General features: G+C 60.1%; 41 protein-coding genes and 1 pseudogene. 15 read left to right on the top strand and 27 right to left on the bottom strand.

The genetic code is table 11. From position 1 onward, the window contains the following. Positions 1 to 44 precede the first annotated feature (44 nt). A complete protein-coding gene (gene hcp / locus ACOX7T_RS12795) occupies positions 45 to 1,754 on the top strand; it encodes a hydroxylamine reductase (RefSeq protein ID WP_433443461.1) in 1,710 nt (569 codons plus the stop codon). 149 nt (positions 1,755 to 1,903) lie between these two features. Here hcp and ACOX7T_RS12800 read toward each other — a convergent pair whose 3' ends face one another. From ACOX7T_RS12800 to ACOX7T_RS12815, 4 genes are all read right to left on the bottom strand, one after another. Then, entirely contained in the window at positions 1,904 to 2,713 is an 810-nt protein-coding gene (locus ACOX7T_RS12800) for a hypothetical protein (protein ID WP_433443378.1), read from the bottom strand. Further along, positions 2,694 to 3,299: a helix-turn-helix domain-containing protein gene (locus ACOX7T_RS12805; protein ID WP_433443381.1), complete on the bottom strand. Its 606-nt coding sequence runs from the start codon at positions 3,297 to 3,299 to the stop codon at positions 2,694 to 2,696. Before ACOX7T_RS12805 ends, ACOX7T_RS12800 begins: the two co-directional genes overlap by 20 nt. Before the next feature lie 417 nt (positions 3,300 to 3,716). Further along, on the bottom strand, positions 3,717 to 4,061 hold the full coding sequence (locus ACOX7T_RS12810; RefSeq protein WP_433443384.1) for a sigma factor-like helix-turn-helix DNA-binding protein: 345 nt from the start codon (positions 4,059 to 4,061) through the stop codon (positions 3,717 to 3,719). Next, entirely contained in the window at positions 4,030 to 5,799 is a 1,770-nt protein-coding gene (locus ACOX7T_RS12815; RefSeq protein ID WP_433443386.1) for a recombinase family protein, read from the bottom strand. The genes ACOX7T_RS12810 and ACOX7T_RS12815 overlap by 32 nt, the downstream gene beginning before the upstream one ends. Before the next feature lie 258 nt (positions 5,800 to 6,057). Between ACOX7T_RS12815 and ACOX7T_RS12820 the strand changes: the two genes are divergently transcribed. Then, positions 6,058 to 6,237, top strand: coding sequence for a hypothetical protein (locus ACOX7T_RS12820; protein ID WP_087346780.1), 180 nt, complete (start codon positions 6,058 to 6,060; stop codon positions 6,235 to 6,237). A gap of 154 nt (positions 6,238 to 6,391) precedes the next feature. On the opposite strand, the gene ACOX7T_RS12825 is transcribed toward ACOX7T_RS12820, so the two are convergent. From ACOX7T_RS12825 to ACOX7T_RS12840, 4 genes are read right to left on the bottom strand one after another with little or no spacing between them, the layout of a single operon-like run. Beyond that, on the bottom strand, positions 6,392 to 6,601 hold the full coding sequence (locus tag ACOX7T_RS12825) for a hypothetical protein (protein ID WP_087346783.1): 210 nt from the start codon (positions 6,599 to 6,601) through the stop codon (positions 6,392 to 6,394). A 47-nt stretch (positions 6,602 to 6,648) separates the two neighbouring features. Beyond that, the gene (locus ACOX7T_RS12830; RefSeq protein ID WP_433443390.1) at positions 6,649 to 13,179 is read right to left on the bottom strand and encodes an S-layer homology domain-containing protein; all 6,531 of its coding nucleotides are present in this window, start codon (positions 13,177 to 13,179) and stop codon (positions 6,649 to 6,651) included. A gap of 22 nt (positions 13,180 to 13,201) precedes the next feature. After that, positions 13,202 to 20,326 (bottom strand): immunoglobulin-like domain-containing protein, encoded by a 7,125-nt coding sequence (locus ACOX7T_RS12835; RefSeq protein ID WP_433443392.1) that lies wholly within the window; start codon positions 20,324 to 20,326, stop codon positions 13,202 to 13,204. Between the two features lie 8 nt (positions 20,327 to 20,334). Further along, positions 20,335 to 20,718 carry a response regulator gene (locus tag ACOX7T_RS12840; RefSeq protein ID WP_433443395.1) on the bottom strand — a complete coding sequence of 128 codons (384 nt, stop codon included), beginning with the start codon at positions 20,716 to 20,718 and terminating at the stop codon, positions 20,335 to 20,337. 252 nt (positions 20,719 to 20,970) lie between these two features. Between ACOX7T_RS12840 and ACOX7T_RS12845 the strand changes: the two genes are divergently transcribed. Together ACOX7T_RS12845 and ACOX7T_RS12850 are read left to right on the top strand one after the other, a co-directional pair. Further along, positions 20,971 to 21,693, top strand: a complete 723-nt coding sequence (locus tag ACOX7T_RS12845) for a LytR/AlgR family response regulator transcription factor (protein ID WP_433443397.1) — start codon at positions 20,971 to 20,973, stop codon at positions 21,691 to 21,693. Beyond that, positions 21,690 to 23,003, top strand: a complete 1,314-nt coding sequence (locus ACOX7T_RS12850) for a sensor histidine kinase (RefSeq protein WP_433443400.1) — start codon at positions 21,690 to 21,692, stop codon at positions 23,001 to 23,003. The genes ACOX7T_RS12845 and ACOX7T_RS12850 overlap by 4 nt, the downstream gene beginning before the upstream one ends. 278 nt (positions 23,004 to 23,281) lie before the next feature. Here the strand turns inward: ACOX7T_RS12850 and ACOX7T_RS12855 are convergent, their stop codons facing one another. From ACOX7T_RS12855 to ACOX7T_RS12865, 3 genes are all read right to left on the bottom strand, one after another. After that, complete coding sequence (locus ACOX7T_RS12855) at positions 23,282 to 23,437, bottom strand: hypothetical protein (RefSeq protein WP_158098697.1); 156 nt, start codon at positions 23,435 to 23,437, stop codon at positions 23,282 to 23,284. Between the two features lie 73 nt (positions 23,438 to 23,510). Further along, on the bottom strand, positions 23,511 to 24,788 hold the full coding sequence (locus ACOX7T_RS12860) for an ATP-binding protein (protein WP_433443402.1): 1,278 nt from the start codon (positions 24,786 to 24,788) through the stop codon (positions 23,511 to 23,513). Positions 24,789 to 24,885: 97 nt separating this feature from the next. Continuing rightward, complete coding sequence (locus tag ACOX7T_RS12865; protein WP_433443405.1) at positions 24,886 to 25,395, bottom strand: SLOG family protein; 510 nt, start codon at positions 25,393 to 25,395, stop codon at positions 24,886 to 24,888. A gap of 96 nt (positions 25,396 to 25,491) precedes the next feature. Here ACOX7T_RS12865 and ACOX7T_RS12870 point away from each other — a divergent pair, with 96 nt between their 5' ends. The 3 genes from ACOX7T_RS12870 (at position 25,492) to ACOX7T_RS12880 (ending at position 27,878) form a co-directional block, all read left to right on the top strand. After that, positions 25,492 to 25,701, top strand: coding sequence for a helix-turn-helix domain-containing protein (locus tag ACOX7T_RS12870; RefSeq protein ID WP_158098696.1), 210 nt, complete (start codon positions 25,492 to 25,494; stop codon positions 25,699 to 25,701). Between the two features lie 1,036 nt (positions 25,702 to 26,737). Next, a complete protein-coding gene (locus ACOX7T_RS12875) occupies positions 26,738 to 27,658 on the top strand; it encodes a tyrosine-type recombinase/integrase (protein WP_433443407.1) in 921 nt (306 codons plus the stop codon). Between the two features lie 37 nt (positions 27,659 to 27,695). Next, positions 27,696 to 27,878: a hypothetical protein gene (locus tag ACOX7T_RS12880; RefSeq protein WP_087262208.1), complete on the top strand. Its 183-nt coding sequence runs from the start codon at positions 27,696 to 27,698 to the stop codon at positions 27,876 to 27,878. Positions 27,879 to 27,893: 15 nt separating this feature from the next. Here the strand turns inward: ACOX7T_RS12880 and ACOX7T_RS12885 are convergent, their stop codons facing one another. From ACOX7T_RS12885 to ACOX7T_RS12910, 6 genes and pseudogenes are all read right to left on the bottom strand, one after another. After that, the gene (locus ACOX7T_RS12885; RefSeq protein WP_433443411.1) at positions 27,894 to 28,400 is read right to left on the bottom strand and encodes a helix-turn-helix domain-containing protein; all 507 of its coding nucleotides are present in this window, start codon (positions 28,398 to 28,400) and stop codon (positions 27,894 to 27,896) included. Between the two features lie 95 nt (positions 28,401 to 28,495). Continuing rightward, a pseudogene (locus ACOX7T_RS12890) lies at positions 28,496 to 28,840 on the bottom strand (sigma factor); the annotation flags it as partial. 131 nt (positions 28,841 to 28,971) lie between these two features. Beyond that, positions 28,972 to 29,388: a DUF2871 domain-containing protein gene (locus tag ACOX7T_RS12895; RefSeq protein ID WP_433443414.1), complete on the bottom strand. Its 417-nt coding sequence runs from the start codon at positions 29,386 to 29,388 to the stop codon at positions 28,972 to 28,974. Between the two features lie 13 nt (positions 29,389 to 29,401). Beyond that, positions 29,402 to 30,064 carry a hypothetical protein gene (locus tag ACOX7T_RS12900; protein ID WP_433443417.1) on the bottom strand — a complete coding sequence of 221 codons (663 nt, stop codon included), beginning with the start codon at positions 30,062 to 30,064 and terminating at the stop codon, positions 29,402 to 29,404. Positions 30,065 to 30,105: 41 nt separating this feature from the next. Continuing rightward, positions 30,106 to 30,531, bottom strand: coding sequence for a hypothetical protein (locus ACOX7T_RS12905; RefSeq protein ID WP_433443420.1), 426 nt, complete (start codon positions 30,529 to 30,531; stop codon positions 30,106 to 30,108). Positions 30,532 to 30,658: 127 nt separating this feature from the next. Further along, the gene (locus ACOX7T_RS12910) at positions 30,659 to 31,216 is read right to left on the bottom strand and encodes a TetR/AcrR family transcriptional regulator (RefSeq protein ID WP_433443422.1); all 558 of its coding nucleotides are present in this window, start codon (positions 31,214 to 31,216) and stop codon (positions 30,659 to 30,661) included. Positions 31,217 to 31,385: 169 nt separating this feature from the next. On the opposite strand from ACOX7T_RS12910, the gene ACOX7T_RS12915 reads away from it, so the two are divergent. The 4 genes from ACOX7T_RS12915 to ACOX7T_RS12930 all read left to right on the top strand — a co-directional run bounded on the left by ACOX7T_RS12915 (position 31,386) and on the right by ACOX7T_RS12930 (position 33,692). Beyond that, on the top strand, positions 31,386 to 32,051 hold the full coding sequence (locus ACOX7T_RS12915) for a Crp/Fnr family transcriptional regulator (protein ID WP_433443424.1): 666 nt from the start codon (positions 31,386 to 31,388) through the stop codon (positions 32,049 to 32,051). A 104-nt stretch (positions 32,052 to 32,155) separates the two neighbouring features. Further along, positions 32,156 to 32,362 carry a 4Fe-4S binding protein gene (locus tag ACOX7T_RS12920; protein ID WP_433443426.1) on the top strand — a complete coding sequence of 69 codons (207 nt, stop codon included), beginning with the start codon at positions 32,156 to 32,158 and terminating at the stop codon, positions 32,360 to 32,362. Then, positions 32,359 to 32,949, top strand: coding sequence for a 4Fe-4S binding protein (locus ACOX7T_RS12925; RefSeq protein WP_433443428.1), 591 nt, complete (start codon positions 32,359 to 32,361; stop codon positions 32,947 to 32,949). The genes ACOX7T_RS12920 and ACOX7T_RS12925 overlap by 4 nt, the downstream gene beginning before the upstream one ends. Before the next feature lie 50 nt (positions 32,950 to 32,999). Beyond that, a complete protein-coding gene (locus ACOX7T_RS12930) occupies positions 33,000 to 33,692 on the top strand; it encodes a DNA alkylation repair protein (RefSeq protein WP_433443430.1) in 693 nt (230 codons plus the stop codon). Positions 33,693 to 33,738: 46 nt separating this feature from the next. On the opposite strand, the gene ACOX7T_RS12935 is transcribed toward ACOX7T_RS12930, so the two are convergent. The 7 genes from ACOX7T_RS12935 to ACOX7T_RS12965 all read right to left on the bottom strand — a co-directional run bounded on the left by ACOX7T_RS12935 (position 33,739) and on the right by ACOX7T_RS12965 (position 43,166). Next, on the bottom strand, positions 33,739 to 34,884 hold the full coding sequence (locus ACOX7T_RS12935) for a glycerate kinase family protein (RefSeq protein ID WP_433443432.1): 1,146 nt from the start codon (positions 34,882 to 34,884) through the stop codon (positions 33,739 to 33,741). 85 nt (positions 34,885 to 34,969) lie between these two features. Beyond that, complete coding sequence (larA, locus tag ACOX7T_RS12940; RefSeq protein WP_433443434.1) at positions 34,970 to 36,241, bottom strand: nickel-dependent lactate racemase; 1,272 nt, start codon at positions 36,239 to 36,241, stop codon at positions 34,970 to 34,972. Positions 36,242 to 36,365: 124 nt separating this feature from the next. Continuing rightward, positions 36,366 to 37,331, bottom strand: coding sequence for a 4-hydroxythreonine-4-phosphate dehydrogenase PdxA (gene pdxA, locus ACOX7T_RS12945; RefSeq protein WP_433443436.1), 966 nt, complete (start codon positions 37,329 to 37,331; stop codon positions 36,366 to 36,368). Beyond that, on the bottom strand, positions 37,331 to 38,557 hold the full coding sequence (locus ACOX7T_RS12950) for a four-carbon acid sugar kinase family protein (RefSeq protein ID WP_433443438.1): 1,227 nt from the start codon (positions 38,555 to 38,557) through the stop codon (positions 37,331 to 37,333). The genes pdxA and ACOX7T_RS12950 overlap by 1 nt, the downstream gene beginning before the upstream one ends. A 51-nt stretch (positions 38,558 to 38,608) precedes the next feature. Further along, entirely contained in the window at positions 38,609 to 39,613 is a 1,005-nt protein-coding gene (locus ACOX7T_RS12955) for a 2-keto-3-deoxygluconate permease (protein WP_433443441.1), read from the bottom strand. A gap of 194 nt (positions 39,614 to 39,807) precedes the next feature. Further along, positions 39,808 to 41,706 (bottom strand): sigma 54-interacting transcriptional regulator, encoded by a 1,899-nt coding sequence (locus ACOX7T_RS12960; protein ID WP_433443443.1) that lies wholly within the window; start codon positions 41,704 to 41,706, stop codon positions 39,808 to 39,810. A gap of 35 nt (positions 41,707 to 41,741) precedes the next feature. Continuing rightward, positions 41,742 to 43,166 (bottom strand): alanine/glycine:cation symporter family protein, encoded by a 1,425-nt coding sequence (locus tag ACOX7T_RS12965; protein WP_433443445.1) that lies wholly within the window; start codon positions 43,164 to 43,166, stop codon positions 41,742 to 41,744. A 99-nt stretch (positions 43,167 to 43,265) separates the two neighbouring features. On the opposite strand from ACOX7T_RS12965, the gene ACOX7T_RS12970 reads away from it, so the two are divergent. The 4 genes from ACOX7T_RS12970 to pflA all read left to right on the top strand — a co-directional run bounded on the left by ACOX7T_RS12970 (position 43,266) and on the right by pflA (position 47,643). Beyond that, positions 43,266 to 44,342 carry a glycosyltransferase family 2 protein gene (locus ACOX7T_RS12970; protein ID WP_433443463.1) on the top strand — a complete coding sequence of 359 codons (1,077 nt, stop codon included), beginning with the start codon at positions 43,266 to 43,268 and terminating at the stop codon, positions 44,340 to 44,342. A gap of 172 nt (positions 44,343 to 44,514) precedes the next feature. Next, positions 44,515 to 46,614: a formate C-acetyltransferase gene (gene pflB, locus ACOX7T_RS12975; RefSeq protein ID WP_433443448.1), complete on the top strand. Its 2,100-nt coding sequence runs from the start codon at positions 44,515 to 44,517 to the stop codon at positions 46,612 to 46,614. A 41-nt stretch (positions 46,615 to 46,655) separates the two neighbouring features. Continuing rightward, positions 46,656 to 46,898: an autonomous glycyl radical cofactor GrcA3 gene (gene grcA3 / locus ACOX7T_RS12980; RefSeq protein ID WP_006574759.1), complete on the top strand. Its 243-nt coding sequence runs from the start codon at positions 46,656 to 46,658 to the stop codon at positions 46,896 to 46,898. After that, positions 46,885 to 47,643 (top strand): pyruvate formate-lyase-activating protein, encoded by a 759-nt coding sequence (pflA, locus tag ACOX7T_RS12985; RefSeq protein ID WP_433443451.1) that lies wholly within the window; start codon positions 46,885 to 46,887, stop codon positions 47,641 to 47,643. The genes grcA3 and pflA overlap by 14 nt, the downstream gene beginning before the upstream one ends. 89 nt (positions 47,644 to 47,732) lie before the next feature. On the opposite strand, the gene ACOX7T_RS12990 is transcribed toward pflA, so the two are convergent. The 3 genes from ACOX7T_RS12990 to ACOX7T_RS13000 form a co-directional block, all read right to left on the bottom strand. Continuing rightward, positions 47,733 to 47,885: a hypothetical protein gene (locus ACOX7T_RS12990; protein ID WP_433443454.1), complete on the bottom strand. Its 153-nt coding sequence runs from the start codon at positions 47,883 to 47,885 to the stop codon at positions 47,733 to 47,735. A gap of 303 nt (positions 47,886 to 48,188) precedes the next feature. Continuing rightward, positions 48,189 to 48,623: a sodium:proton antiporter gene (locus tag ACOX7T_RS12995; RefSeq protein WP_433443457.1), complete on the bottom strand. Its 435-nt coding sequence runs from the start codon at positions 48,621 to 48,623 to the stop codon at positions 48,189 to 48,191. Between the two features lie 16 nt (positions 48,624 to 48,639). Next, the coding region (locus tag ACOX7T_RS13000; protein WP_433443459.1) for a fibronectin type III-like domain-contianing protein at positions 48,640 to 50,864 on the bottom strand (2,225 nt) is incomplete at its 5' end.

Below are 50,864 nucleotides of genomic sequence, written 5' to 3' on the forward strand. Positions count from 1 at the left end.
CCAGATTTACAGCAACGCCAATCAACCAGCAGAAAAAGCGCCGTGTGGCCGGATACGCCCGTGTTTCCACCGACCACGACGACCAGTTCACCAGCTACGCTGCGCAGGTTGATTATTACACCAACTATATCAAAGGCCGTGACGATTGGGAGTTTGTCGAAGTCTACACCGACGAGGGTATAACAGGCACCAGCACCAAGCACCGTGAAGGCTTCAAGCGCATGGTCGCCGACGCTCTGGACGGAAAGATTGACCTGATTGTTACCAAATCGGTCAGCCGATTTGCCCGTAACACCGTCGATAGCCTGACCACCATTCGCCAGCTCAAGGAAAAAGGCATCGAGGTCTATTTTGAAAAGGAATCCATTGTGGCACGCATCCACGCCACTCTGGACACCAAGGAAAAGCTACTGTCCCAGGTGGAGCACAGGGACGCGCTGCCCCAGGCCGCGGTCTGGACGGCGGACGAGTCCGCCTTTGAGGCCAAGGCCGCCCAGGTGGGTGTCCTGTCCACCAAGGACGAGGACATCCGCTCCCTGCGGGAGCTGATCACCTACGGTCTCAAGGGCCTGTCCGCCTACTCCAAGCACGCCAACGCCCTGCTGCAGGAGGACGTCGAGGTGGATGCCTTCCTCCAGCGGGCCCTGGCCGCCACGCTGGACGACAGCCTGACAGTAGACGAGCTGGTAGCCCTGACCCTGGAGACCGGTAAGTTCGGCGTTTCCGGCATGGCACTGCTGGATAAGGCCAACACCACCGCCTATGGCAATCCTGAGATCACGAAGGTCAAGCTGGGCGTGGGCAAGAACCCCGGCATCCTGGTCTCCGGCCACGACCTGCGTGATCTGGAGATGCTGCTTGAGCAGACCCAGGGCACCGGCGTGGACGTGTACACCCACTCCGAGATGCTTCCCGCCCACTACTACCCCTCCTTCAAGAAGTATCCCAACTTCGTGGGCAACTACGGCAACGCCTGGTGGAAGCAGAAGGAGGAGTTTGAGTCCTTCAACGGCCCCATCCTCATGACCACCAACTGCATCGTCCCCCCGAAGGACAGCTACAAGGACCGTATGTACACCACCGGCGCGGCGGGTTACCCCGGCTGCAAGCACGTCCCCGGAGGCATCGGCGAGAAGAAGGACTTCACTGCTCTTATTGAGCACGCAAAGAAGTGCGCGCCCCCCACCGAGCTTGAGAACGGCGAGATTGTGGGCGGCTTCGCCCATGCTCAGGTGCTCGCCCTGGCCGATCAGGTGGTGGAGGCCGTCAAGAGCGGCGCCATCAAGAAGTTTGTGGTTATGGCAGGCTGTGACGGCCGGGCCAAGAGCCGGGACTATTACACCGAGTTTGCCAAGGCCCTGCCCAAGGACACCGTGATTCTCACCGCCGGATGCGCCAAGTACAAGTACAACAAGCTGAACCTGGGCGACATCGGCGGCATCCCCCGCGTGCTGGACGCCGGCCAGTGCAACGACTCCTACTCCCTGGCGGTCATCGCCCTGAAGCTGAAGGAGGTCTTTGGCCTCAGCGACATCAACGACCTGCCCATTGTCTACAATATCGCCTGGTACGAGCAGAAGGCCGTTATTGTTCTGCTGGCCCTGCTGTACCTGGGCGTCAAGAACATCCACCTGGGCCCCACTCTCCCCGCCTTCCTCAGCCCCAACGTGGCCAAGGTGCTGGTGGAGAACTTCGGCATCGCCGGAATCGGCACCGTGGAGGACGACCTGAAGCTGTTCTTCCCGGAGGCATAAGAGCTGTTCGGACCGCGCTTTTTCATAGGTCAAAACAGATAATTTTCTAAAAACTGGCCCCCTTGTAGGACAAGGGGGCCAGTTTTCACTTATATCAGTTCCAGCGGGACACCATTCTACGGCAAACGACTATTATTTCTTGGAGTTTTTTAAAAGTATACCGGATATTTTCGCATCTGCTCATACAGGATCTGTCCCACTCTTGTGATCACCGCGCTGGAATACAATTCCCCGACAGTCTCTAAAATGGAAGGGATATCATGTCTGGCAAAGGAAAATTTCAATTGTGCTCCATACAATGCTTCGGCGGCCTCGACCTGTACATCAAAGTCCATATCAAAGGGTTTGGCGCGAACACGGCTGATACAATCATAAACATCTCTATCCACAGGATAGTCATTCAAATCCGACAGCAAAGCCAATCCATGGTCAAAAATCGGACAGAGCCGAAATTCCTTTGTCTTTTCATTGCGGATCACCGCCAGATTATTTGTATGGCGGTCCTCATTCAAGAAAAAGGAGTCCAACTCCACCAGCAAGGTCAGATACTTCCCCACACCAGTCAGGCTGGTTGTCTGTTCAATAAAATCTACCGTATATCGAATCCGTTCCTGCGGTTCCTCTATCCCGCCAAGTGCTGCCGCCAGACCTGTGCCCTTATAGGCGCGGTGCAGCCGCTCAAAAGGTACCAGCATCTCGTTCTTGGCGCGAAAGCTTTTGCTTACACAGCCGGGAATATCTTTCCCCTGATACTGCACCCATATGGGCGTATACTCCACAAAGTCGGGTACGTTGGATCGCTTCAGCAACTGCGATACCACAACCTCAGCCAATGCCTCATAGCCCATATGGTCAGCTTTGTACCACTTGCCATCCAGCTGCCATTTTGGCTGGTCACCTTTTGAAGTATGCCCTTGAATCGGTTCCTGCTCAATGGAATCAAGATTGATTTTGTCCATACGCTGCTCTCTCCATCGGGTAATAGTGGAATTTCAGCCACATATCATCCTCAGCCATTCGTCCCCGCGTTTTTTCTACGATCTGCAATGGATCATAGGATGTAAGCTGAAGCTGCTTCAATATCTCCTTCGCATTGCCGCGCGTTGCGGGAAAACAGCGTTCCTTCAAAAACGTCTCGAAATCATCCCAGGTGGGATGCTCAACGACGCCAAATGCACGATGGAGCATGTCCTTTGTTTTATTCTGAACCATGATTCTTTGATTGAGAAAATCCACATCAATGATCGTGCAGGGATGCTGCTGATACATATAAGTCATGCGTAAGGTATAGCCTTCCGCCGGTTTTTCATTCAGATATTTCCCAATTACCTGTCGGGAGGTATTGAAACGCTTCGCTACTTCCTGCATGGTCATTCCGTTTTCAAGCAAGCTGCGGATCGTTTGCACATCCTCCGTAGTGAACTTTTTCTTCCTTCCTGCCTTGCGAGGATTCTTTTCTCTATATATCTGCGCAATTTTTGTGAGTTCATCCACATCGTCCGTTCCAAACAGTTCCAGGCATAATTTGCGGTAATCCACGTTCATTACCTCCTTTCTAAATTATATGTAATTATTTTAATTTAATTCCATTGTAACAAAAATATTGAGATTGTCAACTACCTTTGCGATTCGCAACGAATAGCCGTTTATCGCTTTGCCAATATTCTTAATTACAGTAATCGTGGTGTTCCCCCGCTGTTTCTGTTATTTCTTTCAATCCCGGCACCACTTGCACAAACAGCTTAGGCTCTGTCTCCCACTTTTGAGGGACAGAGCCTAAGCTGTTTTTCCGGAAGTATAAAGCTTCTCAGGCCGCACTTTTTCATGCGGCAAAGTTGATAAATGGCAGCATGTTTTTTGTCTATCCTGTCGCTTACATTAGCTACGGCGGAATCCTGTCCATTTTCAATATTTTTACAGCCCGCAATCCATTGCGGGACAAGGGTTTCAGCGTCACTTACATTAGTTCCGGCGGGATACATAGGACCGGGAGATGCCGCACTGGGCGGCGATTTCACGCTGGGTCAGCGGGTTTTGTCCGCCCAGGCCGTAGCGCAGGCTGATGATCATGGCCTCCCGCTCGTTCAGGCAATCCTTTACGCACTGCCGCACCCGGATACAGGACTCCCGGGCATCCAGATTGTCCAGCATATCGTCGTCCACGCTGATGACGTCCATCAGGGAGAGGGAGCTGCCGTCCCCGTCTGCCTCCAGCGTGTCCGACAGGGATACCTCCCCCTGGAGCTTTTTCCGGCTGCGGAAGTGCATCAGAATTTCATTTGCTATCCTCTCCTGACGGCTCCGCAAGGCCCTCTTCTGCTGCTTCTCCAAGGTTTTCCTCTGTTTGACCGTCCGCGACTCGCTTCCCCAATCCTGCTGGAATTTTGGGAAACTCATATTCATACTCCGAGCCGAACAGCACCACATGGGCGTCCCTCCCATCCCAAATGATTTCCTTGACAAAGGTACGGATGGCTGCCCGCTTCTGCTCCACCGTCATTTTGTCAACGGTGTCCTTGAATGTGGACAGCATCTGCGCTAACAGGTCAAACTCAATGTCCGCCAAGGCATGGCTGGAGGTCAGTTCTTTCAGCTCCGCCAAATGCCGCTTCAAGCCCTCCCCTTTCGCGTGCAGTTCATCAATCTGCTGCATAATATAACTTTCAGCAGAGGTACCAGAGGACTTTCCCAGGGCAGAGACAAGGCCCTTGATCTCCTCCTCGTTTGCGGCGATCTCGGACTCCAAGTTGGAGATCTCCGCATCATAGCTTTGCCGGTTGCCCAGCAGCGCCCGCTTGCTCTGCTCCAGTTGACGGATAAAATCGGAGCCGTCTTCGCTTAAATGCTTCAGCTGCTCTATAATATCGGCATCTAACATGTTGCCGTTGCAGTTTTTCATGTTGCAGACATGGCCCCGACTGCGCTCCTTCATGGAGCAGAGGTAGGTATAAATAAACTCGCCCTTTGTATTCCGGCGCTTGGACAGTTTGGGGCGCATATACTCGCCGCAGTTGCCGCAGACAAGCAGGCCGGAGAGCAAGGCCACATTGCTGCGGGGCTTGCGGTAGCTTTTGGATTTGTTCCGCTCCAAAATCGTCTGTACCTTGACCCATGCCTTCCCCTCGATGACGCCCTGGTGCTTGCCCACCGACACGATCCACTCCTCCATTGGCTTGATCTGGTGGGCTCTACCCGGCTGCTGTAAGGTGCGGTTATAGGCCATGATGCCGTGGACACCATCAAAGTCGCTTTGCTCAGCAAAGAGGTCGACATGACTTTTCGTCAGGTAGTCATAAGCAAATTCATCGGCAATCAGATAAACCGGATTGGACAAAATCCCCTTGACGGCAAAGCGGGTAAACTGTTTGCCGTTTTTTGTTGTATAGCCATTCTGAAGCAGATATGTCTCCGTCTTTGTCAGCGAGCCGGTTTCCAGAAACTTGTCGTAGATCAACTTGACGATGCCGATCTCCTCCGGGAGAATCTTCAGCTTGCAGGCCCTCTTGGTCTTGCCGTCGATGGTCACATGGGAGACACTCTCCGACTCATAGCCGGTGGGGGTGTTACCGCCCAGCCAGCGCCCTGTTTTGGACAGCTCATGCATATTGTCGCGGATGCGCTCGGCAATGGTTTCCCGTTCCAGCTGGGAAAAAACCGAGGAAATATACATCATGGCCCGCCCCATAGGGGAGGAAGTGTCAAACTGCTCCTTGATGGAGATGAAATCGATCTTCATTCTATTCAGCTGCTCGATCAACTTGGCAAAATCGCCGATGTTGCGGCTGATCCGGTCCAGGCGGTAAACAACGATGGCCCGGAAGTTCTTTTCTTTTGCATCGGCCATCATTTTTTTGAATTGGGGACGCTCCAGCGTACCGCCGGAGAACCCCTCATCCTCATATATCAGTGCCTGCTCTGCGGCATCGTCTCCGAACTGCAGCCGGATATATTGTCTGCACATTTCAATCTGGTTTTCGATGCTCTCCCCTTTACCGGTGAACTTGGATTTTCGGGAGTAGATGACGATTGGATTGGCAGCGACCATACTATCACCGTCCTGTAATGTAATATGATATGTTTGTTAGATTAGTATATCATATCGTCCCCGCTTGGTAAATACATAAAATAATTTTTCGGCGGTGCAGTCTATGCCGTTATCCAAAAAAGAAGGATGCGCTGCAAAAACAATCGTTTTGCGGCACATCCTTTTCTGGTGTTTTCACCGTGATAGGATTCCCTTGTGCTTCGAGCAATTATCTGTCAAAATAAAAGCAGATCAGTTTAGGCGGAAAGCGAGGGAAACATGATGTTGGAAGAAGTCCATCCCATACCGCACAATGACCAGCAGTTGGAGAGCGGCCCTTCCCTTTCTCAAGAGTTTCAAGTTAGAAAGCATGAACTGACCGATGATGAAAAAATTGATTTGGCCGCCGCCCGGATTTTGGAAACATACCGAGAGGCATTCCTGGAGTTGGCAAAATAAAGTTGCTTGAAATCAAAGAAGCGCTATCAGACACACAGTTGCTGATTTGTGAGTGCTGGGCGATGTAGCAGGGGGTGTTGGTAAACCAAGCGGGCATATCGTTGGTAGAGCAGCCCCTTTTATTGGAGCCAAAAATCGGAGCAATCCACTTCGGTTATTCCGGCTTGATAAAGTCCCACAGGTGCTGCATGGTCTTATTCATGTTCATTGTATAGATGATGCGTTGTCTCAGCGGGTCAGGGTTGAACGTGGAGCAGACGATTCCAGCGATATCCACATCCCGCCCGTTACAGGGCGCTTTTGGCACCATAATATCAGAAACCCGGCTCATATCTGATGTACAAACCGGGTTTCTGACAGACATGCGGGACGCTCCAAAAGGAGCGTCCCGCATGTCTTGCTTGTTTCAAATTACTGGGAGATGTTCTCAACGAAGCGCATGAGGATAGTCGCCACTTCAACACGGGTAGCGGTGCCCTTGGGATCCAGCAGACCGCCGCCCTTGCCGGTGAGCAGGCCCTTGTCCACAGCCCACACCACGGCGTCCCTGGCCCAATCGGAGGTCTGACCGCCATCGGCAAAACGGGACAGATTGCCCTGAACGGTGCAGTCATATCCCTTGAACTGGGCGTAGCGATACAGGATCGCCGCCATCTGCTCCCGGGTAATGTCATCCTTTGGCCCGAAAGTGCTGTTGCCGTAGCCGTTTACCAGGTCGTTGGCCGCGGCCCAGTTCACCCCTTCGGTGTACCACTGGCCGTCGGAAACATCGGTAAACCGGACGGGATTTCCGTCGGGAGATCCCTCCAACCGCCACAGAATGGTAGCGATCATGCTCCGGCTCAGCATGGCGTTGGGCTGGAAGCTGCTGCCGCCGGTGCCGTTCATCATGCCGCTTTCGAAGGCAAATTGTACCGCCTCGTAGAACCAGTCGCTCTCCTTCACGTCGATGAAGGGCAAGCCAGTGACGTCAGATGCCTGTACGAAGGTGGCGGCAACGGAAACCTTGCCGGAGGGCATGGTGAAGGTATACTGGTTCTCGCCCTTCTGGCTCAGGGGAACGACCTCGCCGGCGGTGTTGGTAACCGTCAGCTGGTCCAGGACATAGCCGTCATCGGGACTGACCGTAATGGTAACAAGGGTACCCTGCGCGGCGTTTTTGGGGCTGACGGACACGCTGCCGTTGGCCGTATTACTTGGGATGGTCACCGCGTAGGTGGGTGTGGAGCCGCCGCCGGAGGTGCCGGAATTGCCGGAGGTGCCGGGATCGTCAGGCTCGTCAGGCTCCTCGGTGACCGGCTGGAAGATCGCGGACACCTGGATGGCGCTCCGCAGATCGCTGATGGTGTAGCTGCCGTCGGTCAGGGAAACCGTCGTGCCGTCCACCTGCAGCGCGCTCAGCGTATAGCCGGTGTCAGCCGTGGGCGTAATGGTCACCGTGGCGCCCTGCTTGATGGTATAGACGCCGTCGGCGCTGCTCTCCACGGCGTCGCTGCCGTTGAGGGTGGCGGTCACGGAAAGGGTGCCGCCGGTACCGGCTGTGCAGGTGACGGTGGGTGTAAGATATTCCCCGCTGACCAGGGCGTAGGCCGAATGGGAGCCGGTGTCGGCGCTCCGCAGCCGGGCGTACACCAGGCCAGTGGAGCCGGCGGTCAGGGTCAGCTGGCCGTTATCGTCCACCTGGAGGGTGCCGGTAGCCGGGGCGGCCTCCCACTCCACCAGGCGGCTGCCGTCCAGGGACAGGGTTTCTCCGCCTTCCAGTACCGCCCGTACCGACAGGGTGGTGGTGCTGGTGGGCTGGAAGGTTTCCTCTGTGATGTCCTGGCCGTTGGCGTAGATGGCGATACTCTCCATCTGCCCCAGGGCCGGGTTGACCACCTGGATGGTGCGGGCAGTCGTATTCCCCGCTGTGTCGGTGGCGGTGAGGGTGAGGGTGTGGCTGGCGACGCTGTCAGACAGATTGGCTGTATAGGAGAAGGAGCCGTCCGTTCCAATCGTCACAGTCTCCGCCGTGCCGCCGTCCACCGAAATGGCGAGGGTGCCTTCGCTCCGGCCGGACACCACGGTGCTGGCGGAGAAGAAGGAGCCATTGAGGGGGCTGGAGATCAGCAGGGCCGGGGGCGTGGTGTCCACCGAGAAGCTCCTGGTGTACAGGAAGGCGTCCCCCTGGCTGTTGGTGCCCTGGAAGGTGATGGTGTGGGAGCCTTCGGTGAGGTTGTTCAGGGCCATCTGGATGGTGCTCTGGCTTTCAACCGCCTGCTCCTCGCCACCGTCCAGGGACCAGGCGCCGGAGACGGCCTGGCCCTCTGTTTCCGTCAGGGTAACGGTGAGGGTATTGGTCTGGTAAGTGGACGTGGAGAAGGTTACTGTTGTATTCTCAGAGGTTGTCACCTCGGTTTCCACCTCTGTGGGCCGGGCGCTGGCGGACCAGATAAACGTGGGCGGGGTAGGGGTGGGGATGGTAACGGAAGCGGTGGCCTCCTCCGAGTAGAGGGTGACGCCATTTACTTCCTTGTAGGCGGACACGCCCATGGTGTAGGTCTTGCCCGCCTCCAGACCCACGGTGGTCTCGCCGGTGACGATGGGGTTGCCGTCCTCGTTCAGTTCCAGGCCAAGCGGCTTTCCTTCCTCATCTTTTGTGGTCTCATATTCCGGCACGGTGGCCTGGCCGCCGGCGGTGTAGGTATTGCCGGCGCTCTTTTCCAGCATCAGGCCGCTGACGCCGGAAACCAGATTTTCGCCGTCATAGAAGTTCACCCGGTAGCCCTCAGCATCCGCGCTGGCGGCGGTGAAGGACACCTTGTAGTCCCCGGCGGACTGCACGTCATCCACCGCAGGCTTGTTGGGCTGGTTGGGATTGTTATACGTCCAGCTGGTTTCCGCAGTGGAGGTCACAGTCGCATCCCCATCCACGGCGATGGCCCGCAGAGTATAGTTCCCGGAGGGCAGGGCGGTGGTGTCCATGGGGACGGTGACGCTGCCGCTGCCAAAGGCACCGTTGTCGCTGGTCACATGGCCCACCATGCGGGAGTTGTCGGGATTCTCCTCGTCCGCCGCCAGCAGGGTGATCTCGGAGAATTTGTTCAGGTCAGTGCCGGTGACGGTGGCTTCGTTTGCGCTGACAGTGACACCAGTCAGCTCCGGCAGGGGGGCCAGACGGTACAGGGTCAGGTCGGCGGGCCGGGCCGTAGTGATGGTGTAGGTGCCCGTGGTTCCCGCCGGGAAGGTCACCGTCATGTAGGCCTGCCCGCTCGCTTCGTCATAGTACACATGGGCGTTGGCGTTCAGATTCTCCGGCGCATTGGCATCTTTTTCCGGATCAAGCCAGTTCAATGTGTAGCCGGAGATCGTTACGGCCTTCCCTTCCTCAATGGCGGCCGCCTCGCTGGCACTCTTCCAGGTGAAGGTCAGCGCGCCGTCGGAAGTGCTGCCCCCTAGGGTCAGCCGGTGGTTCAGGCTGGTGACCTCGCTCAGCAGGGTGTCGCCGTTGGCAAAGAGTATGGGACCGTCCAGACTGGACACCATCTGGGCCTGAGCGGCCACCGATACATTGTTGCCCACAGCGGCATACAGGGTCCTGCCGGTGTTGGGGGAGGTGTACAGCGGAACGGCCCGGAAGGTCATCAGGTCCGGATACCTGGGGGTGGCCTCCTCTCCGTTCCAGCTGACGCCGCCGCCCCAGTAGTAGGTGATGCCTACCTTCAGCCCCAGGGCCTCGGCGGCGCCCCAGATCTTCTCGGCGTTGGCGCCCATGCCCACATCGACCAGGGTGAGGCCGCCGATGAGGGGCAGGGTGCCGGGCAGGCTCAGGGAGGCCCGGATGAAGAACTCATAGGGGCCGCCCTCCTCCAGGACCAGATAGCCGCCGCCCTGAAGTATGCCGGCAATGTTCATATCCACCGAGGCCAGGAAGAAGAACTCGGGGTACCAGTCAAACTCCAGGCTGGCGCTGTCCAGCACGGCCACGGCGTTGGCCAGGGTGCCGTTGCTCAGCTCCGCGCTGATGCCCTGGAGGCTCAGGGCCAGCGTGGCCCGGGCGGAGATGATCTGGAGGACGGAGAACTGTGCCTCCAGAACGAGCTGGAGGGGCGGGATGGACTCGGTGAGGAAGATGGTGTCGTACAGGTTGTTGATGCCGCCGCCGGCGCCCTGGAGCCACAGCACGCCGAAGCCGTCCAGGTTGATGCCGGGGACGAAGCCGCCCACGAAGAAGTGGAGGGTGTCCGGGTAGGGGATGCCGTCCTTGCTCTGGATGGCCAGCTCCGCCTCCATGGCAAAGGTGGCGAAGGAGGCCGCACCGGACACATCCACCGCCCAGTCGCCTACGGTCTTGACGGTGAGCACGCCCTCGATACCGGGCATACCGTCAAAGTAGCTGGGCAGGCCCAGGGCCACGGAGAAGTTGACGCCCAGGTATCTGCCGCCGCCGAAGAGGATGTCGTCCACCTGGATGGTGGCCGAGCGGCTGTCGCCGTCCCCGGCTTCGGCGCCGTCTCCCATGTCGGTGGAGGTCTCAAAGGGGGGCGCGTTGGTGTTCACGGTGTCGGCGTCGTGGGGGATCTGCTCCTCCAGGGCACGCAGGTTGTCCGGCGTGTCCGCCCCTCTTTCGATCAGGTCCTGCTTGGCCTGGTCCAGGGCGGAGGCCTCCGGGGCGGACTGCTTGGCCGCGGGCACCAGGAAGGACAGGTCCAGGCCGCCGCCGAAGCCGATGACGCCGCCTATGTCCTCCATATAGCCCAGCTCGCCGTACTTGAACTCGAAGAGCAGGCCCAGCAGGCTCTGGGCGGCCTGGCCCACGCTGGGCCACAGGAGGGTGATGTTGCCGTCCTCGTCCCGGTCGCCGCTGGCCTCATAGGTGGTGAGGGAATACTCCTCCCCGTCTTTGATGGCGGTGAGGCAGCACCGGCCGGTCCACACCGAGGTGCCCACCCCGGAGACGGTGAGGGAGGCGTCAAAGTCCACCTCGATGGTCCCGTTCTCGTCGGTGATGGTCACCTGGCCGTCCCGGATGTCCAGGCAGTTGTTGAGGGTGATGACGTTGTCCTCTTTCCCCAGGGACACGGCGGTGTAAACTTTGGCGCCGCCGCTTTCCTCTTTTTCAGAGAAGGCACCCCGGAACTCCAGCAGGACGGTGTCGTCGCCCAGCTCCTTGCCGGAGTCTTCGTATTTTTCTTCCGTTTCGTAAGTTTTGACAGAGTAGGTATTATTGCCGTCGGCTTCTACCGTCACCACGCCGTAGCCGTCGTTGCGGTACTCCGGGTCGTCGGTGACCTGGAAGCGCAGGGCAGGGGCGGTGATATCCGGGGTACTCTCATCGGTGTAGTCAATGGTCAGCTGGTACTCCCCCACGGCCAGCTCCTGGGTCAGCACCACCTGGGCGGTGTTGTCCTCCTCATTGATGATAAAGGCGCTGCTATCGATTGCAATGCTGCTCTCTCTGTTAATCTGTGCCCCATCGGTGCGGGAGAGACGGAGGGTAAAATCACCGCTTTTTTGCTGGCTCTCCAGCATACTGAAATTGGTACCGGTGAGGTATAGGCTGCGGTTGCCGGTGGTGTAGATCAGGTCAGGGGAGGCACTGGTGAAGCCGATCTGCGGCACGCTGCCGTTGGTGCCCGGGCAGAGGATCCACACCGTCTCGGCGCACAGCAGGTTCTGGGCCTGGAGGACGGTGGAGGTGCCCTCCAGCTTGTAGGCCTGGAAGGTCAGTTTCCGGTAGGTGGCCTCCTCGCCAGGCACAGCGTGGAATTTGAACTCCATGCTCTGGGACCCATCGGCCTGCAGATTGGTCAGGTCGACATAGTAGGGGTCCAGATAGCTGACGTTCGTCTGAAGGATGCCGCTCTGGTTATAGGGGGTAATATCCTCCCCGGGATAGACCACCACCCGCACGTTGTCCAGGCTCTGGCCGGAGATGTTGGTCATGGAGGCGGTGACGGTAAAGTCGCCGCCGTTTTCATAGGCTTTCCCGGTGTCGTCCATCTCCAGAGCCTGGGGCACATTGGTGAAGTTCAGGGTGGCCCCGGCGGTCTCCGGCACGTCGGCGTTGGAGAACACGCCGTAGTAGCCTGCGGCGGCGGCGCTGCCCCCCTCAGCCACCGTGCCCAGGTCATAGTACAGGGCGAAGGCGCTGTCGGCAGTCAGGTAGTCCCGGTTGTAGGGGGTGGTGAAATAGAGGCTTGTGTCGGGGTCGTAGTCAAAGACGGTGGCCGCCAGGTTGTTCCAGTGGGCAAAGGTCACCTTCGCCGGCGTGCTGGCCGTGTCGCCCACGGAGCCGTTGAGGAAGTAGGCGAACACGCTGGGATTCTGGGGGTCGTCGTAGGCGAAGAAGCTGTTCTGGTAGCTGGAAATGCTCTGCTCGCGCTCCACCGTCAGGTAGCCGCCGCCGGACTGGGCCACCTCGTAGACGCCGTAATCCTGGGTGCCCAGGGCGGTGTCCATCAGCAGCCGCAGCTCCACCCGGGCCGGTTCGCCGCTGTTCTGGGCGGTGTAGCTCAGGTAGGCCATGCCGTGCTCATTGGAGCCGGGATTGGCCAGGCGGATGGTCTGGGTGACGGTGATGCCGTCCACCGACCACACCGCCCGGATCTCCTCCGACGTGGCGGTCACCGCCACGTCAGAGGAGCCCTCGTACTTGCCGCCGAACACATAGTCCTTGGTCACTCCGTTCCGGGTGACCCGGAGGGAGGCGAAGGAGGTGTCGTCCTCTCCCAGGGGGAAGAGGAGGTTCTTGTTGTTGTCGTCCTTCCGGATGGCGTCCCCCTCCAGGGTGCGGATGGAGAAACCGCCGCTGCGTTTATCCACCAGCACCTGCAGGTTCTCGTTGGACAGGGTGTCCACGTTCTGCAGCTCCGCCGCCAGGACGGAGATGGGCAGCAGTCCCGTGATCAGGCACAGGGCCAGCACCCAGGCCAGGAGGCGGGATAGGGTTCGCTTTTTCATGTTCATGCTCCTTTCCGGCCGCTCAGCCCTTGACGTAGAGGTAGTAGACGTACTCCGTCCGGTCCTGGGTGCGGAGGTAGAGGGTATAGAAGCCGGTGGTCGTGAGATTGGCCGTCACGGGCCCGGTGTAGCTGCCGTTGAGCAGCACCTGGGCGTTCAGCTTCATCTGGGCGACGGTCTTGTAGCCCGGTTTCAGCGCCAGGTATACCGGGGTGTCGACGCCCTGGAGAGTCAGGCTGGCCGTTCCCTTGCCGAGGGTGAGGGTGCTGCCCTGGTAGACGGTCTGGCCGTTGACGGTCAGCGTGATGGGCGCCTCCCGGGTGAGCACCAGGGTGCGGGTGGCGGTACTGCTGTTGCCGGAAGCGTCCGTGGCGGTGTAGGTGACGGTGTAGGTGCCGGGGGTGATCAAGGTCACGCCGGTGGTGTCCACAGTGAAGCTGAGGCTGCTGTCCCGGTTGTCGGTGACGGTGACACCCTCCCGGAGCAGCACCAGCCCTTCCGCCTGGGTGATGCCCGCCTGGGCATAGACGATCTGGCTGGGCAGGGAGATCACCGGAGGAATGGTGTCGGGCAGCGCCACGGTGAGATAGGCGTACAGGGTGTTTCCGTCACCGTCCACCGCCTTCAGGATCACGAGGCCCGGATCGCTGGGGAGGGTGAAGGCTATCCAGCTACCCTTTGTCACCTTTACAGGGGAAGCGTTCCCCAGGGTGATGTCGGCATCCCGGGTGGACTTTACATAGAAGGTGTCTCCGGCTGTCAGCCCCAGGTCCGCCGGGTCGGTGACGGCGCCGGCGCCGTCTGCATTTTTGGAGAAGGACAGGGCCAGCTTGTCGTCCAGATCTTGGATGTTCAGGGTGACCTGGGTCACGTTGCCCGCCTGGTCGGTGAAGGTCAGGCTGACCTCCCCGTTCCTGGCGGCCGTATAGGTGTGGGTCTGGCTGAAGCTGCTGTCCCTGTCCGCCGCGGTGGCCTCATTGGTGGTGAAGGTCAGCTCCACGCTCCGCTTGTCGCTGCCGTTTACGGTGTAGGTGTTGCTGCCGCCGGGGGTCACGCCGGTCCCGCTGACTGTGACAGTGGGGACCGCGGTGTCGATGCAGGTGACGGCATCCAGGGTGACCTCAGTTGTCTTTCCGTTCCGGGCATTCAGCGTCAGGGTCAGCGCCCCGGCATTGGCGGAGAAGGTGATCCGGGCCTGGTTGGCCGCCACGGCGGCGGTGACGCCGGTGGCGTCCGAGGGCAGCGTCACGCTGCCCAGGGCGATGTTGGTGTTGATGATGGCGGTGACGGCCACGTTGGTGTGGAGGTCGTTCTGGGCAGTTGTCCAACCCGCGTTGCTGTACGTCTGGCCCCGGCTCAGCCACTGGATGCTATTATCGGAGACTTCCAGTTCCGTGGTGTCGATGCTGTTTACCGTGGCCGTGGCGGTGCCGATGTTGCCCGCCGCGTCGGAGAAGCGGAAGATGTAGCTGCCGTTGGTCTGGAACTCATAGTAGTACTGGCCCTGGTGACCACCGGCGGTTTCGTCCTTCTTCAGCAGGTTGGTGTCCAGCACGGTGAAATCGCTGGCATCCGCTTCGCTGGGCACCAGATAGGCCCGGACGGGCGGCAGGGCCAGGTTGTGCTCCCCATTGCCGCTCACATATGCCACGGTGGCGGTGGGGGGCGTCTTGTCCACGGCGGGGAAGGTGAGGGTCAAAGCGGCGGCGGCGTTGCCGGAGGCGTCCACCAGGTAGACATAGACGGGATTGCCGCTCGTGCCCTCCCAGGTGAGGGTGGAGCCGGTGACCGTCAGGCCGGAAATGGGATCGCTGGCCGTGTCATAGCCGGGGGTTGTTTCGCTGCTGCTCTTGACGATCAGGTTCACCGGGGAGTCGTCCCGGATGGAGAATGCCAGCCGGACGGCCTGGCCCGACTGCGTGGACAGGGTGCTGGCCAGTCCGGCGAGGGACAGGTCGCCGGTTGCGATCTGGGAGTCATAGCTGTTGATCTGGCTCCAGCCGCCGCTGCTCTGGATATAGAGGCTGACGGTATACTCCGGCGCCGTGGTGTCTGCCGGAGGCGTGGTTTCGCCGGTTTCACTCACCACGGCCCAGGGCAGGGTGGCGGTGACGGTTGTGGTGTTGCCCACCTGGTCCGCCACGGCAAAGGAGTAGCTCTCGCCCAAGGCGGAGCCGATTGGGAACACATGGCTGGTCTCCCCCACCAGCAGCTCCGCACATTGCAGGGCGGCGGTCACCGGGCCGGTGACGCTTTCCGCGCCGCTGCCGGCGTTCAGCAGCTGGCCGTCGGGGCCGTAGAAGGCCACGGTGACGGGCTCCACGGCGTTGTCGATGTTGGTGACCTCCACGGTGTAGGTCTCCTCCCCCATGGTGATGGTCACCGTGTCGTTAGAGGCCAGCACTAGGGTGGCGGTGGAGCCAGAGATAGTGCCATTGCCGTTGTTTTCCGAGGTGACGGCGGTGATGGCAGCTTCCCCGGTGACGGTGGCGGTGAGGGTCACCGGTCCACGGGTAGCAGCGGTCTCCGACAGGGCCACCGTCAGGTTCTCCCCGAAGGGGGAGGCGGTGATGTCCTTGGTGTACAGGTTGCCAAACACATCCTCATACTGGATGGTGGCGCTGTTGGTGTACACCGGCAGGGTGTGGGTGGTGGCAACGGTGCCGGCGGTATCGGTGGGCACCGGGTCCAGCACCCGGATGGGCAGGTCGGAGGTGAGGGTCACCTGGCCACCGCCGCCGCTGGCGGTGACGGTGGGCTCCGTCGCGTCATAGGCGACACCCGAAGAAATCGTATAGTAGGCATGGTTGTATTGATCCTTATCTACGCACGCATTGCCCAGATTGTCCTGGCAGGACAGGGTGATCTTCACCGTGTCGCTGGTGGTGCCATAGGGGTACTGGCCGTAGATGAGCAGGTCTACACCACGTGTCTTGCCGTCTTCCGTGTCATTATAGGTGGTGGTGTCTTCCACCTTGTAGATGCCGGCATAGCCCGCGCCGCTGCCGGTCCAGGTGCCGTTTGGGATGATATTAGGCAGGGGCGTGGTGACGGTGGTGCCGCCGGTGTATTCGAAGGTGAGGGCGAAGCTGCTCAGATCCAGCCCCTCGGAGCAGTCGTTGCTGCTGTCATAGTCCGAAACTACCGCTGTCAGGCAGAAAGTGCCTTCGCTCACCGTTACATTGCTGCCTTGGTAGAGGGTGACCCGAGGCGGCAGGATGTCTATGTAGTATCTCGGGTGGACCGTCACTGTGGTAAAGTTGCCGTACTCGTCCATCAGCCGGAGCAGGGGGCTGTCTTTCCAATTTTCCGCCAGCTCCGCCCGGGTCAGGTCCAGGCCCAGGTTGCTGTCCAGGGTAACGGTGATGAGGTTGGTGGATGTCTCCATATTCGACTTGGTAGCCGCCAGGCGCAGGGTGCGGCCGTTGAGGGCCAGGGCCTCCTTCGCGTCCTCGCTCAGGTCTGTGAGCTGCATCCGCAGGCCGCCCGCCCCGTTGGGGGTGAACTCCACTTCAAAGGTGGGGTCGGCGTTATGCACCGTGATGATCAGGGTCTTGGCGGCGGTGTAGTTCCCGTTGGGCAGAAGGGCCCGGTACCGGACGATGTTTTCCCCCTCCATCAGGTAGAGCGTGGTTGCGGAGGACGCCCCCTCGCTGTACATCTGGAGGGTCAACGGGGTGTAGTTCAAAAGGGCTGGGTAGTTCTTAACATGGACGGCATTTTCGCCTAAGCTCTCGTTCCAGATATCGAGGGACACCGGTCCGGTGTTATAGAGGTTCATCTTGGTCGTGGGCGCGACAAAAGAGTCAAAGTACAGTGTGGCATTGCTCGAACCGGTGAACCCCAGGGAGATCTGGGTGGCGTCTTCGCTCAGTTCCACCGTCCGGAATGCCCTGCTCGCGCTGTTGTTTTGATTCAGTTTGGTGGGGCCAAATTCATCGCTGGTCAGGTCGTACATATAGAGCTCGGGGCCTGTAAACTCCTTGGTGGTGCCGTCCAGATAGGTCAGGGACACCTTCACCTGATACTTGCCCGAGGTGTTGTACAGGGGCACGGAGATGGGGTAGACGATTTCCGCGCCGTTCTCCGGCTTTTGGAAGAACTGCTTGCTGCCCGGCACCTCAATGGTGGGATCATTGAATTTGTCCGGGCCCATGAGCTCAATGTAGGAGGCATCGTAGTTGATGTCCTGCAGGGCATAGGCGTCATCCTGCTCGGTGGTCAGGGTGATGGGTACCCGCAGGCCGGTGAGAGTCTGCACCATCTGGGAGGATAGTTGGTTTACCAAAGCGGCGGTAACATCCTTGCCGTTGCTGTCCTGGGGCGTGCCGATGGTGACGGTATAGCTGGAGCCGGTCAGCACCTTCATATGGAAGGACTCCACCTCGCTCAGGGAGGCGACGTTGACCGTACCGTCAGCGTCAGCGGCGGCAATAGCGGTCTCCCAGTCGCTCTCCCGCAGGGTGAAGATGGTGACCGGCAGGTCGCCGTAGGCGCTGGAGGTGGCCCAGCCGCTGCCGTCGGCCACGTAGCCGCTGAGGGTAACGGACTTGTCGGTTACAGTAATACCGGTCACAACGGCGTCGGGCGTGGCGCTGAATATATTTTTCCCGCTCTCGCTGCCCGCCACGGTATAGAGGTTATAGTGCCCCGCGCCGTCGCCCAGCACGGCCACCGTCACCAGCTCGTTTCCTTCCGCGCCGCCGCCGCCCTGGTTGCCGGGGGCCGACAGGGTCAGGGACGGGCTTCCCGTGGCCACCGCGGGGTCGCCGCCCAGGGTATAGCGGTTGACGGTGGTCAGGTTGTAAGTATATTCCTGCGTCTTGGTATTGAAATTTCCGGCCTTATCCTCAGCGGTGACCGTCAGGGTGGCGCTGCCGCTCGTATCCGTGGTGGTATAGGTGGCGGTGCCGGAGAAGCTGGCGGAGGCATTGCCCGAGTCGAGCAGTTCAGACGCTTGGGCTTCATTCCACTGCACCGTCACGCTTGCCAGGTGGGTGCTGTCGCTCACCGAGAAGGGGACGGAGATCTCCCCCTTGCCGGAGACGGTGAAGGTTGTGGGCAGGCTGATCTCCGGGCCGGTCTGATCGAAAGGAATGTCATAATCCACGGTATCGGAAGCTGTATTACCCGCATAGTCTTGGCAGGTGATGGACACGGACAGGGGCATCTTGCCGGTGGCGGGGTCGGTGTCCCAGCTCAGATTGCTGCAGCAGATATGCAGATAATAGGTATCGTTGGTGGAAGCGGGCAGGGGGTAGGTGGGCTGCTGATAGCTCAGCAGCCGGTAGGCGCTGTTATCCTTATCCGGCGCGGCGGCATTATTGGTAATGCAGTAGCGCACCGTGAAAGCGGTGGCAATGTCGATGCCCAGGGCGACCTCCTGCCCCAGAGCCACGCCGGAGCCGACCGCATCCGTCACAGTGAAGGGAATGGTGACGTACCGGCCGTTGCCGCTGGGTTCTACGTTTTTTACATTGACTTGCCCATCCAATATGGTCACCCCAGGCGGCGTCACGTCCAGCCCCAGCTTCTCCGCCGGGGTGGGGATTTCGGAGGAGCGGGACAGCATATTGCCCGCCGGGTCGCCCAGCTGGCCCCCGCCCAGCACCTCCAGGGAGACGATGCTGATAGCGTCGTCCTCCAGGGTCATCCCGGCGGCGGGCCGGAAGGACTGGAAGGTCAGGATGGTGCTGTTGCGCACGTCGTTGACGTTGTCCATGGCGTAGGATACGCTGCTGAGGCCCACCTCAACGGAGTCTCCATCGCCGTCCTTCACGTTGAGGACGGCGGTGACGCCGCTGTTCTTGGTGAGCTGGGCGTAGCTGTCCCCCGTCCACAGCCCCACCTCTTCATTCAAGGTGAGGGTGAAGGCCAGGTAGTCCCCCACGCCGGCCCAGGTGGCGGAGGGGGTGATGTCGCTGGGCCAATTCCCATCGGTACCAACCTTGTAGCCCTGGGTCATGTTGCCCTGGGCGTTAAGCCGGGTATAGCCGGGGGCCACGTCGTCCAGGTACAGGCGGCTGTCCAGTTCCCGGCCGCTGGCCCAGCTGAGGGGGTTGCCCGCCAGGTCGGTGACCAGGCTGTTGACGGTGAAGCTGCCATTGTCCATGGGGCTGCCGTTCTCGTCCAGCAGCTTCAGGTCATAGCTGTTGGTCATCCAGCTCTGCTTGCCGGGTTCAACGCTGACCACGGTGTAGTCCATGTTCTGCCCGCTGGGTACGGTGTAGGAGAAGATCAGCTTGCTGCCGGTGAGGGCATAGAAACCGGCCTCGATGGACGAAGCGCTCTGGCCGGTGGAGGTGCTGATGAGATCCAGGTTCAGCTTCAGATCATTGTGGGCCACGCCGTCGGCAAAACGGATGGGCTCGCTCATCTCCAGGGTGAGGTAGAGGGTCTCCCCGCCCTTGTAGGCGGTGCGGCTTATTTTCTCGCCCGTCCCATCGCTGAGGTAGATCCCGGTGAGGGTGGGCGCTGCCGTGTCGGTGAGGTAGATGTAGACCTTGCTCACCTTGGAGCTGCCGCAGGCGCAGTCGGTGGCGCCCATGCGGAAGCGGAGATTGGTGCCCCCGGAGGTGAGCACGCCGCTGCTGGTGTAGGTGCGGGCCACCCCGTCCGGGTCATCCGAGCTGTTGATAATCTTCAAAATGGGGGAGGTGTTGTAGCCGGCGTACAGATAGGCCTGGGCCCGGTCGGTCAGGTCCTTGTGCGTGCCGAAGTGCATATGCCGGTCCGCCGTCAGCGAGGCGCTGATGGTGGCGGAAATCTGCATGGTGGGGAGCAGCTCCTTCAGGACGTCCCCCATGTCCTCCCACTGGTAGGTGGTCCACCACTTGCGGTTCTCGCTGTGCATATAGGTGCTGGCGGGGTCCAGAACATTCCGGTTCCCGCCGCTGACGCTGACGGCGTTCTGCTCAGTCGTCCATTCGGTAAATTTGCCGTCCACATGCAGGCCGTCCGCCGTCAGCACCTCGGTGCGGACAAAGCTGCTGTCGTTGGCCGCCTGGGTGGGCAGCAGGTAAGCGCCCACCACGTCGGGGTGGTAGCCACCGACCGGGTCCGCCGCCCGGGCGGGCAGGGGGCCCACCAGGGACAGAATCAGGCTCAGGGTCAGAATCAGGCTGAGCCCGCGCTTTCTTCCTTTCATTCCTCAAATCATCCTTTCTTTCGCTGCTTGTTTCGCTCCGCCCAACGGCTGAGCCCTTCCCGCAGCATTTCCTCGGTCAATTCGCCCTGCACGAAGTAATCGGCCCGCAGCCGATAGGCCTGCAGGGAGAAGTCCAGGTCGCTGCTCCAGATGAGGGCGCAGCGGGGGCAGAGCCGGCGCAGGTGTTCGGCGGCGTTCAGCCCCGCCACTCCGTCCATGGCCAGCACCACCCCGTCCGGCGGAGAGGCACGCATGGTGTAGTAGAAGTCCTCCAGCTCCTCCGGAGCCTCCAGGCATGGGAAGTATCCCATGCGGGCCAAATGGTCTCCCAGCTGTCTGCACAGCCGCATTCGGGTGTCCGGCGAATGGCTCAGTACCGCAACCCGATGCATGTTCCTCCTCCTTTCGGCAAACCTGTGGTTTTTCCCTGTTTTTCTTCAGGCTCCGGCCTGAAACAGCAGAGGAGCCCCGCTCCTCTGCGCACTGACAGCATTATGGTATGCTTTGAAAATTGTCGAGGTCAAGGCATCTGTCCCGAACTGTAATTTTCCGGCCTGAATTGTAGCCACAGAAAAAATAATTTGCTATATTATTATCATAAAGGAAAGTACTGCCCGAAGGCCGGGCCGGAGAGGAGGGCAACCATGCGTCTGGCTGTAGTGGATGACAATCCCCGGGATCGGGAGGAGCTGCTGCGCTGGCTCAAAACAGCGCTGAACCAGCGCCGGAATCCGGTGGAATACCTGGCCTTTGCGGATGGGACCTCCTTCCTGGATGCCGCCGTACGGGAGCCCTTTGATCTGGTTTTTCTGGATATCTACATGGAGGGGATGGATGGCGTGACGGTCGCACGCACGCTGCGGGGGTTTGATCCCGACTGCGTGCTGGTTTTTACCACCACTTCCACCGACCACGCCCTGGACGGCTATCGTGTCCGGGCCCTCCAGTACCTGGTAAAGCCCTACCAGATGGCGGAGGTGGAGGAGGTTCTGGAGGAAGCGCTGAACCGCCTACCTCCGGAAGATGCGGTAATCCGGCTGCACATCGGCCGGCAGGAACGTCTCCTGGCGCCGGGGGAGATCCTGTGGGCGGATCATTTCCGGCATCAGATCCACATTCACCTCAGAGATGGAACGGAGACCGCTGTCCGCATGACGTTTGGCGAATTTACCGAGCTGCTCAAGGAGGAGCGGCGTTTCCTGGTGTGCGGCCGCGGCGTGCTGGTCAATCTGGAGCATGTCCGGGACTTTGACGGCGCGGCCTTCCTACTGAACGACGGCACCCAGGTGCCGGTCAGCCGCAGCAGCAGCGAGAGCGCCCGGGCGGCCTTCGGAGAATTTCTGTTCCGGAGGGGGGCGATGCGGTGAATCAGGCTGTACGCGCCGCGCTGGAGCTGGCGGTAACCGCGCCCGCGGGGCTGCTGTGCTTTCTGGCGTTGGGGGAGCATCTGCGCATAGGCAAGGCCCGGCTGGCCCTGCTCTTCCTCCTAGTGCTGGGGGTGTGGGTCCCGGCGGGCGGCTGGCTCTGCGGCCGCCTGGGCTGGGGGAGCAACGTGCTGCTGCTGCCCTCCCTGCTGGTCTTTGCCCTGATCCTGCGGCGGCTGTGTACCCTGTCCGCCTGGAAGTCCATCAGCGTGTTCCTGGGCGTCTGCGGCGCCTTCTCCTGCCTGGCCAATCTGTCCAGCGTGGTAGACCTCTGGGTGGCACCCGATAACCTCAGCGTCTGGTTTTCCCTGCCGGCCTGCCTGGCCTATAACGGTTTCTGCTGGATATTCGTTCTGGCCATGTGGTATCCCGCCGTCCACGCTGTCCGCCATCTGCTCCGGGAGATGGAAATGCCGGGTACCTGGTATGTGTTCTGGCTGCTGCCCCTGGTCCTCACCCTCCTCAATGTGGTCATTCAGCCCATGGGCATCTATGGCCCACCAGCCGGCCGGAACCTCTTTTTCTTTTTCGTCGTGGAGCTGATGCTGCTGTGTCTGCTGCTGCTGTGCTACCTGATGTTCTACCTGATGGCTCGGGGCCTTGGGGAAAATCTGCGCCTGCAGCAGCAGAACCAATTCCTGCAGATGCAGACCAGCCAATATGAAAACCTTCAAGCCACCATTGCCGAGACCCGCCAGGCCCGCCACGATCTGCGCCACCACTTTACCGCCATCGACGCGCTGCTACGCCGGGAGGAGTGGCAGGAGCTGTGTGCCTATGTGGACGCCGCCGTGGCGAGCCTGCCTGACACGGAGCTGAATTTGTGCGAAAATCCTGCTGTTGACGGGGTGGCGGGCCATTATGCCACCCTGCTGCGCCGGGAGGGCGTACCTGCCGAGTACATTCTGGATCTGCCGCGCCTGCTGCCTGCGGATGAAATGGATGTATGCGTGGTACTCTCCAACCTGCTGGAAAATGCGCTGGAGGCCAGTCTGTGCCTGCCCCCTTCCCATCGCTGGGTGCGGGTGCGCGGGGAAATTCATGGAAATGCCGTGGTGTTGCTGGAGGTGGAAAACGCTTACACCGGCGAGATCCTGGAGGACAAGGGCGGGTTCCATTCCTCCAAGCGTCCGGGACATGGTATCGGTCTGCAGTCGGTGCGCCGTATTGCCGCAAAAAATGGCGGCTACTGCAAGTTCCAATATGACGGGACGGTGTTCCGCGCTCAGGTCATGCTCCGGGGAGAGCACTGATGGTGAGGTAAGGTCTGACACCATGGATTCTCGCCCCATTATTTAACGGATTAGCTATTATACGCAAATGGGCGGCGGAGCCGCTTCTCATAGCCGGTTGCCCACAGGCGTGAGCCCTGACGCTGCAGCTAAAAAACCGCTGAAATCGCAAGATTTCAGCGGTTTTATTCTGCTTTTATGTGCTTTTTGGTGATTTCGTTTCTGGAAAATTTTCGTTGCCCCAGACAATGCCACATGCGGGAAAATGCGTGGAAAGGGCCGGAACGCTCTGGAGAGAGTCAGACGCTGCCGGAGAGAAGTTTCCCCATGGTGTTGACCGCAGCTTTCTGGTCCGAAGTGGTCACGTGAGCCCAGGTATCCAGGGTAAACCCGGCGCCGAAAGAAGCCGCACAGCGACCCACAGGGGCAAACAGTGAGGAAACTGCATAGGCCATTGCAGTTCCTCCCTTGCACAGTTATTCTCTTACAGATCCTTTTCTGCATTCCTTTTTAGCAAAGCCGTAATCCTCAATTCTTGAGCGCCGTCACAGGCACCACAAACACCCCGTCCGGCCGCTGATAGGCCGCGTTGGCCATGCCGCACAGGACGCACAAGACTGCGGGTGGCTTGCCTTTGGGATCGGCTTCGATTTGCTTTTTAATCTCCAGCAGGTTTAACGCCGCGGCGTCAATCTGATTGGCTCCCAGTTTAATCTCGAAAGCACACCACTGGCCATCCGGCAACTCAACCACTGCATCGATCTCTTGGTTCTTATAGTCCTGGTAGTGGTAAAGCTGCGCCCCGAAGGACTCGGCGTAGATCCGCAAATCCCGCTCACACAAAGCCTCAAAGAGAAAGCCCAGTGTCTCCAGATCCCCCAGCAGGCTGGCAGGTGTGGCCTTTAGCAGGGCGCAAGCCAAAGACGGATCAGCAAAGTGCCGTTTCTCTGCCTGCTTCACCCGTACAGAGGAACGGATGCCGGAGGAGAAGGGCGGCTGATTGTCGGTAATAAACAGTCGCTTGAAGATGTCCAGGTAGGCTGCCACCGTGTTGCCGTCAATATCCTCGACATCCACAGCCTTAATGTCCTTCATCAGCGTTTTATTGGTGGCAGTGGTACTCTCATTCCGGGCCAGCGAGCGCAGCAACAGGCGCATTTTCTGGGTATCCCGCTTCACACCGTCCATGCGGTACACATCATCGTCGATGACAGCATCCAGGTATTGGGCCGGAAGCAGTGCCGCCTGCTCCAAAGTCAGGCCCAGACTTCCCGGCCAACCACCCCGAATAATCAGTTCGATCAACTTTTTCAAATCCACCTCACCGGTCATGGCGGGGGTCAGTTTCCCCTGGCACAGCTGCTCCAGGGATACCTTGCCTCTGGAGTCCCCGGATTCCCACAGGGACATGGGGCGCATCCGCAGTCGGGCGATCCGTCCCGCGCCGCTGTGGAGAATACCTTTGTGGTTCGGGGTGGCGGAGCCGGTGAGGATGAACTGCCCCTTTTGTGCCGTCTGATCCACTTTATAGCGCACCGCGTCCCAAAGAGGTGGTACTTCCTGCCACTCGTCGATCAGCCGGGGCGTCTCTCCCTCCAGCACCAGAGCAGGAGACAACTCCGCCAACTGACGGTTCTGAAAGTTTCCGGCGGGGTCGCCGATGTAGATCTCACTCTTGCTGTGATAGGCGGAAGTCCATGTCTTGCCGCACCATTTTGGCCCTTCCACGCACACGGCACCGAAGGCGGACAGGTATTCTTCCACCTGCTGGTCAATAATGCGGGGCTTATAGATTTGTTTGTCCATGGCAGTCACCTCAATAATTCAGTGAAATCATTATACTCTATTCAGTTAAATCTTACAACTCCATTCAGTCAGATTTTTGATTTCGAGTGTGCTCAATTTATTTTGTTGGGTCAAGGATAATTACGCTGTGTCCCAATTTCTGTGCGTAGCGTATGGTCGCCGCTGTGCCGCCCCGATACTCGCCGTTATAGACGGCCAGCAGAACATCAGAGTGAGCGGCCAGAAAGTGATTGCGCTCCAGCATACAATTTTTTCGGAAGATCCGGCTGACATAAATAATGGAATCCGCCTGCGCCAGAATGGCGTGATAACGGGCCTGGGACGCAGCGGACCACTCCGTTTCCTGCCCCTTATAGGGAAGAATGCAGTGCAGTTTGATACAGGGGTATTCGGCCCGCAGATTTAAGACAATCTCTGCCGCCAGCAAGTCAATTCCTTCGGCCATTCCGGAGAGGAAATCCGTCACCCCCTCTTGAACCAGTGAACGAATCTGCCGCTCCAGCGCAACTTTCAGTGCGACGCACCGTACATCTGTCTCATTGTAGCCCCAGGGAAGTTTTTTCGGGCGGTGACCGGTGAACGCACAGGTTTTTCTTGCTTTCTTCAAAAAATCATCTCCCGTATTGAGTATGGGGATTATATCCCCTTAATAATGCGGATTATAACCCCCATACTGTATGGTGTCAATGATGGGGGAATGCAGATGATTGTATTTGATAATTTATGGGTGCTGATGAAGGAAAAGGGTGTCTCCACCTATCAGCTGAGAGAAAAATGCGGCATTGACAGTAAAACCATCCGCCGTCTCCGAGCCAACGATAATATGGAGACCAAGACTTTGAACAAGCTGTGTGCCGTTCTGTCCTGCGAGATCGGAGACATTGCCAAATATATCCCGGATGATCCGGCATGAGGCCGCTTCTACACATAAGCTGTGGAGGCGGCTTTTGATTTTCTGTCGAAAGAAGTCGAGAAATTTTTCAATCAACATCATATATATGGCTAAATTGCATTGATAAACACAATATATTGTGGTATATAAAAATTACGATTGATTCTTTGCGCGTACTCGGTGGAACTCCGGGGCAGGATTCACCTGTGAGCGAGAGGGACATCTCGCATTGCGCACGCTGTTAGGTTTGTACGTTTTAGCCGTTTTCCGCCAGGGCAATGCCCTACGGCTTGTCTCCGTTTCAGTGGACAACAAGGGAACCATGTTCATCGGCTGTCTTTTCCTTTGATGCTGTGGTGCTGCGCCGAAGATGTTGACTTCTTCGGATGGCCATGAGAAAGAATACGAGCACTTGTTTGAGGGTGCGAAAAGTTTACTGCCTGTGTAGATCAGGCACAGAAGGAACTTTTCGCACCCTCTTTTTGTGCGTTCATAGCCCCGCACTCCCGTTGGGAGTTGCCCCAGACTCTGCCAGTCTGCGGTAAGGTGCCAGAAGAACTTATCCTAAAACATGGCCGTCTCCCTTCTCCGCGTCGAGGTGTGCGGAGTGACTTGGGGGGCTGCACCTCGGAGCCTGTGGCAGCAGGCTCACCCCTCTTTGTTCCGGCACAGTGCCGGTTCGGCAGCAAAGAGGACGCAATTCCCCTGATCCCAGCCGGAGGGATCAACAGACACACGCAGGCTGTGGTTCTTTACCGCAGTTTGCAGCCGAGTTTCAGCGGTTGTGTCGGCAGTCGTCATCGGAGCAATGCCCTCCGATGGCAGGGTCTATCCCCATACTGCACTCGTACTGACCAGGTTCCAACTGAAAAAGAGACAGAGATTCGCCGTTCATGGCTCGCTTCCTGGAAACGCCTCTGCTGCAAGGGGTTCCGAAGCGATTGCCCCCAGGCTCCAGGAAGATTTTCCTGGAGATCCGGCGGAAACAGACGGCTCTGCCAAGGGGCGAACTGTGCCCATCCGAACTACTTATGAAAGAAAAGGAGCACTTTATTATATGACACGATCCATTCAAAACAAGGGTCTCTATCTGGCCCTGGTGAGCCAACTGAACAAGTTAGCCCGCCATAATCGTCAGGGCAGTTTCCGCACCAAGGATCGCTATTACGAGGCGTGCAAGCGGTTCTGCGGCTATCTGGCTGATGAGTACCACCTTCAGAAACTGAGCAACATCAGCGGCAAGCACCTTGTTGGCTATGTGCTGTATTTACAGGAACATGGGAAGTCGGCTTCCACCATAAAAACGGATTTGGCAGCCATTCGCTTCTTCCACGACAAAATGAGCAACCCCAAATATGCGCTGCCCACCAACAGCGAACTGGGAGTCGAACTGGAGCGCCGACGCTTCGGCGGTGTGGACCGTACCTGGAGTACAGAGGAGTTCAACCACATGCTGGGCAAGGCCCTGGCCGCGGAGCGTTGGGATTACATTCTGGCTCTCTACCTGGCCCGTTACGCCGGGCTCCGCATCCACGAGTGTTTCCGCATCGACACCGCCGCGGCAAAGCAGGCCCTTCGGGAGAATGCCGTCACCGTCAAGGGCAAGGGCGGCAAGATCCGCACCGTCCCCATCAACGAGCAGATCGCCATTGCCCTGCGGCGTCAACTGACACACACCCAGCGGGGCCACAAGTTGCTGGTACCGGACGATATGCCCACCGACCAGGCCATCCACCGCCTGCAGCTGTTCATCGTGGCGCATCGAAACAGCATTCAAGTAAAATCTGACCTTCCCCTGACCTTTCACGGACTTCGCCACACCTTTGCAGCGGAGAAGTATAAGGAACTGATGGACAAGGGCATGGGCGCTCTGGACGCTCACTTCACGGTGTCCCGGCTGCTGGGCCATGAGCGGGCGGATGTAACCAATATTTACCTGGCTTCGCTGTCCACAAAGAACATGAAGGACAAGCATTGACGCATATACTGCCTTACCAAGGAGGAGGGTATGTGCGTTGGGCGTTATTATGCATTATCCGACAACTCCGGAAAAGCAGGAAGAACTTTCCAAGAAAGTTGCCGCCGTCCATGCGCAGACGGTCATGGAACAAATCAAAGCCATGCCCTGCCCCGTGGAGCAGAAAGCGGAGTTGATTGAGGCAATCAAGCGAATACATCAGCAAAGGGATGGGGCATGACCCCATCCCTTTGTGTTATCCTCTGACTTTCAGTCTGCGCCATGTCTGCTTGCAGATCTGTACCCTGTCTCGTTCCCATGCTTTCAATGTATCAAGGGGAACCCCAAGCCGCCTTGCATACTCTGCCTGGGTCATCTGACGCCGCCGGCGCATTTCTTTGATCTGCTGTCCCTGCCCATTGTAGAGGAACAAATTAAACTCGTCCAGCAAATCCGTGACCGGCACGGCGAACAGCTCCGCAATCTTCTGCATCTTCTCGATGGGGTAGTAGTCCCGCTGGGTATTCTCATAGCCGGAATATGTGCTGCGAGCCAGACCGGCGTAGTCTGCCACATCTCTTTGCAGCAGACCATGCTGGTATCGGTACCACCGCAGCTTGTCCGCTATATTATCGATTTGAGTTGGATCTGTGTAGACAAGATTGAACTTCTCCGCCTCCACCAGCGTGTGGGGCTGGACAAGCCGGAAACTATGAATATACAAGGGCGCGTAACTGACCACATCGAGAGCATAGCGTGTCATGACTACCATGTGTTCCGTAGGTTGGCAAAACACCCTCCATTTATCCCTTAAGTCGGTGCGATCCGCCACATGATGGGGCAAAAGGTCCGCTGCGATAGGGTAGCATTCTCAATACACCGGCTGGCATAGGTGGCTAGGCGCACGTTCTTGTCCGGCTTGAAGGTGGAGATGCCCTTGATGAGCCCAATAGTGCCGATGGAGATCAGGTCATCCTGGTCGTCTGTCTGGGTGTAGTATTTCTTTATGATGTGGGCCACCAGGCGGAGATTGTGCTCTATCAGAATATTCCGGGCCTCCAGGTCTCCGGCGGCGCAGCGCTCCAGGTACATCCGCTCCTCCTCCGCCTTCAGCGGACGCGGGAAGGAGCCTCCGTTCCCCCCTGAGAGCCGCAGTGTGACAAAGAGTCCGTTGAGCATCAGAAGCAGCCATGCGGTAAGCATACCATCACCCTCCATTTTTCTTCATGGTAAGTATCCTATTCTCGCCCGGCACGTCCTTATGTGCCACCCCTTCTGACAAAGAGCCGCCCGGATGCATTACATGCGTCCGGGCGGCTCTCATAGTATTCTATTTACTTACCTGCGGACACGCATTTGCGAATCGGGAGGAGCAGAAGAAGCAGGCTGACCCCCAGCAGGATATGGCCGATGCCGGCCACACCGGACAGGGCGCCGTTCATGGCGGAGGACAGGTTGGTCCCCAGCACCTGAGTCACACCCCGGAGCAGGAAGGTAAGGCCGGTCAGGTTCAGGCCCACATGGTACACGACCAGCACCTTCCCCGTCCCTGCATCGGAGAAGCCAATCGCCTTTTCCAGCAGCAGGAGCAGCAGGAAGAAAGCCACACCCAGCATGAAGTAGTGGGGGTGGATGGCGGAGAGCACAGTCCGGCCCTCAAAGCCGTTGAACTTGGTAAATTCCCGGTAGAACACGCCGAAAAGCATAGCAATCACAGCGTAGACCACGGCAGTATTGGCATATCGCTTCATAAAAAATTCCTCCTTATTTCTCGTTCTTCATGGCCTGGTAGCCGATGAGCACCGTCCACACGTAGGCGCAGGTCTTGGGAATCATCAGCATACCCACCATGGGCACGGCGTCCGCCCAGAGGACCACCGGGATATAGAACCCGAAGCTGAGGACGATGGTCAGCCACATCCAGCGGAAGGCATGGTCATTCCGCTCCTTGGCGCTGCGGTAGAAGAGGACAATGATCAGCATGCCCAGCAGGGCGAAGGGGATGTTCCGCCAGATACCCCAGGACAGGGGAGCGGAGGCGCTAAGCCAGTCGTTCTGAGGCATCATGCACAGGATAATCCGCAGCCCGGCCAGGATGTACACGGCGGCGGTGATGCCGTTGCGGCCCTTGATCTGATAGCGCTGACGCCAGACGTAATAGAGAATCACATAGAAGATGGTCATGGTGATGGAGGTGATCCACTTGCCTAGTCCCAGGGGCACGGTGTAGTTCTCCAGGCCGGTGGTGCACAGGGCCAGCGCACGGGGTACCAGGTGGAAGGAGTCTCCCGCGCCCAGCACCACAGCCATCACGCCGAAGAGCCGGTACTGGCTCCGGCCTTTGCTGCCACGGATCATGAGAATGCCGATGGTAATGACGGAAATAAGATAGACCGCGTCAAACAGGGTCTCTACAATTGCCTGCATAATGAATATTCCTTTCGTTCCGTTTTGCTTTTTGATTTATATCAACCGCACGCTGCCGCGCGGATCGCTCTCCCGTAGTTGCGGCCGAACAGGCATCCCGCCAGCAGCAGGGATGCCCCCAGGCCCGAGTAAAACACGGCGATGAACCGCTCCGGCGCCAGTCCGGAAGCCCGCAGGCCAATGCCCCCGGTCATCATCACCGCCATGATGGCAAAGGCCTTACCGTCGAAAAATTTCAGGAAGAACTGGGGCTTCTCCTCCATACCCGCGATGCGCCCAGTGTGCTTTTTCACCAGCTTGCCAAACACAAAGCGCTGGAACAGCCCAAAGACCACGACGGACAGCGGCAGATTCACCACAGTCACGTAGGCCGGGTAGGCCATCAGGCCAATCCGCAGGATATTGAACCCCGCCGCCCCCCACACCAGGCAGGCCAGCAGCAGGAGGGTATTCTTCTGTACTTTCACGAGATATCACTCCTTTATCTGAACATTGTTCATTTTGTTTCCAAAAAAGACCCGGTCCCAGCGTCCGGCCTCTGGCCGGGCGCGTGGGAGCACGGGATATTTTTGATTGCAAGGGTTCCAAAGTCGGTCAATAGACTGTTCTGCGGATCAGCTCCAAAACAGAGGCGGGGTTGTAATCCCCCCGGAGAAGCGCGGATAAAAAGAGGGAAAACAGGATATCCGCAAACTTTTCTGCTGTAAACTCCTCGTCAAAGGCGTCGGGTCTCACCTTGGGGTCCTGCTTCAGCACAACGCCCAATCCATTCAGGATGTGCTGCCACGTCTGCTCCATCCGCTGTCTGCCGTCGGACTTCTCCATCCCCAGAAAACCCATGGAGTGGAGGTTGAAGAATCCCGGGTACTGCCGGCAGCCGTATTCCATGCGCTGATAGATCCAGGAGACACAGGCCAGCGTGTCCCGGAATACCTCCTCCTGCTCGGGCAGGTGGAAGATATCGCACCAGACGCTCTCCACCGTGGCGGACACCAGGTCGGCTTTGGAGTCGAAGTAGTTGTAGATAGACCCCACAGACACACCGCAGGCCCCAGCCACAGAGCGGATGCTGATGGCGGACCAGCCCTGGCTGCGGATCAGCTCCCGGCTGGCGGCAAGAATTTCCTCTTTGGATGTGACAACGGTATTCATGGTCCGACCCCCCCCAATATGAACGATGTTCATTATAGCGGCGACACCCCATCCTGTCAAGTATCCCGCTCAAATTTTTTCTCTCGCCCTATGCCGTTGTATCCGGCATGAAAATCACGTATAATGAGGGTATCCTCTGCCGTCAGGCTATTCCACCGAGGTGATAACCATGGACAATCCGGAACATCTGCTGGCCCATACCCTCCCCTTTTGGCCGGAGCTCAGTCCGGAAGAGCAGGATACGCTGAAACGGAGCGTTCTGCCCTCCACCGTACCCAAGGGCACGGTCACCCACCGGGCGGACCAGGAGTGTCAGGGCCTGCTTCTGCTCCTGTCCGGCCAGCTGCGGGTGTATCTTCTGTCCGAAGAGGGCCGGGAGGTCACACTTTACCGGGTGAGAGCGGGAGAACTGTGCGTCATGTCCTCCTCCTGCCTGATGGACGCCATTGTGTTTGATGTGCTCATTGAGGCCATGGAGGACACCCAGGCTGTCACCATCCCGTCGGCCATCCTGTCCCCCATTCTCCAGAACCACCCCAGGGCTGAGCTTTTTCTCTATAAGACAGCCAGCGAGCGGTTCTCCGATATCATGTGGACCATGCAGCAGATTCTCTTTATGGGCATTGACCGGCGTGTGGCCATCTTTTTGTGGGATGAGATGCTGCGAAACGGCCCTGTCATCCCCCTCACTCACGACGAGATCGCCCGCTGCATCGGCAGCGCCCGCGAGGTGGTCACCAAGGTGCTCCGCTACTTCTCCCAGGAGGGCATCGTATCCCTCAGCCGGGGCAAGGTCACGGTCATTGACCGGGAGAAGCTGCGCGCCCTGACCTGAAGTGTAAGACAGTCACATACACCGCCCCCCGGTTTCGGTATACTGTACTGGAATTGGGGGGCGTCTGTCTGCCCGCCTGAAATCAGAGAGTTTTGGAGGTCTGTATGCTGTCAAAACGAGTTGCTGAGGTGGATCGGTCGCGGTGCGTGGCCTGCGGCGCCTGTACAAAGGAATGTCCCAGAGCGGCTGTGGCAGTCCATCGGGGCTGTTTTGCCGCAGTGGATCCGGTCCGCTGCGTGGGGTGCGGAAAATGCGCCAGGGTCTGCCCTGCGGACTGCATTACACTGATGGAACGGGAGGGTCAGGCATGAAAAAGACACATTGGTACGACTATCTCTGGCTCTGGTCCATTCTGTTCTTTGCCCTGGGCTTCTTCAACATTCTGTTCGCCTGGCTGGGCATGATCGACTTTCTCCTCCCTCTGGGCCTGGCCATTTTTGGTGGAAACAAGTTCTTCTGCAACAACCTGTGCGGACGGGGACAGCTCTTCTCCCTGCTGGGCGGACGGCTGAAGCTGTCCCGCGGAAAGCCTGCGCCCCGCTGGATGGCCTCCAAGGGCTTCCGGTACGGCTTCCTGGTCTTCTTCCTGGCCATGTTCGGCAACATGCTGTTCCAGACCTGGCTTGTCTTTGCCGGAGCCTCCTCCCTGCGTGAGGCCATCAAGCTCTTCTGGACCATCCGGGTGCCCTGGGGCTGGACCTATACCGCCGGTATGGTCCCCGACTGGGTAGCCCAGTTCAGCTTCGGCTTTTACAGCCTGATGCTCACCTCTCTCCTCATCGGCCTCATTGTCATGGTCCTCTACCGGCCCAGAACCTGGTGCTCCTTCTGTCCCATGGGCACCATGACCCAGGGCGTGTGCAAGCTCCGGAACCGTGAAGGAAAGGAACAGGCCTGACATACCGCGGATTCTGTGCTATACTGGGGGTACATCACAGCGGAAGGGGTATGGATATGGACGCCATTCAGGAGAAGCTGTTTGCCCTCCAGGACTTGAACTACCGGCAGTTTCAGGCCAAACTGATGCCCACCGTGGACCCGGAGCAGATTATCGGCGTGCGGATGCCCGCTCTGCGGAAGCTGGCAAAGGAGCTGAAGGGCACCGCTGAGGCAGAGTCCTTCCTTGATGCCCTCCCCCACCGGTACTACGACGAGAACAACCTCCACGGCCTGCTCCTCTGCGCCCGGTCCGGCTACGAGGAGACGGTTGCCAGACTGGACATTTTCCTCCCCCATGTGGACAACTGGGCCACCTGCGACCTGCTCTCCCCCAAGGCCTTCCGTGCCCACCCGCCCCAGCTCCCGGAGCAGATCCGCCGCTGGCTGGACAGCGGGGACACCTACACCGTCCGCTTCGGTCTGGAGATGCTGCTGTCCTTCTATCTGGACGAGTGCTTCCGCCCGGAGTACCTGGACTGGGCGGCGGAGGTGAAGAGCGAGGAGTACTATGTGCGGATGATGGTGGCCTGGTACTTCGCCACCGCCCTGGCCAAGCAGTATGACGCCGCCCTCCCCTATCTGACCGGCCGCCGGCTGGAGCAGTGGACCCACAACAAGACCATCCAGAAGGCAGTGGAGAGCTACCGCATCACCCCGGAACAGAAGGACGCGCTCCGGGCTCTGCGGTGGAAAAACAGCTGAAAAAACGGAAGGCCTCACGGCCTTCCGTTTTTTATATTGTGGATGCTCAGCCCTTCAGCTGCTCCGCCGCCTTGATGAGACGGAGGACGTTATCAGCCGTGAGGGTCATGTTCTCCACGCTCTTGTGGCGGGAGACCGAGAAGTCCTGGGGCAGACGGTTGATGGAGAACACGGCGGTGACGCCCATGCCGTAGGCAGGGTCAATGTCGTTGTCCGCGCCGCCCACAATGACGGTGACGGGCACGTTCTGGAGCTTGGCCCGCTTGGCCACGCCGATGACCACCTTGCCCCGGAGGGACTGGCTGTCAATCTTGCCCTCGCCGGTGAAGATCATATCCGCGTCGGCAATGACGTCGGCAAAGCGGACGGTATCCAGCACGGTCTCAATACCCATCTGGAGCCGAGAGCCGAAGAAGGCCACCATACCCGCACCCATGGCGCCGGCGGCACCGGAACCGGGCATGAGGGCGATATCCTGGCCCAGGTCCCGCTTGATGACCTCGGCCAGATGCTTGATGCCCTCGTCCAGGAAGAGGACCATCTCCGGGTCGGCGCCCTTCTGGGGTCCGAACACGTGGGCCGCGCCGGTGGGGCCATACATGGGGTTGTCGATGTCGCACATGGTGACGATCTCCACGCCCTCCAGGCTCTTGTCCCGGCCGGACATGTCGATGCGGGCGATCTCATGGGTGGTGCCGCCGGTGGGGACAAAGGTCTCGCCCTTGTCGTTGTAGAACTTCACACCCACAGCGGCAGCCGCGCCGCAGCCGCCGTCGTTGGTGGAGCTGCCGCCCAGGCCCACGATGATCTTCTTCACGCCCTTGGCGGCAGCGGCCAGAATCAGCTGGCCCACGCCGTAGGTAGTGGTCTTGCGGGGGTCCTTCCGGTCCTCCACCAGGGGCAGACCGGCACAGGCGGCCATCTCGATGACGGCAGTCTCGCCGTTGTCAATGAGGCCGTAGAAGCCCTCCATATCCTCAAAATAGGGGTTCTTGACGGTGACCTTCACCTTCTCGCCGCCCAGCGCGGTGAGGAAGCAGTCCACGCTGCCCTCGCCGCCGTCGGCTACGGGGATGGACACCACCTGGCAGCCCGGGAAGTGCTCGGCCACCTTGCCGCCGATGATCTCGCAGATCTGGGCGGAGGACAGGGTGCCCTTGAAGGAGTCGGGAATCAGGACAACTTTTTTCACATTTATTCCCCCTGAAGTGTAAAACCCCGCCGCCGCACCTGCGGCGGCGGGGTTTTCTTTGAATTTTATGTCTGGCCGGTCAGGCTCAGATGACGATGACGGACACGCCGTCGGGGATGGCGCAGACGCTGGCGTTGGGATTGCCCACGATCTCCTCGGCCTTCTTCATGGCCTCCTCCAGGGAGTGGGCGGGCACCATGTGCAGGTCGGACACCATGTCATCGGGAGCGTCGGAGATGTAGATGACGGTGGCGCGCATCAGCAGGCGGGCGAAGATCTGGGACTGCCACTGGTCGATGCGGGTCTGGTCCTTGGGGGTGGCCAGGAAGGTGGCCATCATCCGGTTCAGGTCCTTCTCCTCCTTGAAGGTCTTGTAGAACTCGGCGCCGCCGTGGCCGTCGTTGGACTTGGCCAGCATGATGATGACGCCGCCCTCCTTGACAGTGGCCTCGGCCGCGGTCATGCCCTTGACGGCCTGGTAGATGTTCTGATCCAGGGGGTAGCCGCCGTTGGTGGAGATGACGATGTCGCTCATGACGGAGTCCACCTTGCACTTGGAGCTGAGGAACTCACGGCCGGCAATGTGGGCCTGGTCCACGTCGCCGGAGACGGCGTAGATGACCTCCTTGTCGGAGTTGATGACCACGTTGCAGATAAAGGCCAGGTGGGCGGCACGGGCGGCATACAGCATGTCAATGTGGATGGGGTTGCCGTCCACGATGCCGGTGCGGGCCCGGTCGCTGGCGATGAACTCGGCGTTGTGGTTGTAGATGACGGTCTTGCGGCTGGCGATGCCGGGCAGCACGCTCTTGCGGCCGCCGGAGAAGCCGGCGAAGAAGTGGGGCTCAATAAAGCCCTCGGCCACCAGCAGGTCGGCCTCCACAGCCAGGCGGTCCACAATCAGCTCGCCGCCGGAGGGCAGCTTGCCCAGGCTGACCTGGGTGGGATCGTCGCAGTCGTGGATGACGATCTTCTCTTTGGCCACGATGTCGGGACCGAACTTGTTGACCAGCTCCTCCTTGGTGGTCTCACGGTGGCAGCCGGTGGAGATGAGGATGGTGATGTCGGCGTCGGGGTTGCCCTTGCGGATTTCGGCCAGCATCTGGGGCATGATGATCTTGCTGGGCACGGGGCGGGTGTGGTCGCTGGCGATGATGACAACCTTCTTCTTGCCCTCAGCCATAACAGACAGCTTGGGAGTGCCGATGGGGTGCTCCAGGGCCTCGCGGACCAGCTCCTCCTGGGACAGCTCGGGCTTGTAGTGGTGCATCTCAGAGGTCAGGACGGCGCTCAGCCGCTCCTGGGGAATGTCAATGGAAAGGGTCTCCTTACCGTAGGGAAACTGAATGACGGGCATGGGTATTTCCTCCTTCATTGTGTTGGACGGTAAAACAGGGCGGCGCAGGCGCCGCGCCCCGCGTAAGAGAGAATGGCGGGGAGCGGTCCTGATCGCCGCCCCGCGTACGACCGTCTGTTGTTTCTCAGAGCTTTTCGCCGATCTCAATGGCCTTGAGCAGGCTGTCCTCTTTGGCAATGCCCTTGCCCGCAATGTCAAAGGCAGTGCCGTGGTCCACGCTGGTACGCACCACGTCCAGACCGACGGTGATGTTGACACCCGAGTCAAAGGCCAGCATTTTCAGGGGAATGTGGCCCTGGTCGTGGTACTGGGCCACCACCATGTCAAACTCCCCCTTCACCGCCCGCAGGAACACGGTGTCCGGCGGAACGGGGCCGGTGACGTTGATGCCCTCGGCCTTGCAGGCCTCAATGGCGGGGCCGATCTCCTTGATCTCCTCGTCGCCGAAGATGCCGTTCTCGCCCGCATGGGGGTTGAGACCGGCCACCGCGATGCGGGGATTCTCGTAGCCCACCTTTTTCAGGGTGTCCCAGGCCAGGTGGATCACGTCCATCTCCCGCTCCTTGGTGCACAGGTCGCAGGCCTGGCGGAGGGAGACATGGGTGGTGACGTGGATAGCCTTCAGCTTGTCGCTCCACAGCAGCATGGCGAAGCGGTCGCCGTGGGTGAACTCGCCAAAAATCTCCGTGTGGCCGGCGTAGTTGTACCCGGCCAGGTGGAGGGCCTCCTTGTTGAGGGGCGCGGTAACCACGGAGGTGATCTCCTTGGCCAGAGCCGCGTCAATGGCCGCTTTCACGTAGAGAAAGGCACACTTGCCGCCTGCGGCACAGACCTTACCCACCGTAATGTCCTCCAGGGCGATGGGGTTGGGGTCCACCACGTTGAGGCAGCCGTCTGCCGCCTCCGCTGCGTGGGAGACAGTACGGATGGTAAAGCCGTGGCCGAACTTCTCGTTGTAGTGCTCCAGCAGCGCCGCGCTGCCGAAGACCAGGCAGCGGTCCAGGTAGTCGCTTCTGGTTTTCAGTGCTTTCAGAATGATTTCCGGGCCGATCCCGCAGGGATCGCCCATGGTAATGCCGAAACGGGCCATTACTCGGGGATCACCTCCTTCAATTTTCTCAGTGCAAAGGTGATGGCGTCCTCCTTGCCGAAGGCGCCCGCCTTGGTGACCACCTTCAGCCCGGCGAAGGGACCGCCGGACAGGCGCATCATGGGGATGCCCACCGCAATCTCGGTGACAATGGAGGAGCCCAGGCTCCGGGCCTCCATAAAGAAGCCCAGTGCGGTGTCTCCGCCGGTGAGGAACATGCCGGAGATGGGGGTCTGCTCCAGGATGGCCCTGATCATCTTACCCATGACCATCTGGGTGTAGCCGCTGACCTGTTCCCGGGTCATGTTCAGCTTCTCGCCCACCGCCACCGAACGGTCCAGCTCAGCCCGGTTGCAGGAGGCGGAGGAGGCCAGGATGGCGTCCTTGCCCTCCTTCAGCAGGGCAACGGTCTGCGCCACATAGGTCTCCAGCTTCTGCTCACCGGTGAGCAGCTCGGGGATGGGGACGCTGACCAGGGGGATACCCTCCCCGGCGGCGAAGTTGACCTGCTCCCGGCTGACGGCGCTGACGCTGGCCACCACGGCCAGAGCGGGGGGCACGTCCACCTCCACGCCCAGCAGGTGGTCCGCCATGGCAGCGGTACCCACCCACAGCGTCCGCTTGCCGGTGGCCACCGCCGCCTGGATGACGGAGCGCAGGTCGGCATTGGTGGCGCTGTCGCAGGTAAAGACCCGGCCGCCGGAGAAGTCGATCTCCCCAGCGGACACCTGGTCCTCGGAGATGTGGGTCACCGGCTCGTCGTACACTGCCTCCAGCAGCTTGGTGATGTTGTCCTCGGTGACGGGGGTCTTGGGGTCCTTGGCCAGCTCGGTGCGGGTGATGGGGATTCCCTTGAGCAGGTGTACGCCCCCCACCGTGGTACGGCCCAGGTCGGGCAGAGCGGGGGCAAAGACCACCAGCTCGCTGCCGTACAGCTCGTCCACAGCCTTGATCTCGGCGGCCACGCTGCCCCGGAGGGTGGAGTCCACCTTTTTCATCACCCGGCCGAAGGCCGTCAGGTCCACGCCTTTCAGACCGGCACGGACCGCGGCGGCAGCCTCCTCCGGCCCCAGCGCCCTGGACTCGGTGTCCAGGACGAAGGAGCCCTCAGAGGCGATAAATTCGCTGGAAAAAACCACGCTGGTGGGAACGCCCCGCCGCTTCAGCTGTACGCCCGTGTCATTGGCGCCGGTAAAGTCATCCGCAACAATCAGATATCGGTTCAACGGTGTCCCCTCCTATGTAGTATGAATGTGCTGTTGTGTCTGGTCCGTCAATCAGACCATCTCACCGTCAATGGCGGCCTTCTCGCGGTTGTCATCCACGTAGCGCTCGGGGTGATTCTTCCGCTCCACCCGGTCCAGGAAGGTGACCAGCAGGGGGCAGAGGATGGCGGTGACGATGATGGCGGCGGAAATCTGGACGGTGGCGGCAGCGGCGACCACGGCCAGAGCGGGGTCAGCGGCGGCCACAGCCTCGGGAGTGGCGGCAGCGTTGCCGGCGGTGGTGCCGATGGCGGCGCCGACCTGGGGACGCTTCACGCGGCCGATCTTATACACCAGGTAGCCGACAAGGCCGGTAACCAGGGTGCAGACCACGCCCAGCAGGATGCCGGGGAGACCGGCGCTGACCAGGTTGGTGAAGGTGAGGCCCGCGCCCAGAGGGAAGGCGAAGAAGGGGATCATCATGGTGGCGCCGGGAGCGCAGAAGCTGCGGATGTCCTCGTCAATGTTGCCCAGGATGCAGCCGACCACAATGGGGAGCACGCAGCCAACCAGGGTCATGAAGGGGATGTCGGCCATACCGGTGGCGCCCAGGGCAAGCATGGTGAAGAAGGGACCGTCATTGATGGACAGGATGGACACAGCGCCCACGTCGGTCTCGTCGCCGAACTCACCGGCCAGAGCGGCGTACAGGCCGCCGTTGGAGTTGGAGATGGCGCCCACGATGGCCAGAGGCGCGATGCCCAGGATACCGGCGTCGCCAAAGATCTTGTTGACCAGCACGCCCAGCAGGATGCCCAGACCAACCTTGACGGTGGTCAGGACCACACCCTTGGCCAGGGGGATACCGGCACGCTTGACGTTGATCTGTGCGCCGTTGCAGAACAGGAACACTGCCAAGATGGGCATGGCGCCCGACTTCCACAGGTAGGACGTGAAGGTGCCGCTGCCGCCCAGGGTAATCAGGCCGGGCAGCCAGGTGTTGAAGGCAGCACCCAGGAGCAGGGGGACGATCATCAGACCGCCGGGGACTTTCTTGACCATTTTCAGGATATGCATTACGAAATCCCTCCTATTCAGCTTTGCCCGTCTCTCTCCGGGCCACGTATTATTTTACTAATGCAAATCCCGTGCCAACTTGAAAACCCCTTGATTTTGGGAATTCTATGAACAAACTGCAAATGGACGTTTCTTTTTGCAACGCATTTACGTTTCATTTCGCAACGTATGTTGTAAATTAAAACGACATCTGTCTATTCTTTCAGCCGTCTCCAGAGAGTTGTACGATTTATGCCAAGAATTTCACAAGTCTTTTGGACATTTCCCCCTGTCCGTTGATATACCATCTCAATATATTTCTGTTCCAGGCTCCGCAGGTCAAGCCCATCCCAGTCCGGAGGCAGAACATCAGTGCACACCGGCCCATTTTCTTGCACCGGCGGCTGACTTGCACGGCGCTCCCCATCCCCCTCGGCCAGAATGGCGTCAAAGGAGGAGAGGATGACGCACCGCTCAATCAGTCCCTCCAGCTCCCGGATGTTACCCTCGTACTTCCGGTTGAGCAGGCAGCTCTCCACGTCCGGAGTGGGCTCCAGCAGGGGCTTGCCGTACTTCTCCGAATACTTGCGGATAAAGTACCGGGTCAGGGCCGGGATGTCCTCCCGGCGGCGGTCCAGAGGTGGGATGCGAAGGGTGAGGACGTTGATGCGGTAGTACAGGTCCTTGCGGAACCGCCCCTCCTCCATCTCCCGTTTTAAGTACTTGTTGGAGGCGGTGATGATCTTCACGTCGATGGGGATGACCCGGCCGCCGCCCAGACGCATGACCTGCTTCTCCTGGAGCACCCGGAGCAGACGGCCCTGGAGCTCCATGGGAATCTCGCTGATCTCGTCCAGAAACAGCGTGCCGTTGTGGGCCAGCTCGAAGATGCCGGGCTTGCCCTTTTTCCGCGCACCGGTGAAGGAGCCCTCCTCATAGCCGAAGAACTCACTCTCAATGAGGGAGGGAGCAATGGCCGCGCAGTTTATCGCCACAAAAGGCCCCAGGTGGCGGCGGCTGTAATTGTGGATGCTCTGGCAGAACAGCTCCTTACCCACACCGGAGGCGCCGCAGATGTGGATAGGGGTGTCGTACATGGCAAACTTCTTGGCGGTCTTGATGCACTCGCCAATCTGGTGGCTGGCGTAGACGATGTCATCAAAGGTGTACTTGGCGATAAACCCCTTCTCGTTCATGGAGCGGCGGATTTTTTCCTCCAGGTTCTGCACCTCGGTGACATCCTGGAAGGTGGCCACCGCACCCTTTACCTCCCCATCCACCGTGATGGGCACCCGGTTGGTGACGATGCGGGAGTCCCACAGGTTCTGGATCTCCCCCAGCTGTGCCGTGCCGGTGGCCAGGATTTCGGGCAGCTTGGTGTTGGGCACAATATCGGCGATGGGCCGCCCCTTGGCCCGCTCCCGGGGTACGCCGAACAGCTGCTCCGCCCGGCGGTTATACACCGTAATCTTCTCGTTCTCGTCAATGGCGATGATGGCGTCATGGACAAAGTCGGTGATGGTGGCGATCTGCTGGGCCCGGCGCTTTTCCTCCTTCGTGGCCTTGAGAATCCGCCGGGCCTCCTGGATGGCGGTATGGATGGAGGCCTTCTGGGACTGGATCATAATGCCGTTGCAGTTGAGCTCCCGGATGATGCGGGTGATGTTGGCGTCGCCGATGTAGGTCTTGATGCCCCGGCGCTTGTGGTCCTCAATGACGGCGTAGATGTCGCTCTCCCGCTTCAGCTCCACCAGCACCACCGGGTTGGGCAGCAGGCGGCGCAGCAGGTCGTACCCGTCCACCACGTTGGAGTAGCCCACCACGCCGATGGTCTCGTTGGGGTCGTCCACCTGCTCAAAGCTCTGGAGCACGTCGTAGGCCGACACCTTAATCTCCACCACGGGGACGGGAAAGGCCTCCTTCACCAGCTGGTAGGTTCCGCCCCGGCTGACAATCAGCTCCGCGCCCTCGGCAATGGCCTTCCGGGCCACCTCCACGCCCTCGCTCATGCTGCCCAGCAGCACCTCCACATTGTGGTAGCCCTGCTCCCGGACAATCTCCTCCGCCCGGTCCTTCATCTCCCGGAGGGGGGTCAGCACTACAATCTCCTTCACGGCTCTCTCTCCTTCTGGGAACCCTTATCTTATTTTCAGTATAGCGATTTTCTCCCGGCAATGCAAGAAAGAGCCTGTTTTCCCGTCCGTTTCCCCACCCATGTGCGCCACAGAGACAGTGCCTCCGGCGAGAGGAGAAGAATGGCGGTCAGGTTGGGCAGGGCCATGAGGCCGTTGAAAATGTCCGCCATCTGCCACACGGCGGACATGTCCCCAGCGCCCCCCACCACAATCATCGCCAGGAACACCGCCCGGTAGGCCCACCGCAGCCGGTGGGAGCCGGTCAGGTACTGGAGCCCCCGCTCGCCGTAGTAGCTCCACCCCAGCAGAGAGGTGAAGGCAAAGAGCAGCAGGCACACTGCCACAAAGGCCCCGCCCCACGGGCCGTACACGGTGGAAAAGGCGGCGGCGGACAGCGGCGCGCCCAGCATGGAGTCGGACACCGTGCCGCTCTGGATGGCGGCCAGGGCCTCCGCCGGGTGGTAGACGCCGGTGGTGAGGATGACCAGGGCGGTCATGGTACACACCACCAGGGTGGCCACAAAGACCTCAAAGATGCCCCACATCCCCTGCTCGGCAGGCTCCTTTACGTCGGAGGCAGCGTGGGCCATGGCGGAGGAGCCCATGCCGGCCTCGTTGGTGAACACCCCACGGGCAATGCCGTACCGCATGGCCCTTGCTACACCGTAGCCCAGGCCGCCCCCCACCACTGCAGACGGGGTCAATGCCCCGGTCACAATGGACTCCAGCGCCCCAGGCAGGGCGGAGGCGTTGACAGCCAGCACCACCACGCTGCCGCCGATAAACAGCAGGGCCATGGCGGGCACCAGCTTCTCGCTCACCGCGCCGATGCGGCCGATACCCCCCAGGATGACCAGACCGGTGAGCACCGCCGTCACCACCCCCACCGCCAGCCGGTCCCAGCCGAAGCTGTGGGCCAATGCGGTGGCAATGGAGTTGGCCTGGACCATATTGCCGCCCCCCAGGGAGGCCCCCACGCAGCACAGGGAGAAGAAACAGGCCAGCCCCCGGCTGCCCAGGCCGTGCTCCATATAGCACATGGGTCCCCCCTGCCAGCCCCCCTCCGGGGAGGGCTCCCGGTAGCGGACGGCCAGGGTCTTTTCCAGGCAGCCCGTCATCATGCTCAGGAAGGCGGATACCCACATCCAGAACACCGCTCCCGGCCCGCCGTAGAAGATGGCGGTGGCCACCCCGGCGATGCTGCCCGTGCCGATGGTGGAGGCCAGGGCGGTGGAAAGAGCCTGGAGCTGTGTGATGCCCTTGCCGGTCTTTTTTCCCCTTCCCAGGAACACCGAGCCCAGGGTGGTTTTCATCCACAGGGGCAGGCCGAAGAGCTGGAAAAAGCCCGTCCGCACCGAGCAGTACAATCCCGCCAGCAGGAACAGCCCCAGCAGCCACGGGTTCCAGATAAAATCCCCCAGCCGCTCCAAAAACGCCATGGTACCACCTCCTCTGTCCACAGGTATGCGTCCCCCGGTGGAATTATGAGGACAGCCGCATAGGATGGAGGGAGTTTGGAAAACTGGGAGGGGACGCCTTTGTGTACCATCAGCCTGTGTATGATTGTGAAGAACGAGGAGGCCGTGCTGGGCCGGTGTCTGGAGAGCGCGGCGGATCTGGTGGACGAGATTGTGATTGTGGACACCGGCAGCACCGATGGAACAAAAAAGATTGCCAGGAAGTTTACGGATAAGCTCTTTGACTTCCCGTGGGTGGACGACCTCGCCGCCGCCCGTAACTTCTCCTTTGAACAGGCAAGCGGCGACTACTGCATGTGGCTGGACGCGGATGATGTGATAGCAGAGGACGACCGATCAAAGTTCCGTGCCATGCGGAAACAGCTTCTGCCCCAGGCCGACGTGGTGATGATGCCCTACCACACCGCCTTTGACCCCCAGGGCCAGCCCACCTTCACTTATCACCGGGAGCGGGTGGTGCGCAACGAAGCCCGTTTCCGCTGGGCGGGGGTTGTCCACGAGGCCATCACCCCTGCCGGGGAAATCCGCTGGTCAGACGCGGCGGTGTCCCACAAAAAGGAGGGTTCCGGCGACCCGGACCGCAACCTGTGTATCTATGAGGCCCAGCTGGCCGCAGGCAAGGCCCTGGACCCACGGAATCAGTTCTACTACGCCCGGGAACTGTGGTATCACAGCCGCTTTGAGGAAGCTGCCAAGGTGCTCACCACCTTTCTGGACAGCGGAAAGGGGTGGCTGGAGAATCAAATCGAAGCCTGCCGCCTGCTGTCCCAGTGCATGACCGCCCTGGGCCGGGATGGGGACGCACTCTCTTCCCTGCTCCGTAGCCTGACCCTGGACACCCCAAGGGCTGAGGTGTGCTGCGACATCGGCGGCTGGTTTCTGGCCCGGGAGCAGTGGCGGCAGGCCGCCTTCTGGTACGAGCTGGCCCTTACCCGAAAGCGGGACGACACTTCCGGTGCCTTCGTCTCCCCAGACTGCTACGGATACCTCCCCGCCATAGAGCTGTGCGTCTGCTGGTACCATCTGGGGGATGTAGAGAAGGCCAAGGCCTTCAATGAGCTGGCCGCCTCCTTCCGTCCGGAGGACCCATTTGTCCTCCAGAACCGGACTTTTTTCTCCTCTTTGTCTTTCTCTTGACGTTCCTTGACAAGCTACCTTTAAAGATAGTATACTTTTTCGGTCGAATGTCCATTTTTACTGTTTCACGCTGCTCTTGACGAATTCATACTGAAATAGTATAATTAGCTCAAGCTAACCATTGCGGTATTGCAATCCGCCCGGCAGCCAAATCTGTACAAAGGAGACTTCTATGGAAGAAACGCGCATCGCACCGGAGTGGGACTCCTTCACCCCCGGCGTATGGCAGAAGGAGATCAATGTCCGGGATTTCATCCAGAAGAACTACACCCCCTATGAGGGCGACGAGTCCTTCCTGGCCGGCCCCACGGAGGACACCAAGGCCCTGTGGGCCCAGGTGATGGACCTGTCCCGCCAGGAGCGGGAAAAGGGCGGCGTGCTGGACATGGACACCAGCATTGTCTCCACCATCACCTCCCACGGGCCCGGCTACCTGGACAAGAGCAGAGAGAAAATCGTGGGCTTCCAGACCGACAAGCCCTTCAAGCGGGCCCTCCAGCCCTACGGCGGCATCCGCATGGCGGTGAAGGCCTGCGAGGAGAACGGCTACCATGTGGACCCCCAGATTGTGGAGTTCTTCACCAAGCACCGCAAGACCCACAACGAGGGCGTATTCGACGCCTACACCCCTGAGATGCGCGCCTGCCGCTCCAGCCATATCATCACCGGCCTGCCCGACGCCTACGGCCGCGGCCGCATCATCGGCGACTACCGCCGGGTGGCCCTCTACGGCGTGGACCGACTCATCGAGGACAAGCAGCACCAGAAGGACACCACCCGCATCATCATGTACTCCGGCGTCACCCGGGAGCGTGAGGAGCTCAGCGAGCAGATCAAGGCCCTCAAGGAGCTCAAGGAGCTGGGCAGGATCTACGGCTTTGACATCTCCCGCCCCGCCGCCAACGTGCAGGAGGCCATCCAGTGGCTCTACTTCGGCTACCTGGCCGCCATCAAGGAGCAGAACGGCGCGGCCATGAGCCTGGGCCGCACCTCCACTTTCCTGGACATCTACGCCCAGCGGGACCTGGCCGCCGGCACCTTCACCGAGGAGCAGATCCAGGAGTTTGTGGACCACTTCATCATGAAGCTGCGGCTGGTCAAGTTCGCCCGCACCCCCGAGTACAACGCCCTCTTCTCCGGCGACCCCACCTGGGTCACCGAGTCCATCGGCGGCATGGGCATTGACGGCCGGAGCATGGTCACCAAGATGTCCTACCGCTACCTCCACACCCTGGAGAACCTGGGCACCGCCCCCGAGCCCAACCTGACGGTGCTCTGGTCCACCCGGCTGCCCATGAATTTCAAGCGCTTCTGCGCCAAGACCTCCATCCTCTCCTCCTCCATCCAGTACGAGAATGACGACCTGATGCGGGTCACCCACGGCGACGACTACGCCATCGCCTGCTGCGTGTCCAGCATGCGGGTGGGCAAGGAGATGCAGTTCTTCGGCGCCCGGGCCAACCTGGCCAAGTGCCTGCTGTACGCCATCAACGGCGGCGTGGACGAGATCTCCAAGAAGCAGGTGGGTCCCCGTTACCGCCCCATCACCAGCGAGTACCTGGACTACGACGAGGTTGTGGAGCGCTTCCAGGACATGATGAAGTGGCTGGCCAGCGTGTACGTCAACACCCTGAACATCATCCACTATATGCACGACAAGTACTGCTACGAGCGCATCCAGATGGCCCTCCACGACCGGAACGTGAAGCGGTGGTTTGCCACCGGCATCGCCGGTCTGTCCGTGGTGGCCGACTCCCTGTCCGCCATCAAGTACGCCAAGGTGCGCACCATCCGGGATGAGAACGGCATCGTGGTGGATTACGAGGTGGAGGGCGACTTCCCCAAGTACGGCAACGACGACGACCGTGTGGACTCCATCGCCTACCACGTGGTCCAGGGCTTCATGGACTACGTCCGGGGCAATCACACCTACCGGGGCGGCATCCCCACCACCTCCATCCTGACCATCACCTCCAATGTGGTCTACGGCAAGAACACCGGCTCCACCCCCGACGGCCGGAAGGCCGGCGAGGCCTTCGCCCCCGGCGCCAACCCCATGCACCGCCGGGACTCCCACGGCGCCGTGGCCTCCCTCAGCTCGGTGTCCAAGCTGCCCTTCAAGGACGCGCAGGACGGCATCTCCAACACCTTCTCCATCATCCCCGGCGCCCTGGGCAAGGACGACCAGATCCTCTTCGACGACGCCATCACCTTTGAGATGGACCCGGACTGCGCCTGCTGCGAGCCCAACCTGAGCGACGAAGAGGAGTAATCCCGTTTTCCACACCTCACCCTCGAAAGGAGCAAAATTCCATGCACGTCACCGATTCCCAGATTGACAACCTGGTTGCCCTGCTGGACGGCTACGCCGAGAAGGGCGGCCACCATCTCAACGTCAACGTGTTCACCAAGGAGACTCTGCTGGACGCCCAGGCCCACCCGGAGAAGTACCCCCAGCTCACCGTCCGGGTGTCCGGCTACGCGGTCAACTTCCACAAGCTGACCAAGGAGCAGCAGGACGAGGTCATCGCCCGCACCTTCCATGAGGGCATGTAACACGGGGCGCATCCACTCGGTGGAGAGCTTCGGCACGGTGGACGGTCCCGGCATCCGCTTTGTGGTGTTCTTCCAGGGCTGCCCCATGCGCTGCCTCTACTGCCACAACCCGGACACCTGGGGCACCGAGGGCGGCACTGAGATGACGGTGGACGAGCTGCTGGCCGCCTACCAGCGGAACAAGGGCTTTTACCGCCAGGGGGGCATCACCGCCACCGGCGGGGAACCCCTGCTCCAGCTGCCCTTCCTCACCGAGCTGTTCTCAGCCGCCAAGGCGCAGGGCATCCACACCTGCCTGGACACCTCGGGTATCGTGTACCGGCCCGACCGGCAGGAGGAGTTTGACGCTCTCTTTGCCGTCACCGACCTGGTGCTGCTGGACGTGAAGCACGCAATCCCGGAGGGCCACCGGCACCTCACCGGACAGGACCAGTCCCCGGTGCTCGCCTTTGCCCGCGCACTGGATCGGGCCAAGGTGCCCATGATTGTGCGCCATGTGGTGGTGCCCGGCCTCACCGACTCCCCCCAGGAGCTGACCACCCTGGGCAGGCTCATCGCCCCCTTCCGGAACCTGAAGGGACTGGAGGTGCTGCCCTACCACACCATGGGCGCTGCCAAGTATGAGGCGCTGGGCATTCCCTATCCCCTCTCCGGCGTACCCGCCATGGAGAAGGAGCAGGCCAGGGCCGCCCGGAACCTGATTCTGGACGGGCTCCGGCAGGCCAGGGGCGGAGCGCAGCACTGAATATCAGACACGCAAAAGGACCGGCTTCCCGTGGGATGGGAAGCCGGTCCTGGTGATTTATGTCGGTCTGTTCGCTGGGGGCCATGGTTTTATTCCTGGAAAAGGCGCTTAATCTTTCCCCAGAGGGTGTTGGGCGGGTAGCCCTTGGAGCGGCGGAACTCCTCCTCCGCCCTACTTGCCTGCCGCATGGCCTTTCGCTCAGCCGCGCCGAAGGGCGGAAGGCTGCACTCTTTTTCAATCAAATCAACGTTCATCCTGACTCTGCAAGACACATCAGCAAACATAGAAATACCTCCTAGTTTACACACGAACAGGCTTTCTCTCGCGGACAATGATGCAGGCATCCTCAGAATGTTCTTTGCAAGAATATGTCATTTTTCTTCTTTTCTCCGTCTGAATTATAACACATCAAGACATTTAACGTCAACACCTCCAGCCCTGCCTTCTTTCTTTTTCTTAATTTGTGCGTCTGACGCGCACACAAGATCACCCACGCAAAACACCCGGCCTCCCAAGTGGGAAGCTGGGTGTTTTGTATGCTGTGCTCAGTCTCTGGACAGCTTGCCGGAGAAGCAGGCCGCGATCATGGCCACGATGGACACCAGATAGCTGACCAGGCCCACGATGGAGATGTTCAGGGCGGTCTCCTCGGCGGCGGGGTAGTTGACGGGGATGAAGTACACGTCGGCCACCAGGCTCACCCGGCCCAGGGCAAAGAGGGCAAAGCTGACGATGAGGAGCACGGTGGTGGCCAGGACAGCCAGGTCCAGCACCCCGCCGCCCAGCTTATCGCCGGCGGCGGCCAGGACCACCGCCAGCACAATGGCGATGACCGTGCACACGATGGGGGCGGGGTTGGTGGCGCTGCCGGCCAGATAGCCGGTGAAGGAGGTGACCAGATAGACCACCAGGCCGATGACGGCGGTCACCAGGGCCACCCAGACGGACAGACCGGATTTTGCGAGCTTCGTAGTTGCCATAATTCTTTCCTCCTGTTCAGCGCGCCTGCGCCTTTTTCTTCCGCTTGCTGAAGACAAAGCCGATGAGGCACACCACGGTGGCCACGGCAAAGACCACAATCAGCGTGATATAGAGCACACGCCACCAGGTCATCACGTTCTCGGTGTGGGTGGTGGAGTTGACGCCGTTCATGGCAGCGCTGTTGGCCATGGCGTAGAGGATGTAGTGGGTGTTCTGGCGGATGGCAGCGAGCATGTCGTGGTCGCCGCTGAGAGCCTCAGGATTCCAGTAGGTCACGTTCTCGCTGACGCCAAAGCCGCAGAAGGCGGTGGTGCCGTAGAGGATGGACTCTTTGGGGGCGGCCTTCAGGTCCACACCGGTGAAGTCGGTGACGTTGTAACCATTGAAGTCCCACTCGTTCCGCATGATCTGGACCATCACGCCGTAGTTGGCGCTGGGGGCCACGGCGCCGATGCGGTTGTAGGAGGACATGACGCCCAGGGCGCCGGTGGTGTAGGTGTCGGCCTTGGTCTCGTCATTGACGAAGGAGGCAGGCTTGCCGTTGGCCTCAAAGGCCTGCTGCAGGTTGCGCAGCTCCAGCTCACGGGCTTTCTGCTCGGTCATGAACACGGCGATGCCGGAGCGGTTGATCTCCTGGTCGTTGAAGCCGGCGTGCTTGATGTTCACCAGGCAGCCCTTGGACTGGGCGCCCTGGACCACAGCAGAGCCGATGTAGCCGGAGAGGATGGGGTCCTCGGAGTAGTACTCAGCGCCGCGGGAGTTGTAGGCGTGGCGGTGTATGTTCATGCCGGGGCCGATCATGATGGGCAGGTTGAGCACCAGGGTGCTCTCGCCCAGGATGATCTCACCGTTCTCATAGGCCAGCTCCTTGTTCCAGCTGTAAGCCAGGTTCTGAGGGGTGGGAGCCACGCGGGTACCGTAGTCATAGTCAGCAGCGTCCTCGTAGGGCACGCCCTGGTAGGAGCCCTCGGTCAGGTAGTGGGAGTCGGAGCCGCCGGGGCCGTCGTCAGCGGCATACTGGAGCAGGCCCACGGAGGGGATGGCGGCGATGTTGTGGAAGGCGTTGGAGGCAAAGTCCAGGAACTCCTGGACGGTGACCTTGTTGAGCAGCTCGTCCCAGCGCTCGTCGTCAAAGTCGGCGCCCTTCATGTCGTTGATGGTCAGGGTGCTGGTGGTGTCGCCGAACACCAGGTCGGAGGTGTCCTCATCGGTGGCCAGCTCAATGAAGTCGTTGCCCAGCAGATGGGAGAGCTCCTCGTTGGCGGTCAGGCCGCTGATGGTCTTGGGGAAGGTGCCGTCCCAGTCGCTGCGGGTCAGGTAGGTGACGGTGCCGGGCAGGAAGTAGTTGATGTCCATGGCAGAGTCGCCCTCGCTCAGGGCGTTGGTGATCTCCACACCCGCCTTGCTGACGGAGAAGGTCTCGGCGTCCACGCCGCCGGTCCAGGTCCACTTCCAGGTCTTGGCGGCGTTGCCGTCGGCAGTCATGCCGTCGGCGGTGGTGTAGCCCTGGGCGGCCAGGATGTTGTTCAGGGCGTCGTGGGCGTCATCGCCGATGGCGAAGTAGTAGTCGCCGTCCTCCACGATGAAGGTCTTGGCGTTCTCGGAGTCATAGCTGGCCAGGTTGGCCATGTCCACGTTCATGGTGATGGTCTGGCTCTCGCCGGGCTCCAGAGTGTTGGTCTTCTCGAAGTCCATCAGCTGCACGGCGGACTTCTCAATGTGGTACTGCTTGTCGTAGTCGGTGTAGGGGGCCTGGGCGTAGAGCTGGATGACCGACTTGCCGGCCACGTCGCCAGTGTTGGTGACGGTGACGGTCACGGTGGCAGTCTTCTTGTCGCCCTTAATCTCCACGCTGTCCAGGGTCTGCTCAAAGGTGGTGTAGCTCAGGCCGTAGCCGAAGGGATAGACCACCTCGTTGCTGTAATCCCAGATGCCGTCGGCGGTGGCCACGGTGCCGTCGGCATTGGCGTAGGTACCGGCAGAGGCCTCGGCGCCGCCGTTGCCCATGACGATATCGGCATAGCGGGTCTCATAGTAGCGGTAGCCGGTGTAGATGCCCTCGGCCTCCACCAGATAGGAGTTGACGTTGGCCTCGGAGGGGAAGTCGGCGGCGTTGGCCCAGGGGATGTTGCCGTAGTTCATCATGGCAGGGGCCAGGGCGCTGTTCTTGGCGAACACGTCGCCCAGGTGGGCGGAGGGAGAGACGGTGCCGTTGAGCACGTCAGCCACGCCGTAGAAGC

The organism is Pseudoflavonifractor sp. (assembly GCF_050943825.1).
Lineage (GTDB): Bacteria > Bacillota > Clostridia > Oscillospirales > Oscillospiraceae > Pseudoflavonifractor.

Bases quoted from the DNA above. Each gene is read 5' to 3' on its own strand.
- ACOX7T_RS12800 (WP_433443378.1), bottom strand. From the start codon at position 2,713: ATGGACAAAATCAATCTTGATTCCATTGAGCAGGAACCGATTCAAGGG.
- ACOX7T_RS12805 (WP_433443381.1), bottom strand. From the start codon at position 3,299: ATGAACGTGGATTACCGCAAATTATGCCTGGAACTGTTTGGAACGGAC.
- ACOX7T_RS12815 (WP_433443386.1), bottom strand. From the start codon at position 5,799: ATGGTCGCTGCCAATCCAATCGTCATCTACTCCCGAAAATCCAAGTTC.
- ACOX7T_RS12820 (WP_087346780.1), top strand. From the start codon at position 6,058: ATGATGTTGGAAGAAGTCCATCCCATACCGCACAATGACCAGCAGTTG.
- ACOX7T_RS12825 (WP_087346783.1), bottom strand. From the start codon at position 6,601: ATGTCTGTCAGAAACCCGGTTTGTACATCAGATATGAGCCGGGTTTCT.
- ACOX7T_RS12830 (WP_433443390.1), bottom strand. From the start codon at position 13,179: ATGAAAAAGCGAACCCTATCCCGCCTCCTGGCCTGGGTGCTGGCCCTG.
- ACOX7T_RS12835 (WP_433443392.1), bottom strand. From the start codon at position 20,326: ATGAAAGGAAGAAAGCGCGGGCTCAGCCTGATTCTGACCCTGAGCCTG.
- ACOX7T_RS12840 (WP_433443395.1), bottom strand. From the start codon at position 20,718: ATGCATCGGGTTGCGGTACTGAGCCATTCGCCGGACACCCGAATGCGG.
- ACOX7T_RS12845 (WP_433443397.1), top strand. From the start codon at position 20,971: ATGCGTCTGGCTGTAGTGGATGACAATCCCCGGGATCGGGAGGAGCTG.
- ACOX7T_RS12855 (WP_158098697.1), bottom strand. From the start codon at position 23,437: ATGGCCTATGCAGTTTCCTCACTGTTTGCCCCTGTGGGTCGCTGTGCG.
- ACOX7T_RS12860 (WP_433443402.1), bottom strand. From the start codon at position 24,788: ATGGACAAACAAATCTATAAGCCCCGCATTATTGACCAGCAGGTGGAA.
- ACOX7T_RS12870 (WP_158098696.1), top strand. From the start codon at position 25,492: ATGATTGTATTTGATAATTTATGGGTGCTGATGAAGGAAAAGGGTGTC.
- ACOX7T_RS12875 (WP_433443407.1), top strand. From the start codon at position 26,738: ATGACACGATCCATTCAAAACAAGGGTCTCTATCTGGCCCTGGTGAGC.
- ACOX7T_RS12885 (WP_433443411.1), bottom strand. From the start codon at position 28,400: ATGACACGCTATGCTCTCGATGTGGTCAGTTACGCGCCCTTGTATATT.
- ACOX7T_RS12895 (WP_433443414.1), bottom strand. From the start codon at position 29,388: ATGAAGCGATATGCCAATACTGCCGTGGTCTACGCTGTGATTGCTATG.
- ACOX7T_RS12900 (WP_433443417.1), bottom strand. From the start codon at position 30,064: ATGCAGGCAATTGTAGAGACCCTGTTTGACGCGGTCTATCTTATTTCC.
- ACOX7T_RS12910 (WP_433443422.1), bottom strand. From the start codon at position 31,216: ATGAATACCGTTGTCACATCCAAAGAGGAAATTCTTGCCGCCAGCCGG.
- ACOX7T_RS12915 (WP_433443424.1), top strand. From the start codon at position 31,386: ATGGACAATCCGGAACATCTGCTGGCCCATACCCTCCCCTTTTGGCCG.
- ACOX7T_RS12920 (WP_433443426.1), top strand. From the start codon at position 32,156: ATGCTGTCAAAACGAGTTGCTGAGGTGGATCGGTCGCGGTGCGTGGCC.
- ACOX7T_RS12925 (WP_433443428.1), top strand. From the start codon at position 32,359: ATGAAAAAGACACATTGGTACGACTATCTCTGGCTCTGGTCCATTCTG.
- ACOX7T_RS12930 (WP_433443430.1), top strand. From the start codon at position 33,000: ATGGATATGGACGCCATTCAGGAGAAGCTGTTTGCCCTCCAGGACTTG.
- larA (WP_433443434.1), bottom strand. From the start codon at position 36,241: ATGCCCGTCATTCAGTTTCCCTACGGTAAGGAGACCCTTTCCATTGAC.
- pdxA (WP_433443436.1), bottom strand. From the start codon at position 37,331: ATGGCCCGTTTCGGCATTACCATGGGCGATCCCTGCGGGATCGGCCCG.
- ACOX7T_RS12955 (WP_433443441.1), bottom strand. From the start codon at position 39,613: ATGCATATCCTGAAAATGGTCAAGAAAGTCCCCGGCGGTCTGATGATC.
- ACOX7T_RS12965 (WP_433443445.1), bottom strand. From the start codon at position 43,166: ATGGCGTTTTTGGAGCGGCTGGGGGATTTTATCTGGAACCCGTGGCTG.
- pflB (WP_433443448.1), top strand. From the start codon at position 44,515: ATGGAAGAAACGCGCATCGCACCGGAGTGGGACTCCTTCACCCCCGGC.
- grcA3 (WP_006574759.1), top strand. From the start codon at position 46,656: ATGCACGTCACCGATTCCCAGATTGACAACCTGGTTGCCCTGCTGGAC.
- pflA (WP_433443451.1), top strand. From the start codon at position 46,885: ATGAGGGCATGTAACACGGGGCGCATCCACTCGGTGGAGAGCTTCGGC.
- ACOX7T_RS12995 (WP_433443457.1), bottom strand. From the start codon at position 48,623: ATGGCAACTACGAAGCTCGCAAAATCCGGTCTGTCCGTCTGGGTGGCC.